The 55034-nt window shown below is 67.8% G+C and carries 54 protein-coding genes (2 of these 54 only partly in view); 15 read left to right on the forward strand and 39 right to left on the reverse strand.

All coding sequences use genetic code 11. The features are described from left to right. On the forward strand, positions 1–692 hold the 3' portion of the coding sequence (locus tag ACQGNW_RS04385; protein WP_426661894.1) for an AI-2E family transporter. It extends 466 nt beyond the left edge of the window; 692 of the gene's 1158 nt are visible here — the last part of the coding sequence; its start codon lies off the left edge, out of view; its stop codon occupies positions 690–692. Positions 693–719: 27 nt separating this feature from the next. Here the strand turns inward: ACQGNW_RS04385 and ACQGNW_RS04390 are convergent, their stop codons facing one another. The 15 genes from ACQGNW_RS04390 to ACQGNW_RS04460 all read right to left on the reverse strand — a co-directional run bounded on the left by ACQGNW_RS04390 (position 720) and on the right by ACQGNW_RS04460 (position 13429). After that, on the reverse strand, positions 720–1409 hold the full coding sequence (locus ACQGNW_RS04390; protein WP_426661895.1) for an aquaporin: 690 nt from the start codon (positions 1407–1409) through the stop codon (positions 720–722). Then, entirely contained in the window at positions 1409–1792 is a 384-nt protein-coding gene (locus ACQGNW_RS04395; protein ID WP_426661896.1) for an arsenate reductase ArsC, read from the reverse strand. Before ACQGNW_RS04395 ends, ACQGNW_RS04390 begins: the two co-directional genes overlap by 1 nt. A gap of 61 nt (positions 1793–1853) precedes the next feature. Next, positions 1854–2342, reverse strand: a complete 489-nt coding sequence (locus tag ACQGNW_RS04400; RefSeq protein WP_426661897.1) for an ArsI/CadI family heavy metal resistance metalloenzyme — start codon at positions 2340–2342, stop codon at positions 1854–1856. Continuing rightward, complete coding sequence (locus tag ACQGNW_RS04405; RefSeq protein ID WP_426661898.1) at positions 2339–2680, reverse strand: ArsR/SmtB family transcription factor; 342 nt, start codon at positions 2678–2680, stop codon at positions 2339–2341. Before ACQGNW_RS04405 ends, ACQGNW_RS04400 begins: the two co-directional genes overlap by 4 nt. 88 nt (positions 2681–2768) lie before the next feature. Then, positions 2769–3677 carry a TolB-like translocation protein gene (locus ACQGNW_RS04410; RefSeq protein ID WP_426661899.1) on the reverse strand — a complete coding sequence of 303 codons (909 nt, stop codon included), beginning with the start codon at positions 3675–3677 and terminating at the stop codon, positions 2769–2771. Then, positions 3674–4456, reverse strand: coding sequence for a hypothetical protein (locus ACQGNW_RS04415; RefSeq protein WP_426661900.1), 783 nt, complete (start codon positions 4454–4456; stop codon positions 3674–3676). The genes ACQGNW_RS04410 and ACQGNW_RS04415 overlap by 4 nt, the downstream gene beginning before the upstream one ends. 12 nt (positions 4457–4468) lie before the next feature. Continuing rightward, positions 4469–5446, reverse strand: a complete 978-nt coding sequence (locus ACQGNW_RS04420) for a TolB-like translocation protein (protein ID WP_426661901.1) — start codon at positions 5444–5446, stop codon at positions 4469–4471. A gap of 37 nt (positions 5447–5483) precedes the next feature. Next, positions 5484–6443 carry a TolB family protein gene (locus ACQGNW_RS04425; protein WP_426661902.1) on the reverse strand — a complete coding sequence of 320 codons (960 nt, stop codon included), beginning with the start codon at positions 6441–6443 and terminating at the stop codon, positions 5484–5486. A gap of 720 nt (positions 6444–7163) precedes the next feature. Next, positions 7164–7838 carry an FRG domain-containing protein gene (locus ACQGNW_RS04430; RefSeq protein WP_426661903.1) on the reverse strand — a complete coding sequence of 225 codons (675 nt, stop codon included), beginning with the start codon at positions 7836–7838 and terminating at the stop codon, positions 7164–7166. A gap of 413 nt (positions 7839–8251) precedes the next feature. After that, positions 8252–8857 (reverse strand): hypothetical protein, encoded by a 606-nt coding sequence (locus ACQGNW_RS04435; protein WP_426661904.1) that lies wholly within the window; start codon positions 8855–8857, stop codon positions 8252–8254. Positions 8858–9014: 157 nt separating this feature from the next. Beyond that, a complete protein-coding gene (locus ACQGNW_RS04440; protein ID WP_426661905.1) occupies positions 9015–9761 on the reverse strand; it encodes a LytR/AlgR family response regulator transcription factor in 747 nt (248 codons plus the stop codon). Next, positions 9758–10846, reverse strand: a complete 1089-nt coding sequence (locus ACQGNW_RS04445) for a sensor histidine kinase (protein ID WP_426661906.1) — start codon at positions 10844–10846, stop codon at positions 9758–9760. Before ACQGNW_RS04445 ends, ACQGNW_RS04440 begins: the two co-directional genes overlap by 4 nt. A gap of 92 nt (positions 10847–10938) precedes the next feature. Further along, positions 10939–11511 (reverse strand): hypothetical protein, encoded by a 573-nt coding sequence (locus tag ACQGNW_RS04450; protein WP_426661907.1) that lies wholly within the window; start codon positions 11509–11511, stop codon positions 10939–10941. A 42-nt stretch (positions 11512–11553) separates the two neighbouring features. Further along, positions 11554–12447 carry a TolB family protein gene (locus tag ACQGNW_RS04455; RefSeq protein WP_426661908.1) on the reverse strand — a complete coding sequence of 298 codons (894 nt, stop codon included), beginning with the start codon at positions 12445–12447 and terminating at the stop codon, positions 11554–11556. 40 nt (positions 12448–12487) lie between these two features. Continuing rightward, the gene (locus ACQGNW_RS04460) at positions 12488–13429 is read right to left on the reverse strand and encodes a TolB-like translocation protein (RefSeq protein WP_426661909.1); all 942 of its coding nucleotides are present in this window, start codon (positions 13427–13429) and stop codon (positions 12488–12490) included. A gap of 281 nt (positions 13430–13710) precedes the next feature. On the opposite strand from ACQGNW_RS04460, the gene ACQGNW_RS04465 reads away from it, so the two are divergent. Beyond that, positions 13711–14220: a nuclear transport factor 2 family protein gene (locus tag ACQGNW_RS04465; protein WP_426661910.1), complete on the forward strand. Its 510-nt coding sequence runs from the start codon at positions 13711–13713 to the stop codon at positions 14218–14220. A gap of 4 nt (positions 14221–14224) precedes the next feature. Here the strand turns inward: ACQGNW_RS04465 and ACQGNW_RS04470 are convergent, their stop codons facing one another. The 5 genes from ACQGNW_RS04470 to ACQGNW_RS04490 all read right to left on the reverse strand — a co-directional run bounded on the left by ACQGNW_RS04470 (position 14225) and on the right by ACQGNW_RS04490 (position 22106). After that, positions 14225–15259, reverse strand: coding sequence for an NADP-dependent oxidoreductase (locus ACQGNW_RS04470; RefSeq protein WP_426661911.1), 1035 nt, complete (start codon positions 15257–15259; stop codon positions 14225–14227). 35 nt (positions 15260–15294) lie between these two features. Continuing rightward, the gene (locus ACQGNW_RS04475) at positions 15295–16032 is read right to left on the reverse strand and encodes an SDR family NAD(P)-dependent oxidoreductase (RefSeq protein WP_426661912.1); all 738 of its coding nucleotides are present in this window, start codon (positions 16030–16032) and stop codon (positions 15295–15297) included. Then, the gene (locus tag ACQGNW_RS04480) at positions 16029–17480 is read right to left on the reverse strand and encodes an efflux transporter outer membrane subunit (protein ID WP_426661913.1); all 1452 of its coding nucleotides are present in this window, start codon (positions 17478–17480) and stop codon (positions 16029–16031) included. The genes ACQGNW_RS04475 and ACQGNW_RS04480 overlap by 4 nt, the downstream gene beginning before the upstream one ends. 1 nt (position 17481) lies before the next feature. Beyond that, positions 17482–20667, reverse strand: a complete 3186-nt coding sequence (locus ACQGNW_RS04485) for an efflux RND transporter permease subunit (protein ID WP_426661914.1) — start codon at positions 20665–20667, stop codon at positions 17482–17484. Positions 20668–20864: 197 nt separating this feature from the next. After that, positions 20865–22106: an efflux RND transporter periplasmic adaptor subunit gene (locus tag ACQGNW_RS04490; protein ID WP_426661915.1), complete on the reverse strand. Its 1242-nt coding sequence runs from the start codon at positions 22104–22106 to the stop codon at positions 20865–20867. A 145-nt stretch (positions 22107–22251) separates the two neighbouring features. Between ACQGNW_RS04490 and ACQGNW_RS04495 the strand changes: the two genes are divergently transcribed. Then, positions 22252–23244, forward strand: coding sequence for a LysR family transcriptional regulator (locus ACQGNW_RS04495; protein ID WP_426661916.1), 993 nt, complete (start codon positions 22252–22254; stop codon positions 23242–23244). Here the strand turns inward: ACQGNW_RS04495 and ACQGNW_RS04500 are convergent. Next, entirely contained in the window at positions 23193–23984 is a 792-nt protein-coding gene (locus ACQGNW_RS04500) for an undecaprenyl-diphosphate phosphatase (protein WP_426661917.1), read from the reverse strand. The genes ACQGNW_RS04495 and ACQGNW_RS04500 overlap by 52 nt on opposite strands. A 300-nt stretch (positions 23985–24284) precedes the next feature. Here ACQGNW_RS04500 and glnA point away from each other — a divergent pair, with 300 nt between their 5' ends. The 3 genes from glnA to ntrC all read left to right on the forward strand — a co-directional run bounded on the left by glnA (position 24285) and on the right by ntrC (position 28199). Next, entirely contained in the window at positions 24285–25694 is a 1410-nt protein-coding gene (gene glnA, locus ACQGNW_RS04505) for a type I glutamate--ammonia ligase (protein WP_426661918.1), read from the forward strand. A 122-nt stretch (positions 25695–25816) separates the two neighbouring features. Continuing rightward, on the forward strand, positions 25817–26827 hold the full coding sequence (locus ACQGNW_RS04510; RefSeq protein WP_426661919.1) for a two-component system sensor histidine kinase NtrB: 1011 nt from the start codon (positions 25817–25819) through the stop codon (positions 26825–26827). Beyond that, positions 26820–28199, forward strand: a complete 1380-nt coding sequence (ntrC, locus tag ACQGNW_RS04515; protein ID WP_426661920.1) for a nitrogen regulation protein NR(I) — start codon at positions 26820–26822, stop codon at positions 28197–28199. The genes ACQGNW_RS04510 and ntrC overlap by 8 nt, the downstream gene beginning before the upstream one ends. Positions 28200–28399: 200 nt before the next feature. On the opposite strand, the gene ACQGNW_RS04520 is transcribed toward ntrC, so the two are convergent. From ACQGNW_RS04520 to ACQGNW_RS04535, 4 genes are all read right to left on the reverse strand, one after another. Next, on the reverse strand, positions 28400–28732 hold the full coding sequence (locus ACQGNW_RS04520; protein ID WP_426661921.1) for a tetratricopeptide repeat protein: 333 nt from the start codon (positions 28730–28732) through the stop codon (positions 28400–28402). After that, positions 28729–30456: an ArnT family glycosyltransferase gene (locus ACQGNW_RS04525; RefSeq protein ID WP_426661922.1), complete on the reverse strand. Its 1728-nt coding sequence runs from the start codon at positions 30454–30456 to the stop codon at positions 28729–28731. Before ACQGNW_RS04525 ends, ACQGNW_RS04520 begins: the two co-directional genes overlap by 4 nt. A gap of 67 nt (positions 30457–30523) precedes the next feature. Then, positions 30524–31561: a CDP-glycerol glycerophosphotransferase family protein gene (locus tag ACQGNW_RS04530; RefSeq protein ID WP_426661923.1), complete on the reverse strand. Its 1038-nt coding sequence runs from the start codon at positions 31559–31561 to the stop codon at positions 30524–30526. Positions 31562–31676: 115 nt separating this feature from the next. Continuing rightward, positions 31677–32492, reverse strand: a complete 816-nt coding sequence (locus tag ACQGNW_RS04535; RefSeq protein WP_426661924.1) for a glycosyltransferase family 2 protein — start codon at positions 32490–32492, stop codon at positions 31677–31679. Positions 32493–32726: 234 nt separating this feature from the next. On the opposite strand from ACQGNW_RS04535, the gene ACQGNW_RS04540 reads away from it, so the two are divergent. The 4 genes from ACQGNW_RS04540 to ACQGNW_RS04555 are packed head-to-tail and all read left to right on the forward strand — an operon-like array spanning position 32727 to position 36733. Further along, entirely contained in the window at positions 32727–33998 is a 1272-nt protein-coding gene (locus ACQGNW_RS04540) for an O-antigen ligase family protein (protein ID WP_426661925.1), read from the forward strand. A gap of 27 nt (positions 33999–34025) precedes the next feature. Next, positions 34026–34964 carry a UDP-glucuronic acid decarboxylase family protein gene (locus ACQGNW_RS04545; RefSeq protein ID WP_426661926.1) on the forward strand — a complete coding sequence of 313 codons (939 nt, stop codon included), beginning with the start codon at positions 34026–34028 and terminating at the stop codon, positions 34962–34964. Between the two features lies 1 nt (position 34965). After that, a complete protein-coding gene (locus tag ACQGNW_RS04550; RefSeq protein WP_426661927.1) occupies positions 34966–35880 on the forward strand; it encodes a glycosyltransferase family 2 protein in 915 nt (304 codons plus the stop codon). A gap of 7 nt (positions 35881–35887) precedes the next feature. Then, positions 35888–36733 (forward strand): glycosyltransferase family 2 protein, encoded by an 846-nt coding sequence (locus tag ACQGNW_RS04555; protein ID WP_426661928.1) that lies wholly within the window; start codon positions 35888–35890, stop codon positions 36731–36733. Here the strand turns inward: ACQGNW_RS04555 and ACQGNW_RS04560 are convergent, their stop codons facing one another. Together ACQGNW_RS04560 and ACQGNW_RS04565 are read right to left on the reverse strand one after the other, a co-directional pair. After that, on the reverse strand, positions 36734–37699 hold the full coding sequence (locus ACQGNW_RS04560) for a glycosyltransferase (RefSeq protein WP_426661929.1): 966 nt from the start codon (positions 37697–37699) through the stop codon (positions 36734–36736). Continuing rightward, complete coding sequence (locus tag ACQGNW_RS04565; RefSeq protein ID WP_426661930.1) at positions 37696–39456, reverse strand: ArnT family glycosyltransferase; 1761 nt, start codon at positions 39454–39456, stop codon at positions 37696–37698. The genes ACQGNW_RS04560 and ACQGNW_RS04565 overlap by 4 nt, the downstream gene beginning before the upstream one ends. A gap of 282 nt (positions 39457–39738) precedes the next feature. Here ACQGNW_RS04565 and ACQGNW_RS04570 point away from each other — a divergent pair, with 282 nt between their 5' ends. The 5 genes from ACQGNW_RS04570 (at position 39739) to ACQGNW_RS04590 (ending at position 42873) form a co-directional block, all read left to right on the forward strand. After that, complete coding sequence (locus tag ACQGNW_RS04570; RefSeq protein WP_426661931.1) at positions 39739–40644, forward strand: site-specific integrase; 906 nt, start codon at positions 39739–39741, stop codon at positions 40642–40644. A 320-nt stretch (positions 40645–40964) separates the two neighbouring features. Continuing rightward, complete coding sequence (locus tag ACQGNW_RS04575) at positions 40965–41195, forward strand: hypothetical protein (RefSeq protein WP_426661932.1); 231 nt, start codon at positions 40965–40967, stop codon at positions 41193–41195. A gap of 91 nt (positions 41196–41286) precedes the next feature. After that, the gene (locus ACQGNW_RS04580) at positions 41287–41886 is read left to right on the forward strand and encodes a hypothetical protein (RefSeq protein ID WP_426661933.1); all 600 of its coding nucleotides are present in this window, start codon (positions 41287–41289) and stop codon (positions 41884–41886) included. A gap of 101 nt (positions 41887–41987) precedes the next feature. Further along, positions 41988–42557 carry a DUF4386 domain-containing protein gene (locus tag ACQGNW_RS04585; protein ID WP_426661934.1) on the forward strand — a complete coding sequence of 190 codons (570 nt, stop codon included), beginning with the start codon at positions 41988–41990 and terminating at the stop codon, positions 42555–42557. A 64-nt stretch (positions 42558–42621) separates the two neighbouring features. Next, on the forward strand, positions 42622–42873 hold the full coding sequence (locus tag ACQGNW_RS04590; RefSeq protein WP_426661935.1) for a hypothetical protein: 252 nt from the start codon (positions 42622–42624) through the stop codon (positions 42871–42873). Between the two features lie 741 nt (positions 42874–43614). On the opposite strand, the gene ACQGNW_RS04595 is transcribed toward ACQGNW_RS04590, so the two are convergent. From ACQGNW_RS04595 to mobF, 12 genes are all read right to left on the reverse strand, one after another. Then, a complete protein-coding gene (locus ACQGNW_RS04595; protein WP_426661936.1) occupies positions 43615–45294 on the reverse strand; it encodes a hypothetical protein in 1680 nt (559 codons plus the stop codon). Between the two features lie 15 nt (positions 45295–45309). Continuing rightward, positions 45310–45783 carry a hypothetical protein gene (locus tag ACQGNW_RS04600; protein WP_426661937.1) on the reverse strand — a complete coding sequence of 158 codons (474 nt, stop codon included), beginning with the start codon at positions 45781–45783 and terminating at the stop codon, positions 45310–45312. After that, positions 45780–46289 carry an outer membrane lipoprotein gene (locus ACQGNW_RS04605; RefSeq protein ID WP_426661938.1) on the reverse strand — a complete coding sequence of 170 codons (510 nt, stop codon included), beginning with the start codon at positions 46287–46289 and terminating at the stop codon, positions 45780–45782. The genes ACQGNW_RS04600 and ACQGNW_RS04605 overlap by 4 nt, the downstream gene beginning before the upstream one ends. A gap of 71 nt (positions 46290–46360) precedes the next feature. Then, positions 46361–46684, reverse strand: a complete 324-nt coding sequence (locus ACQGNW_RS04610) for a hypothetical protein (RefSeq protein ID WP_426661939.1) — start codon at positions 46682–46684, stop codon at positions 46361–46363. Positions 46685–46772: 88 nt separating this feature from the next. Next, positions 46773–47216 carry a hypothetical protein gene (locus ACQGNW_RS04615; protein WP_426661940.1) on the reverse strand — a complete coding sequence of 148 codons (444 nt, stop codon included), beginning with the start codon at positions 47214–47216 and terminating at the stop codon, positions 46773–46775. A gap of 270 nt (positions 47217–47486) precedes the next feature. Beyond that, positions 47487–47903, reverse strand: coding sequence for a hypothetical protein (locus tag ACQGNW_RS04620; RefSeq protein WP_426661941.1), 417 nt, complete (start codon positions 47901–47903; stop codon positions 47487–47489). A gap of 67 nt (positions 47904–47970) precedes the next feature. Beyond that, positions 47971–48153, reverse strand: a complete 183-nt coding sequence (locus ACQGNW_RS04625; protein ID WP_426661942.1) for a hypothetical protein — start codon at positions 48151–48153, stop codon at positions 47971–47973. A gap of 10 nt (positions 48154–48163) precedes the next feature. Continuing rightward, positions 48164–48745 carry a hypothetical protein gene (locus ACQGNW_RS04630; RefSeq protein ID WP_426661943.1) on the reverse strand — a complete coding sequence of 194 codons (582 nt, stop codon included), beginning with the start codon at positions 48743–48745 and terminating at the stop codon, positions 48164–48166. Between the two features lie 45 nt (positions 48746–48790). After that, entirely contained in the window at positions 48791–50626 is a 1836-nt protein-coding gene (locus ACQGNW_RS04635; protein WP_426661944.1) for a type IV secretion system DNA-binding domain-containing protein, read from the reverse strand. A gap of 5 nt (positions 50627–50631) precedes the next feature. Continuing rightward, entirely contained in the window at positions 50632–51990 is a 1359-nt protein-coding gene (locus ACQGNW_RS04640; protein WP_426661945.1) for an AAA family ATPase, read from the reverse strand. Beyond that, complete coding sequence (locus ACQGNW_RS04645; RefSeq protein WP_426661946.1) at positions 51987–52874, reverse strand: hypothetical protein; 888 nt, start codon at positions 52872–52874, stop codon at positions 51987–51989. Before ACQGNW_RS04645 ends, ACQGNW_RS04640 begins: the two co-directional genes overlap by 4 nt. An 81-nt stretch (positions 52875–52955) precedes the next feature. Continuing rightward, positions 52956–55034, reverse strand: the 3' portion of a protein-coding gene (gene mobF, locus ACQGNW_RS04650; RefSeq protein ID WP_426661947.1) for a MobF family relaxase. 942 nt of this gene lie beyond the right edge of the window; 2079 of the gene's 3021 nt are visible here — the last part of the coding sequence; its start codon lies off the right edge, out of view; it ends in the stop codon at positions 52956–52958.

The following is a 55034-nucleotide window of genomic DNA, read 5'->3' on the forward strand; positions in this document are numbered from 1 at the left end:
CGCAGACCCTGGTCACCGGCCATCCGGTGCGCGTGCGGCCGCAGCCGGCCGACGTGGCGGTGACCGCCTGGGACGTGGTGTCCACCGCGCCGAAGGTGCTCGCGGCGATCCTCACCGTGGTGCTGCTGGTGTTCTTCTTCCTGGTCTACGGCGACCTGCTGCTGCGCCGGCTGGTGGAGATCGCGCCCGGCTTCAGCTACAAGCGGCAGGCGGTGTCGGTGGTGCGCGGCATCCAGCAGGAGGTGTCGCGCTACATCCTCACCACGCTGCTGATCAATTTCGCGCTGGGCGCGCTCACCGCCGGTCTGCTGTGGCTGCTGCGCATGCCCGACCCGCTGCTGTGGGGCGCGGTGGCGATGTTCGCGAACTTCATCCCCTACGTGGGCGCCATCGTCACCACCACCGTGCTGCTGCTGGTGGGCCTCGCGCATTTCGACGACCTCGGCCACGGCTTGCTGCCCGCGCTGTGCTTCGCCGGGCTCACCGCGTTCGAGGGCAACGTGGTGACGCCGCTGATCCTGGGCCGGCGCATGCGGCTGTCGCCGATCGCGATCCTGATCTGGCTGCTGGTCTGGGGCTGGCTGTGGGGCATCCCCGGCGCGCTGCTCGCGGTGCCGATGCTGACCAGCGTGAAGCTGATCGCCGAGCAGGTGCGCGGCTGGTCGTGGTTTGCGCACATGGTGCAGCGGTAGCGGATCGCCCGCTCCGCGGGACAAGCGTCAATCGGCGCGAGGCGACCGCTCACCCGCGTCCGCGGCGTGGCCGTCGAGCATGCGCGCCACCAGCAGCGCGGCGGCGGTGCCGGCCAGCTGGGCCAGCACGAAGCCCGGCACGTCGCCGGGCCGGATGCCGGCGAACGAGCGGGTCAGCGCCCGCGCCACGGTCACCGCGGGGTTCGCGAACGACGTGCTCGCGGTGAACCAGTACGCGGCGAAGATGTAGCTGGCGACCAGCGCGGGGACTGCCCCGGGCCGGGCGCGCAGGCCCAGCAGGATCGTGAGCAGCAGGCCGGCGGTGGCCACGCCCTCGCTCAGCCATTGCGCGGCGCCGGTACGCACGTGCGTGCCGGGCTGCAGCAGCGGCTGGCCGAACATGGCATGGGCCAGCAGCACGCCGCCGACCGCGGCAGCGAGTTGCACCGCGATGTAGGCGACGGTCTCCCTCGTGTCCAGTTCGCCGCGCACCCGCATCGCCAGGCTCACCGCGGGGTTGAAATGCGCGCCGGAAACCGGGCCGAGCACGGCGATCAGCACGTACAGGATGGCGGCGGTCGCCGCCGCATTCGCCAGCAGCGCGATGCCGTCGTTGCCGCCGGACATCGCCACGCCCATGATCCCGGAACCCACCACCGTGGCGAGCAGCGCGCCCGTGCCGAGGAACTCGGCGGCCAGTTTTTGCATGAGTGCCATTACAGCTCCGCCAGCAACCGCTGCACGCGCGCGCCGATCTCGTCGCGTACCGCGCGGTAGCCGGCGTCGTCCATGTGCTTCGGGTCGGGCAGGTTCCAGTCCTCGCGCCGTTTCGCCGGCACCCACGGGCAGCGGTCGCCGCAGCCCATGGTGACCACGGCGTCGAAGGTGCCGTCGATGTCGTCGAGCGACTTCGAGGTATGAGTGGCCAGGTCGTAGCCGAGCTCGGCCATGAAGCGCACCGCTTTCGGATTGATCCGGCCGGACGGTGCCGAGCCGGCGCTGAGGGCTTCGACTGCGCCACCGCCGTGGATGCGCGCGAAGGCCTCGGCCATCTGGCTGCGGTTGGCGTTTTCCACACAGACGAACAGCACGCGTTTCATCGGGACAGGCTCAGGGCATCGGGAAGGTGTGGCGGCAGGGCGCAGGATGGCCGCTGGCGGCTCAGCAGCAGCCGGAATCCGGCGCGCAGCAGCGCGCGCCCTTGTCGACCTTCGGCTTCGCCGCGCGCACACCCGGCGTGCAGTTCGCCCCGTCGGTCGCGCAGGCCGTCCCGGCGGCGTGGTAGGTGGTGGCCTCGCCGACGGTGTGGAAGGTTTCCCAGCGTGTGCCCTGCGGGTCCTCGGTCCACAGCTTGTCCGAACGCGCGTAGCAGCAGATGGCGCCGTCCTCCGGCACCACCGTGCCGCCCGCGGCATCCAGGCGCGGGCCGAGCGCGGCGAGCTCGTCCGCGCTGTCGACCTGCAGGCCGAGGTGGTCGACACCCGGCGCGCGGCCGGTGCTGGAGATCGCGAAGTTGACGCGTGGATCTTCCAGCATCCACTTCGCGTAGTCGGGTTTGACCACTCTGGGCGGCGCGGCGAACAGCTGCGTGTAGAAGCGGATGCTGCGGTCGAGGTCGGCGACGTTGAGGTGCACGTGGAATCGGTTCATGGTTTGGCTCCGGATGTGCGCGGCTTGCAGGAGGCGGCCGGGCCGCAATCGGCGGCACCGGCGCAGCAGTTCTCGGTGAGGTAGGCCAGCAGTGCGTTCATCTGCCGGTAGCTGGCGCGGACGCGGATCACCCGCCCCTCGCGCTGGTCCTCGACCAGCCCGGCGGCGCGCAGCACGTTGAGATGTGCGCTCAGCGTCGCGGGCGGCAGGTCGAGGTGTTCGCGCAGCTCGCCGACCGGCAACCCTTCCGGGCCGACCTGCACCAGCCGGCGGAACGCGGCCAGGCGGGAATCGTGGCTGAGCGCGCTCAGCGCGGTGAGTGCCTCGGGCGTCTTCATGATTCCATGATTCCAGAATCATGGAATAAATGCAACGAGCACTCCGGAGCTTCAGGGTGCCCGGTTCGACGGCGGCCGCGCCGCGGCGCTACCGCGAGGCCGCGAGAGTCGCGTGCCGCCGCAGCCAGGGCTGCAGGTCGAGCTTCCAGATGCCGGTCTGCCCGGTGAAGTAGACGTTATGCCTGTCGGGCGCGATGTGCGAGCCCCAGGGCATGTCCTTGTTGACCACCGCGCCGAGGTCGATGGGGTGGCCCCAGTGGTCGCCTTCGCGGAACGCGAGGCACAGGCGACCCAGGCCGCCCTTGGTCTTGCCGTAGTCGAACACGATGAAGGACTGGTCCGGCGCCACCGCGGGGTCGTGGGTGGAGACGGCCGGATCGCCCAGTCCCGCGCGCACCGGCGGCAGGTAATGGCCGTCGCGCAGGGCCGAGCGCCAGGTGTGCATCACCCTCGCCTTGCGGTCGAAGCGGATGAAATACAGCGTGCCGTCGGCGGCGATGCTGGCGAAATCGACGAAGGCGTCGTCGTTGACCACCGCACCCAGCCAGACCGGCTTGCCCCAGCCCTTGCCCGCGCGCTCCACCCGCCAGATGTTCGAGCCCGGCGCGCGGCCGCCGACGAAGTAGTCCTGCGTCAGCGGCTGGCCGCCCGGTGCCGTGGGGCGGTCGGAATCGAACAGCAGGTAGCTGCCGTCGGGCGCGATCACCGGGTCCTGGTCGAACCAGTGCCCGGAGAAGCCCGCAACCTCCGGCTGCGACCAGCGCCCGTCAATCTTGTGCGACACCATGATGGTCTTGCGCTGGCCCGCGCTGCGGTCGAAGAACACCGTGTTGCCGTCGGGCGTGAAGGCCAGCGTGTCGTCGCTGTCGGGGTGGATGATGCCGCCCAGGGTGACCGGCTGCGGCGTGGCGGGCGGCGCGTCGGCGGCGCGCACTCCGGCGACGGCAAGCAGCAGGCCGGCGGCGAGCAGGCCACGGGCCAGGGTCGTGTGCGTCATCGTGCGTCCTCCACCGGCATCGCGTTGAGCAGGATGTACTGGCGTTCGGCGGCATCGACGCGGCCGAGCTGCGGGGAAACCAACGTCAGCGTCCGCGTGCTGACCAGCTCGTCGCTGAGCACGATGCCGTCGCGGAACGTGGTGTAGCCCTGCCAGTGCGTGCGGCCCGGTTGCCGCGTCATCTCATACGGGTGGCCGGCGCGGGTCAGCGTGACCTGCGGCTTCTCGTCGAGCCAGGCGCCCTCGCCGTTGCCTTCGCGTTCCAGCGTCACGGTGTGGCTGGCCGGGTCCAGCGCCACCACGGTCACCGTCTGTCGTCCGGCGGGGCCGAGTTCCCACGGTGCCGCGATCTCCACCGTCCAGTGCTGGCCGGGTTTCAGCGTGGCCGGCGGGGTACCCCACAGCCGCGGGTTGTAGGCCAGCCCGCTGGCGTCGGTGTTGGGCGCGCACTTGCCGTCGTAGCAGTTGCTGGCGCCGCCGTCGGGCAGGGCCACCGCGCCGCTGCCGGCAGGCCGGCCGTCGTAGCGGTAGTCGATGCGCAGGCGCACTGGCGCGGATGCCGCATCGACCACCCGATAGGTGGCGGTGCCGCTGATCCGGCGCACCGCTTCGTCAAAGCCCGGAGCCTGGACGTCGATCGTGCGCGAGAACACGTTGCCGAAGCTCGCGCCGGCACGAAAGGCCGGCGTCAGCGCGGGTGCCGTGGCAGGCGCCGCGGCGGCGGCGACAGGCAGCGAAAGCGCGGCCAGCAGGACGCAGGGCAAACGGATGGAGATCATGCAGCCTCCGGGTCAGGGTTCGATGCCGTGTGCGCGCAGCACGTCGGCAATGTCGAAGCGCCACAGGTTGCGCGAGCCGTTCAACGGCTGCTGCAGGCGCTGCTGCAGAGTGGCGGCGGTGTCGCGCGGCTTGGGGAAGGCCACCTCGTCGCGGCGGTTGCTGGAAACGAACAGCTCGCCGAAGTGCGGCCCCAGCGAGGGCGCGTTCTCCAGCGCCGTGCTGTTGACCTCGCCCGGCAGGTGCAGCGGCTTGCTCCAGCGGCCGTCCGGCTGGCGGAACGCGATGTAGAGATCGGCGCTGCCCAGCGAGTCGCCTTCGTTGCCGGCGTAGACCAGGAAGCGCTGCTGCGGGTCGATCGCCGGGTCCATGCGGTTGCGCGCGACGTCGCCGAGCTCCACGCGCTGGGGTGCCGCGTAGCCCTGCGTGGTGCGGCGCGCCACGTAGATCTGGTAAGCGGCGCCCGAATCCGGCCGGTGCGCGGAGAAGTAGATGTCGCCGTTGGCCGCCACCGACGGGTTGTAGATCATCGCGCCGTCGTTGAGCGCAGCGTCCACGTGCACCGGCGCGCCCCAGCGGCCGTCGGTCTGGCGCTCCACGTACCAGAGGTTGGTGCCGGCGAAGCGGTGGCCGTGCATTTCCGCCGTCAGCGGCGCGCTACCCGCCCGCAGCGGGCGGTTGGAGACGAAATACAGCCGCCGCCCGTCCGGCGACAGCGTGGGTTCGGAGTCGTGCCACTGGCCGGAGAACGCGGCCACCTGCGGCGCGCCCCAGCGCCCGCCCTCGCGATGCGCGACCAGGATGGTGTCGTCGCGCTCGGCGAAGTCCGAGCGCATGAAGTACAGCGTGTTGCCGTCCGGCGTCAGCGCGACCGAGGTTTCCTGCAGGCCGGTGGAGATCGTGCCGGAGCCGAGCAGTTCGCCGCGCGTCTGCGCGTGGGCGGCGAACGCGGCGACGAGGCAGGCGGCGAGGACGAAGTAGCGTGGGGACATGCTTGCTCCTGAGGGAGCCGCGAAGGCCGCGGCGAAATCAGCCGGCGTGATGCGCCGCCAGCCAGGGCGCCAGCGACAGGCGCCAGATGTGGTTGTTGCCGTTGTCCCAGGCCCGCATGCGTGCCAGGTCGGCCTGCGCCTGCGCGGGCGAGCGCGGGTAGTGCACCGGCAACGTGGCGTTGCTGGTGAAGTACAGCGTGCGTCCGTCGGGCCCGAGGTGTGAACCCCATGGCTGGTAACGGTCCACCGCGGCGCCGAGATCCACCGGCGCACCCCAGCCGTCGCCATCGCGGAAGGCGATGTAGAGATGCTGGGGCTGGTCCTTGCCGGCGTAGTCGGCGTCGAACACCAGGAAGGAGCCGTCCGGCGCGATCGCGGGGTCCTGCTCCTCCGCCGCCGGATCGCCCAGCGCGAGCCGCTGCGGCGGCTGGTAGCGGCCGTCGCGCCAGGCGCTGCGGTAGAGGTGGAAGCGATGCGCAGGTTCGTCCCGCCGCTGGTAGTACAGGTCGCCGTTCGCGGCCACGCTGGGGGCATAGATGGACGGGGCGTCGTTCACCACATCGGGCAGCCGCACCGGCGTGCCCCAGCCGTTGCCGCGGCGATCGACCCGCCACAGGTGGCCGCCATGCACCGGTGCGCCGCCGGGCGTGTCGGGGCGGTTCGAGGTGAACACCAGGTAGGAACCGTCGGGCGCCATCGCCGGATCGTGATCCAGCCACCGCCCGGAGAACGGCGCGATGCGCGGCGCTGACCAGCCCTTGCCCACGCGGTGCGCTTCCATGATGAAGCCGCTCGCGCCCGCCTGCTGATCGAAGTACACGGTGGCGCCGTCGGGCGCGAAGGTGAGGCAGTCCACGCCGGCGGGACCGGACAGCGCGCCGGGCGCGAAGATCTCCGGCTGTGCGGAAGCCGCCTCGGCGGCGCGCAGGCCGACGGCGGCGAACGCGCCGATCAGGGCGAGCGCAGCGGTCAGCAGCGCAAGCGGGCGATGAGGCATGCGGATTCCTCGGCAGGATGACGATGCCGTGGAATCTGCGCCGTGGCGCCGTCGCGCCGCTGCGGTTCTGTGATGAGCGGGGGCGGCTCGTGACCAGCGGTCGTCAGGGCGTGATGATCGGTTCGTCTTCGCGGGTGATCGGGCGCTTGAGGCGTTACGCGTTGCCAGCAACGCCCAGTAGGAGCGCACCCTGTGCGCGATGCTTGTTCCGCTGTTCGGCGTGCGAAGTGCAAGAGCTTTCGTCTGCCTGCGGCAGCCGAGTTACTTATCTCTTGTGTGGCCAAGAGATAAGTAACCAACAGAGAAGGCCACCCCGCTTGGCGCTTGCCGCCCGTCCGTGGGCGGCAAGTCCGTGAGCCGGGGTCGGGCTTTTCGACAGCACATCCGTGTACTGTCGAAAAGGAACCGACATCCTGTCGGTTCCCGCTGCGCGGCCTGTCGACCCCGCCTCACCGCCGCACAGGGGCCCCGGGTAGAGCAGCGGGCCATCCTGACCCGCACTCGGTGCGCAACCGCTGCGCGGTTGCGAAAAGTGGTGACCCTTTCGCGAAGTGGGTGCGCTAGATGCGATGAATGTCTTCTATCGGCCAGGAGCGGACGGTCGACGCCGAAGTTAGGCATCGGAGTTGTCATTCATTATCTTACCTGACGCTTGAGTTCAGCCGCCGGCAGACCGGGTGAAGGAGTGACTGTCTGCCGAAGAAAATTATTGACAACTAACTAGCCATACTTTGTCCAGTATTCTTTGCTTTCTATAGACCAATTGGTGAATTCCGCCAACCCATCTAGATCAGGAAACAAAGACAGTGCATTGACGCCGTAAAAAGAGAGTTCGGCTTTGAGACGAGCCCTCGCGGAGCTAGGGATAGTTATGATTTTCATCTCCGATATTGCTGACGACTTGGGCGTAAGTGGCCGCTCGGGGTTTGGATGAATTGAAAAAACACCACCCTGTCGCGTAATTCGCGGGACAACACGCTGCGGAAGATGAATCGCAACGTCTTTGAACTCAAACGGTTTCGCCTTTTCGGGCACGACTTTATGCTTGAATTTCACCGCTGTGATACTTGCATCTCGCTCTGCATTGTCGCGGACAGCAAAGAATGCGGCATACAGTGGGTTCATGCTCCAATCTAGAAGGCGAGTAGCTAGCCCGTGATGTTGCGCGATAGCTAGCCACTCCCAATCTGAGGCTGGCACACGGCTCACAAATTCAATTGCCTGCCTTTTCCAAGCTTCAAACACCAATGCGTCATCAACCTCAGAGTATTGCGGGCGTCCAGCCTTGGGTAGCAGGGGCCACTGCGCATCACTCTGCCCACGGAAGAGCCAGCGCTTGTCGCCACGAAATGGAACAAGTAGCGCGTGTAACTCTTCGAAGCTCGATGCTTGCACAAGGATTTCCCCGTAGTGACTAAGTAACAAATATGCGGAGCCATAGGTCCGGTTATACGCATACGATCGGACCAAGAGATTCTGACACCATCCAACGAGGCGTTACCCTTCGTCTCCTTCGCCGGACTCGGCAGAGGCTTCGTCGGGAGAGGCGTATCCGATCATTCTGTCACGGATGAAACGATTGACCACAGATTCAGGTACTAGCCTGTGCCTTTCGGTCACAGCCGGGTCGGAAGCGTGCCCACAGCGATCGGCTTTATCTCGCTCGCACTTAGCGCATACGTCTTCTTCATGGTGTTGGCCCGGCTGGATAAACGACGCTTGGTATGCGCGAACTTGACCCTTCGGAGCCCCCTCTCCCCGTCTCGGGCGGGGTTGCTAGGCTGGCTACTGCCAGGGATAGTCACCCCTTAGCAACCCTCGGGGCGGAGGTGTTCAGGCCTTAGGTCGATCAGGTGGCCATGCGCATCCAGGCAATAAGAAGCCTGTTTCCAATAAGGATGCATGACAGTGGGAGCAGGCCTTACCACGTGCCATCCCGTTTCTTGAATGTAAGCCAAAGCAACGACCAACAGTCCCGCTAATGCGCTGAGGAGATTCCGAACTGTTGCCTTCGCATAATAATCGTATCGCTGATGCTTAACTAAAGTATGATCGTCCCACCACGCTGGCTGCTTTTTTTCCGTCCAGCTCGCAAAAGGGGAGAGTCGCAACTGGAATCTAGGGATTGGTACGATCGCCTCTTTTATTATGGGATATCTATCTTCCAACGCGGCGCGGCAGTCTCCAATGTTAAGATTTTTCCTTTCCTTCGCAACATGAGGCGCCGCCAGCGTCTTCAACAACACGTCAACTTCGGAACATGTCGCAAGAAATATTCGCGTAGTTTCAATTGAAAAAACGTCCATATTTCTCTCTGAGAATTCAATATTTCGTGATAGCCGAATGATGTCCTCTTCAAGGGAAAGGAAATACATCCAGTGCCGGTCATTCTCCACCACTTTTAATGTAGTCACCGCCATCCTCCGTCTCTCGGCTCATCCGTTGTATGTCCGCTTCGGGTCGCAAGCGGCCATTCCCCGCTTTCGGAAATCCGATGATATGTACCAGCGTATCTGATCACCGCCGCTCGCCTGGCTGATACCTCCGCGCCGGCGGATCGGTGCCTGGACGTCAGGGCAACCCAAGCACGAGGCGCGCCCCGGCCCGGAACCGCCGGCTCAAATCCAGCCGGGTGCCGTCGCGCAGCACGATCTCGGCGTTGCCGTTGAACAGCGGGTGCACTTCGCGGATGCGGTCCACGTTGACGATCACGCCGCGGTGGATGCGCAGGAAGCGGGCGGGGTCGAGCGTGGCGAGCAGGTGGCTCAGGGTTTCGCGGTGCAGGTAGCGGCTGCCGTCGGCGTGGATCTGCACGTAGTTGCCATCGGCGCGGATCCAGTCGATGGCGTCGACCGCGACCACGCGGATGTGCTCGCCCACGCGCACGCTGATGCGCTGCAGGTGGGTGTTGGCATGCGCCGAGGTCGCCGCGGGCGACTGCAGGCCGTGCCAGTGCCGGCGCACGCGCTCCAGCGCCTGGTCGAAGCGGGCCTGGTCGATCGGCTTCAGCACGTAGTCCAGCGCGCCGGCGTCGAAGGCGCGCAGCGCGTGCTGGCCGTAGGCGGTGGTGAACACCACCATCGGCAGCGCCTGCGGCTTGAGCTGGTGCAGCAGCTTGAAGCCGTCCATGCCGGGCATGCGGATGTCGAGGAACAGCAGCTCCGGCGCCAGCGCCTGGATCGCCTGCTGCGCCTCGGCGGCGTTGCCGCATTCGCCGACGATCTCCACGTCGGCATGCGCGGCCAGCGCCTGGCGCAGTGCGAGGCGCGCCAGCACCTCGTCGTCCACCAGCAGGGCGCGGATGGGCGCGGTGTTCATGTGGCCAGCTCGCGGAACGGCAGGCGCAGTTCCACCCGCGTGCCACCGCCGTCGCGGGGTAGCAGTTCCATGCGTGCGTCGGCGCCGAACAGCATCGCCAGCCGGGCGCGGGTGTTGGTGAGGCCGATGCCTTCGCTGGCGCCGTCGGGCGGCAGGCCGAGGCCGTCGTCGTCCACGCGCAGCACCAGCTCGTCGCCGTCGCGGTGGCCGGCCACCCGCAGGTGGCCGGGCTCGGCCTTGGCCAGCAGGCCGTGGCGCAGCGCGTTCTCCACCAGCGGCTGCAGGATCAGGTTGGGTACCGCGGCGCGCAGCGTGTCCTCGGCCACGTCCAGCCGCGTGCCGAGCCGGTCCTGGAAGCGCACCTGCTGGATGTCGAGGTAGCAGCGCAGGAATTCCAGCTCGCGCGCCAGCGGCACCTGCGGCGCGTGGCGTTCCTCCAGCGTGAGGCGCAGGAAGTCGCTGAGGCGGGCGATCATCAGCCGCGCCTGCAGCGGATCGGCCAGCGCCAGCGCGGAGATCGCGTTGAGCGTGTTGAACAGGAAGTGCGGCTGCAGCTGCATGCGCAACGCCTGCAGCTGCGCCTGCGCCAGCTGCGACTCCAGCAGGGCGCTGCGCAGCTGTTCATCGCGCAGGCGGCGGCGCGACTCCAGTCCGCGCAGCGCCGCCAGCACGATCCAGTAGGTGAGCACCGCCAGGTGGTAGCTGTAGGCGAACTCCATGCGCAGGTACTGGCCCAGCGTGTGCACCGGCATGCGGCCGGGGCCGGACAGGAACCAGAACAGCACCAGGTGGCCGAGCATCTGCGCCAGCCCCACTGCCAGCGAGGCCGGTACGTGCACGGCGCAGAAGCGCCGCCAGCCGCGCCCCGCGGTCTGCCGCCCCAGCCAGCCCAGCAGCGGCACCAGCGCCATCCACAGCCAGAAGTTGCCGAGGTTCCAGGACAGGTTGCGCAGCCAGTTCGGCGGATCGCCCTCGCTGATCGAGGACAGCCCGCCGCTGAGCGCGTACGACAGCGCCAGCAGCGTCCAGAAGCCGAAGATCAGTCCCCAGGTTTTCAGTCGCTGCGTTGCGCTGCGGTCAGGCACGGGATCCTCGCTGGCGTACCACCCGATGGCGGACCAGTGTGCGCGGCGGCGGCGGCGCGCGAAAGTGCCTGAAGGCATTGCCGGCGCCTGGCCTAGGAGCGCGGGATCCGCGTGTCGCGCGTGCAGGACTGCTCGTCGCCCAGCTGCCATGCGCCGCTGCGGTTCCGGTAGGTGTAGGTGACGCGGTAGGCATCGTCGCCGTGGCGCCGGAACACGAAGCGGTCGAGGCAGCCGCCGGTCGCGGTGTTCTCCAGCGCCAGCGTGTCGCCCACCCAGCCGGGCGAGGCATAGCGCCGGTCGCCGCCGAAGTTGTCGAACACCGTCACGCGGAAATGCTTCGCGGCCTTGTCGTAGCCCCACCACGCGTCCGCGAGGTAGCGGTTCGGCGGATCGTCCGTGTGCCGCATGTGCAGCCATTGCCCCCCGAGTTCGATGGCGAACGTTTCGCGGGAAGCGATCGGCTTGCCGTTCGCGAACCGGCCCGCGCAGCGCCAGTGCCCGACGAACCAGGCCAGCGGTGCGAGTCCGTCCGCGACCTTGGCCTGCGTGACGCCGACCTGTGCCGACGCGGTCGTGGCGAGCAGCGCCAGGCCGGTGGCCATGAGCGGTGCGGCGACCACGCGGAAGAGGGGCGGTCTGCGGCGCGCGCAACGCAGTCGGTGCATGGGGTTCTCGTGGGAGGTGCGGGGGAAGGACGGCGGTGCTTGTCAGCGCGTGGCCGCTGCATGGCGCGCCAGCCAGGACGCCAGCGACACGCGGTGGATGCGGTGGTCGGGTGCGCTGTAGTACAGCGTGGCGTGGTCCGGGCCCAGGCGCGCCTCGTCGCCAGCGACACCGAGGTCGGTCGGCGCGCTCCAGCCGCCCGGCGTGGCGAAGGCGATGAACAGGTCGCCGCCGTTCGACGGCGCCGGCGGCCGGTCGGAGCTGAAGACGAGGAACGACTGGTCCGGCGCCACCGCCGGGTCGTAGTCCGAGCGGTCCCCGCCCGCGCCGAGCGCCAGCGGCTGCGCTGGCTGGCAGGTGGCCTGCTTGCAACGGCTGCGGTAGAGCCGGAACGCGCCGTTGCCGCGGTTCACCCGCACGAAGAAGAGGCTGCCGTCCTTGCCCACCGCGGGCGAGAAGGTGGAGTGGCTGGCGTTCACGCGGTCGGACAGGCGCACCGGCGTGCCCCAGCCGTCGCCGTGGCGGTCCACCCGCCACAGGTTGCCGCCGCGGCCCGGTTGCGGCTTGCCGCCCCAGTCGCCGTCCAATGCCTTGCCTTCGCCGTTCGCCGGGCGGTTGGAAACGAACACCAGGTAGCTGCCGTCCGGCGCCATCGCCGGCTCGAAATCCATCCAGCGGTCGGAGAACGGCGCGCGCACCGGCGCCGACCAGGTGCTGCCCTGGCGATGCGCCACGTACAGCCGACGTGCCGTGCCGACGCCGCGGGTGAACACCACGGTGTCGCCATCCGGCGCGAAGGCGGGCGAGGCGTCGTGCGCCTCCGTCCAGGGGCCCGCGGCGGGAGACGTCACGGCATCCGCCGCCGCCCGCGCCGGCGACGCGGAGACGGCGATGCCCAGGGCCACGGCGAGGGTCGGAACCAGGTGTCGGCAATGCATGAACAGCTCCTCGTGCAGGGAAGGAAGGGTGGCCGGGACCTCAGCGACTGCGCCCGCCGTGCGCGTCCAGCCACGGCGCCAGCGACACCTGCCAGATGTGGTCGTGGCCGTTGTTCCACGCCGCCTTCGCTTGCGCGCCAACGGCGCGGCGGTCGCTGTAGAAGTACAGCGTGCGGCGGTCGGGGCCGAGCTGGGCGCCCATGCTTTCCGTGCCGCGGTTGACGGTGTCGCCGAGATCCTGCGGCGCGCTCCAGCCGTCCGGGGTGCGGAACGCGATGGCGAGGCGATAGGGTTGCTGCGCAGCGTGCTTGATGCTGACCACGATGAACGAGCCGTCGGGTGCGATGGCGGGATCGCGGATCATGGCGTCCGCATCGCCCAGCGCGACCGCGCGGGGTGTTTCGTATTGGCCGTTGCGATACGCGGAGCGCAGCAGCGTGAAATCGCCATGCGGCCCGGCGCAACCGATGAAGTAGAGGCTGCCGTCGGCGGCGATGCTCGGCGCGCCGATCAGGGAACAGCGGTTGACGACAGCGGGCAGGCGTACCGGTGTGCTCCAGTGGTCGCCCTGCCGGTCCACCCGCCACAGGTTCATGCCGTGTCCGGGATAGCGCTTGCCGGCGTGCACCGCGTCGAGCGGCGGGCCGCCCGGCGTGGCCGGGCGGTTGGACGCGAACAGCAGGAACGAACCGTCCGGCGCCATCGCGGGGTCGAGGTCGCGCCAACGGCCGGAGAACGGTGCCGGCGCCGGCGTCGACCAGCGACCGTTGCGGCGATGCGATGCCATCAGCGTCGAACCGTCGCCGGTGCCGCGCATGAAATAGACCGTGGCGCCGTCCGGCGTGAATGCGGCCGCGCCGTCGTCGGCGCCGGTGGGGATCGCGTCCGGCGCGAAGATCGCGGGCGCGTCCGGCGCATGACCGGCCATGGCCGCAGCGGATGCAAGACTCATCCAGGCCGCGAAGGCTGTCGACAGGCGCATCGTCATCACTCCTCTCCGGTGGTGCGCCCGCGCGTGGACGCACCTCCCGGGGCAAACTGGCGCAGGCGTCGACGACTGTCGCGCGAGGCGTGACGGCCGGAGTGCTCGCCGTGACCAGCGGCAGGCGCAGGCGGATGGGTGGTTGCCGCCCCGCCGCCGGTGCGCCCGCGGCGACCGTTCGTCACCACCACGCCATCGCTCACCCCGGAGCCGAGGCGTGCGGCGCATGCGTCGTGCAGGCTGTTCCTGCGGCACTGTCGCCGCATCAACGGGACGACACCATGCCTTACCCCACTTGCCATCGTGCCCTTGCGCGCCTTGCGTGCGCGGGCTTGTCGCTGGGCGTCGCCGGGATCGGCGCGCAGGCCGTGGCCGCGCCACGGGACAGCACGGTCGCCGCGGACGAAACCGCGCACACCGCCGCCGCGGTGAAGGCGGTGGACCAGCACTGGCTGGAAGCCGAGGAGGGCGGCGATGCCGCCTGGCTGGACGGCATGCTGTTGCCGGGCTACCGCTCGGTGAACGTGGCCGGCACGTTCGCCACCAAGGCCGCGATCGTGGCGCATGCCGCGAAGAACGGCGGCTCGGACGAGATGAAGCGCAAGGTGGCCGCGTGGCAGCAGGCGCACCCGGTGGACCAGCAGGTGACGATCCAGGGCGACACCGCGATCCTCAGCTTCGTGAGCAGCGCGCCCGCGACGAAGGGCAAGCTGTATTCCTCGGACGTGTTCGTCTACGTGGGCGGCCGCTGGCGTGCGCTGTACTCGGCGCACACCGGACTCGACAAGTAGCGATTCAGCCTCCGGCCACGCGTACCACCAGCTTGCCCGCGTTGCGTCCTTCGAGCAGACCGATGAAGGCCTCGGGCGCGCGTTCCAGGCCGTCGACCACGTCCTCGCGCGCCTTCACCTGGCCGCTGGCGAGCCATTCGCCCATCTCGTGACGGAACTCGGCGTAGCGCGCAGCGTAGTGGTCGAGGATCACGAAGCCCTGCATGCGGATGCGCCGCTGCAGCACGGTGGAGAGCAGCTCGGGGCGGTGGTCGCGGCCGGTGGCCGGCGCGTCGTCGTTGTAGTGCGCGATCACGCCGCACACCGGTACGCGGGCGTGGTCGTTGAGCAGGGGCAGCACGGCATCCAGCACCACGCCACCCACGCTTTCGAAATACACATCGATGCCGCGCGGGCAGGCGGCGGCGAGGCGTGCGGCCAGTTGCGGCGCGTGGCGGTCGAGGCAGGCGTCGTAGCCGAGTTGCTCCACCGCGAGGCGGCACTTGTCCGCGCCGCCGGCGATGCCGACCACGCGCGCGCCTTTCAGCTTGGCGAGCTGGCCCACCACGGCACCCACCGCGCCGGTGGCGGCGCCCACCACCACGGTTTCGCCTGCTTGCGGCTGGCCGATGTCGAGCAGGCCGACATACGCGGTGAACGCGGTCATGCCCAGTGCGCTCAAGGCCAGCGAAGGCTGCGCCATGTCGCCCAGCGGGCTGAGGTCGCTGCCGTCGGACAGCGCGTAGTCCTGCCAGCCCGCGTTGCCCAGCACCAGTTCGTCCACGCGGAAATCCGGATGACGCGAAGTCAGCACGCGGCTCACCGTGCCGCCCACCATCGGCGCGCCCACGGCCACCGCGGGCGCGTAGCGCGCGCCTTCGGCGTTCATCAGGTTGCGCATGTAGGGATCGAGCGAGAGATACAACGTGCGCAGCAGCACCTGGCCTTCACCCGGCTCGGGCAAGGGTGCTTCGTCGAGGCGGAAGTCCTGCAGGCTCGGCAGGCCGTGCGGGCGGCTGGCGAGCAGCACGCGGCGATTGATGCGGTCGGTTTGCGGCATGGGATCGGTTTCTCCACCGAGGATGATGGCGCGCCTCACCACGCGATGCGCTGGCCGTCGCGCAGCAGTGCGCCGTTGACGCCAGGCTCGGGCTGGCAGGCGGCGGCGACCACGCTGGCGGCGCCGCGTTCCACCGGGCCGCCGCCGGGGCCGCCGAGACCGGTGGCGAGCCAGCCGGGGCATACCGCGTTGACCAGGATGCCGCTGCCGGCGAGTTCCGCGGCGAGCGCGCGGGTGTAGGCGTTGAGCGCGGCCTTGGAGACGCGGTAGGCGGGGTAGCCGACCGCGTCGGGCGCGGCGACGCCGGCACAGCCGCTGGTGACGTTGACGATGCGGCCGTAACGGTGCCGGCGCATCAGCGGCAGCAGCGCGCTGCTCAGTTGCCAGGCGCCGAGCAGGTTGGTCTCCAGCGCGGCGCGCACGTCGGCGGGTGCCGCGCTTTCGGCACGCGCGCCGCTGTCGGCGTGGCCGCCGGCGTTGTTCACCAGCACGTCGAGGCGGCCGTGTTCGCGCTCGATCCAGGCGGCAAGCTCGGCGATCTGCCGCGCGTCGGTGACGTCGAGCGGCACGGCGGTGACGTCGCCGTCGATCTGCTTCGCGGCCTGCCGTCCCTTGGCGAGGTCGCGCGCGCCCAGCAGCACGCTGTAGCCGCGTGCGGCGAGCTGGCGCGCCACCTCGAAGCCCAGCCCGCGGTTGGCGCCGCTGACCAGGGCCACGCGATGCAGCGGCACCGCCGCCGCATCCGCGGCCGCCCGCCTGCGCGACGCGCTCATGGCACGTCGGCCACCGCGGTGGCGACCGGCGCGCAGCGCGCGTCGTCGCCGCAGGCCTGCCAGCCGCCGCCCAGCGCCTTGTACAGCGCCACCGCACGGGTGTCGATGGCGGCCTGCGCCTGCGCCAGCGCGTCGTCCGCGGCGAGCTGCACGCGCTGTGCGTCGAGCAGCTCGAGGTAGCCGGTGGCGCCCTGTTCGTAGCGCACCTTGGCCAGTTCGGCGGCGCGGCGGCTCTGCTGCGATTGCGCGAGCAGCTTCTCGACACGTGCATGCTGCAGGTTGTAGCCCACCACGGCGTTGTCCACGTCCTCCACGGCTTCCAGCACGGTGCGCTGGTAGTTGGCCTGAGCGGCATCGGCACGCGCTTCCGCGGCGTGCAGTTCGCTGCGCACGCGCTGCACGTTGAGACCGTTCCAGCTGATGCTCGGCGCGATCGACCAGGCGCGGGTGGACGGACTGCCGAAGTCGTTGCTGCGTCCGGCGAGGAAGCCGAGGAAGCCGCCCAGCGAGAAGTGCGGGAAGAAGTCCGCCTTGGCCACGCCGATGCGCGCATTGGCGGCGGCGTATTCGCGTTCGGCGATGCGCACGTCGGGGCGGCGCGCCAGCACGTCGCCGGCGGCGCCGATCGGCAGCACGGCGTCGATCGGCTTGAACGTCCCCGGCGAGACGTCGACGTCCAGCGCGCCGGGCTGCTCGCCCAGCAGCACCGCGAGGCGGTAGGCGTCGGCGTGCGCCTGCATGTCGAGCAGGGGCAGCTGCGCCTCCACCGCGCTGAGCTGGGCCTCGGCGCTGGCCACGTCCTGGTCGGACGCCGTGCCCACCTCGGCGCGGGCGCGGATCAGCTTCAGCGTGTCCTGCTGGTTGGCGATGTCGCGCCTGGCGATGTCCTGCCGCTGCTGCACGCCACGCAGGTCAAAGTAGTTGCGCGCCACCTCGGCGAACAGGCTCACCTGCGCGTCGTGCAGGGCGGCCTCGCTGGCGCCGAGGTCGGCGCGCGCGGCCTCCACCGAACGGCGCACGCCGCCGAACACGTCGATCTCCCAGCTGGCGTCGAAGCCTGCCTGGTAGGCAGTCACCGTGCTGCGCCGGGTGCTGACGCCGGGCGTCTGCTCGCGGCTGCGGCTGTACGAGGCGACGGTCTGCACGTCGGGCAGGTACTGCGACTTCGCGCCGCCGAGCAGGGCACGCGATTCGGCGAGGCGCGCCACCGCGATGCGCAGGTCGAGGTTGTTCGCCGCCGCGCGCTGGATCAACGCGTCCAGGGTGGGATCGCCGAACTGCTTCCACCACCGGGCCTGGAACTGCGCGGCGCTTTCGCGCGCCGCGTCCAGGCCCTGCAGCTGTGGCGCCGGTGTGGCGGGCTTGCGGTAGTCCGGCCCCACGCTGACGCAGCCGGCCAGCACGAGTGCAGCGAACAGTGCGGTATTACTACGGAACAGGTGCTTCATCTCAATGGCCCTCCAGCGCCGGCCGTGCGTCCGCCTGCGCGTGCTTGCGCGCTTCGCGGCGCTCCACCAGGGCGCGGATCACGACGTAGAACAGCGGGGTGTAGAGCAGGCCGAACAGGGTCACGCCGAGCATGCCGGAGAACACCGCCACGCCCATCGCGTGACGCATCTCGGCGCCCGCGCCGTGCGAGGTGACCAGCGGCACCACGCCCATGATGAAGGCGATCGAGGTCATCAGGATCGGACGCAACCGCAGTCGTGCCGCCTCCAGCACCGCCTCGTGGCGGCTCATGCCTTCGAGCTGGCGTTCGCGGGCGAACTCCACGATCAGGATCGCGTTCTTGCAGGCCAGGCCCACCAGCACGATCAGTCCGATCTGGGTGAAGATGTTGTTGTCGCCGCCACTCAGCCACACGCCGGCGATCGCGGACAGCAGCACCATCGGCACGATCAGGATCACCGCCAGCGGCAGCGACCAGCTCTCGTACAGCGAGGACAGCACCAGGAACACCAGCAGCACGCACAGCGGGAACACCAGCACCGCGGTGTTGCCGGCGAGGATCTGCTGGTAGGTGAGGTCGGTCCACTCGAAGCTCATGCCGTTCGGCAGCACCTGGCGCGCCAGCTTCTCGATCTCCGTCTGTGCCTGGCCCGAGCTGTAGCCCGGCGCCGGGCCGCCGTTGATCTCGGCGGTGGGGTAGCCGTTGTAGTGCATCACGCGGTCCGGGCCGGCGCCGTGCCGCACGGTGACGAAGGAGCCCAGCGGCACCATCTCGCCCTTGGCATTGCGCGTCTTCAGCTGGCTGATGTCCTCGAGGTCGCTGCGGAACTGCGGCTCGGCGGACAGGTTCACCTGGTAGGTGCGGCCGAAGCGGTTGAAGTCGTTGACGTAGAGCGAGCCGAGGTAGGCCTGCATGGTCTGGTAGACGTCGCCCAGGTTCACGCCCTCGGCCTTCGCCTTGGCCCGGTCCACGTTCACCTCCACCTGGGGCACGTTCACCTGGAAGCTGGAGAACAGCCCGGCCAGCATGGGGTCCTTGCGGCCCGCCGCGATCAGGTTCTGCGTCTGCTTGTACAGCTCGTCGAAGCCGACCTGGCCGCGGTCCTCCACCTGCAGGCGGAAGCCGCCGATCGTGCCCAGGCCCATCACCGGCGGCGGCGGGAACACCGCGATGTAGGCGTCCTGGATCGCGGCGAACTTCGCGTTCAGCGCGCCGGCGATCGCGCCAGCGGAGAGGTCCGCGCTGCGGCGTTCGTCGAACGGCTTCAGCGTGACGAACACGATGCCGGCGTTGCTGGAGTTGGTGAAGCCGTTCACCGACAGGCCGGGGAAGGCCACCGCGCTCTGCACGCCCGGCTGCTTCAGCGCGATTGCGCTCATCCGCTTGATCACGTCCTCGGTGCGGTCCAGCGAGGCGGCGTCGGGCAGCTGCGCGAACGACACCAGGTACTGCTTGTCCTGGGTGGGCACGAAGCCGGTGGGTACGTGCCAGAAGCCGAACGCGGCGAGCGCGATCAGCCCGGCGTACAGCACCAGCGCGGCCGCGCCCTTGCCCTGCATGCGGCGGGTGCCTGCCACGTAGCGTTCGGCGCCGCGCTGGAACAGCCGGTTGAACGGACGGAACAGCCAGCCGAACAGGCGGTCGATGGCACGGGTGAGGCGGTCCTTCGGCGCGCCGTGCGGCAGCAGCAGGATCGCCGCCAGCGCCGGGCTGAGGGTCAGCGAGTTGAACGCCGAGATCACCGTGGAAATCGCGATGGTCAGCGCGAACTGGCGGTAGAACTCGCCGGTGAGGCCGCTGATGAAGGCGGTGGGGATGAACACCGCGCACAGCACCAGCGCGGTCGCCACGATCGGCCCGGTGACCTCGTGCATCGCCTTGCGCGTCGCCTCCTTGGGCGACTGCCCCAGCTCGATGTGGCGCTCCACGTTCTCGACCACCACGATCGCGTCGTCCACCACGATGCCGATGGCCAACACCATGCCGAACAGGCTCAGTGCGTTGAGCGAGAAGCCCACCAGGTACATCACCGCGAAGGTGCCGATCAGCGACACCGGCACCGCGATCAGCGGGATGACGGACGCGCGCCAGGTCTGCAGGAACAGGATCACCACCAGCACCACCAGCAGGATCGCCTCCAGCAGGGTGTGCGCCACCGCCTCGATCGAGCCGCGCACGAACACGGTGGGGTCGTAGACGATGTGGTAGTCGATGCCCTGCGGGAACTCCTTCTTCAGCCGCGCCATGGTGGCGCGCACCTCGTCGGAGATCTGGATCGCGTTGGAGCCGGGCCGGGCGAAGATCGGGATCGCCACCGCCGGCTGGTTGTCCAGCAGGCTGCGCAGCGCGTACTGGTTCGAGCCCAGCTCCACCCGCGCCACGTCGCCCAGGTGCACGGTGGCGCCGTCGGCGTCGGTGCGCAGCACGATGTTGCGGAAATCATCCACCGTGCTGAGCCGGCCCTGCGTGTTGATGTTGAGCTGGAAGTCGGCGTTGCCACGTACCGGCGGCGCGTTCAGTGCGCCGGCCGCCACCTGCACGTTCTGCTCGCGGATCGCGTTCGCCACATCGCCGGTGGTAAGGCCGCGCTGGGCCAGCTTGTCCGGGTTCAGCCACACGCGCATGGAGTATTCGCCGGCGCCGAAGATCTGCACGTCGCCCACGCCGTTCAGGCGACCCAGCACGTCCTTGACGTGCAGCCGCGCGAAGTTCGACAGGTACAGCATGTCGTAGCGTTTGTCGGGCGAGGTGAGGTGTACCACCATGGTGAGGTCGGGCGAGCTCTTCTGCGTGGTGACGCCGAGCCGCTGCACTTCCTCGGGCAGGCGCGGCAGCGCCTGCGCCACGCGGTTCTGCACTTCCACCTGGGCGTCGTTGAGGTTGGTGCCCAGCGCGAAGGTCACGGTGAGCGTCATCACGCCGTCGCTGGTGGCCTGCGAGGAGGTGTAGAGCATGCCCTCCACGCCGTTGATCTGCGTTTCCAGCGGCGTGGCGACGGTCTCGGCGATCACCTTGGGGTTGGCGCCGGGGTAGTTGGCGCGCACCACCACGGTGGGCGGCACCACTTCGGGGTATTCGCTGATCGGCAGCTGGAACACCGCGATGGAGCCGGTGATCACGAACAGCAGCGACAGCACGGCGGCCATGATCGGCCGGTCGACGAAAAACTGGGCAATGTTTTTCATGGTTTGTCTCGATGACTCCAGGGTGCCGACCCCCTCTCCCCTCCGGGGAGAGGGCTGGGGTGAGGGGTCGGGGCTTGCCTATGCGCTCGGGCTTCGGCAATGCGCTTTTCGGGTGTCGATAGGTAGGGAGAGCTTTCGCAAGATCGGCCCCTCACCTCGGTCCTCTCCCCGAGGGGAGAGGAAGAGAAGCGACCGGCTCAGCCTTGCGGTTCGCGCCTGGGCGCCGTGGCCATCGCGGTGCGCGAATCGCCGTGGCCGTCTGCCTGCACCACTGCCTTGTCGCGGGCGTCGAGGCGGTAGTCCATCGCCACCTGCTGCGGGTTCACCTCGGCGCCGGGGCGCACGCGCTGCAGGCCGTTCACCACCACCACGTCGCCGGGTGCGAGGCCGCTGTCGACCACGCGCAGGCCGTGGTAGAGCGCGCCGGTGGTGACCTTGCGGTACTGCACCTTGTGCTGGGCGTCCACCACGTAGACGAACTGGTTGCCGAGGTCGGTGCCCACGGCGCGGTCGTCGATCAGCAGGCGCGGCTGCGGCTGGCCGCTCTGCAGGCGGATGCGCGCGTACAGGCCGGGGGTGAACAGGCTGTCCTTGTTGTCGAATACCGCGCGCAGCCGCATCGTGCCGGAGTCGGTGTGCAACTGGTTGTCGACGAAGTCGATGCGGCCCGTATGCGGGTAGCCGCTCTCGTCGGCCAGCTCCATCGAAGCCTCGATGTGCGGGCTGCCGCCATCCCTCGTCGCCTTGGCGCGCAGGTGGTCAAGCTTCAGCCAGGTGTGCTCGTCCACGTCGAAGTACACGTAGACCGGGTTCACCGAGACCACGCTGGTCAGCACGTCGGCGCTGGTGACCAGGTTGCCGGGGGTGATGTGCACGTTGCTGACGCGCCCATCGATCGGCGCGCGCACCTCGGTGAAGCCGAGGTTGAGCTTCGCGGTGGCCAGCGCGGCGTCGGCCGCGGCGAGCGCCGCACGCGCGCTCTGCGCGGCGGTGTCGAGGCGGTCGGCCTCCTCCTGCGCGATCGCGTGCTGCTCGAGCAGGCGCCGGCCGCGCTGGGCATTGGCCTGCGCCAGGCCCAGTTCGGCCTGTGCCTGGCTGCGGTTGGCGGCCAGCCGGTCCACCTCGGCCTGGAACGGGCGCGGGTCGATGCGGAACAGCACGTCGCCCTTGTGCACCAGCGCGCCCTCCTTGAACGACACCGACTCCACGTAGCCGCCCACGCGCGGACGCACCTGCACGCTGTCCACCGCCTGCACGCGGCCGGTGAAATCGGCGCTGCTGCTCACTGGACGAAGCAGTGCGGGGGCCACGGTCACTTCCGGCAGGGCGCCGCCGGCGCCGGCGGCCTGGGCGTGGCTGCCGCCATGCTCGCCCAGCAGGGCCCAGCTGCCGGCAACCGCCACCACGACGAGGCCGGCCAGGATCAGTTTCTTCTTCATCTTCGCGCTCCCTGGGATGAGATCGTGCGGCAATGCAGCACGATTGGGGGAGGCGAATAATAGGTATACCGACGGGTACAGAAAAACCCCAATTTGTGAACTCCACTAGTGACGGTCAGTCACGAATGGCGGCACAATGACAGGTATGGAAGATTTCTCGGCAATAACGAGCTTCGTCCGCGTGGTCGAGGCCCGCAGTTTCGCCGCCGCCGCCGTGCAGCTGGGCATGACGCCGTCCGGGGTGAGCCGCGCGGTGTCGCGGTTGGAAGAGCAGATCGGCGTGCGCCTGCTGTTCCGCAGCACGCGGGCGCTGCGACTCACCGACGACGGCGAGTCGTTCTACCAGCGCTGCAAGGCGATCCTGGCCGACCTGGGCGAGGCGGTGGAGGCGTTGAATTACGCGCGCACCAAGCCCAGCGGCAAGCTGCGCGTGGCGGTCAACGTGTCGGTGGGCCGTGCGGCCCTGATTCCCAACCTGGCCGACTTCGAGGCCCGTTACCCCGACATCCGGCTGGAGCTGTCGATGAGCGACCGCAACATCGGCCTGATCGAGGAGGGCATCGATTGCGCGATCCGCATGGGCGAGCTGGAGGATTCCAACCTGATCGCGCGCAAGCTGGGCTACTTCAGCAACGTGCTGTGCGCCGCGCCGGCCTACCTGGAACGCCACGGCACGCCGGCCACCATCGAGGATCTCAAGCGCCACCGTTGCATCAATTACGTCTATCCCACCAGCGGCCGCGCTTACCAGTGGCAGTTCGACACGCCGGACGGCCGCATCGCCCTGGACGTGGACGCGCACCTCCTGATCAATGACGGCGAATCAGTGATCCAGGCAGCGATGGCGGGGCTGGGCATCATCCAGATCCCGCACTGGCTGGCTGCCAGTGCGATCGGTTACGGCAAGCTCAAGGTGATCATGGAGGACACCATCTCCACCGGTTCGCCGGTGTGGCTGGTCTATCCGCAGAAGAAGCACCTCTCCGCGCGCGTGCAGGCCTTCCTGGAATGGGTGCACGAACTGTTCGAGCGCAGCAACCTGCCGGCCTGCCGGATGCTGACATGCGCAAGGCCGCCCGACGGCACTCAGGCGCCCGGCAACAGCAGCAGCAAGGCCACGCCCAGCGCGATGCGGTAGACCGCGAAGACGGTATAGCGGTGCGTGCGGATGTAGCCGAGCAGCCACTTCACCGCGATGAAGGCGACGATCAACGAGACTACGAAGCCGACGATCAGCGCGCTCCAGTCCTCGTGCGCGGCGCCGCCGTCCTTCCATACCCTCAGCAGCTCGTAGCCGGTGGCCGCGTACATGGTGGGGATACCCACCAGGAACGCGAACTCCGTGGCCGCCGCGCGGTTGCTGGTACCGAACAGCATCGCGGCGAAGATCGTCGCGCCGGAACGCGAGGTGCCGGGGAACACGCCCGCCACCATCTGTGCGATGCCCACCAGGATCGCCACCAGCCACGTCACCTCGGTGCGGTCCGCCTGCTTCGCCGCCAGCGCCTCTGCGCCGATCATCCAGAAGCCGCAGATCACCAGCGCCCAGGCGACCGGCGTCACCGTCTCGGGCAGCTTGAAGCCGAAGTGCGTGACGACCAGGCCCAGCGCGCAGGTGATCAGGAAGGCCGCCGTCAGCTTGAACAGGTAGTCGCGCGTGGCCGGTTCGCGCCACTGTGTCAGCAGCTCCCAGATGCGCTTCCAGTACACCAGGGTGATTGCCAGGATCGCGCCGGCCTGGATGCCCACGTTGAACAGGTCCGAGCGCGCGCCCAGCCAGTGCTCGGCGATCAGCAGGTGGCCGGTGGAGGAAATCGGCAGGAACTCGGTGATGCCCTCGATAATGCCAAGCAAGATGACGTTGATGAGATCGGTCACGGGTGCACTCGTCGGTATGGGGCGAGCGCCACCATAGCGACCGCGCAGCGGTACAGCTTACGCATTCCGGATGGCGATTCGAAGGCGATTCCTTTGCTCAAGGACAAAAGGATTGTCGTGTCCCGCATTGGTGCAACAAAGGGAATGAATGCACCAATTTGGCGCGTATCATGTGGTGAACAAGGTGCGCCGGCTTGCCAAGCCCATGAATTCACGCGGAATGCACGGCTTGGCATCGACCTTGCTCAGTCCAGCGCATCCTTTCCATCCGTTCCCGCCCACGCTCGCCGAGGTTCCGCCATGACCGCCCAGAAAGTGCTCGACCTGATCGTTGAACACGAGGTCGAGTTCGTCGACTTCCGCTTTGCCGACATGCTCGGCAAGCACCACCACGTCACCTTCCCGGCGCACGCCATCGACGAGTCGACCTTCGAGGACGGCAAGATGTTCGACGGCTCCTCGATCACCGGCTGGAAGGGCATCAACGAGTCGGACATGATCCTGATGCCCGATCCCGACACTGCCTACCTCGACCCGTTCAGCCAGCACACCCAGCTGGTGCTGCATTGCGACGTGCTGGAACCCAGCACCCTGCAGGCCTACGGTCGCGATCCGCGTTCGATCGCCAAGCGCGGCGAGGCCTACCTGAAGTCCACCGGCATCGCCGATTCCGCCTTCTTCGGGCCGGAGCCGGAGTTCTTCATCTTCGACTCGATCCGCTGGCAGAACGACATGGGCCGCGTGTTCTACGAGATCGAGTCGAACGAGGCAGCGTGGAGCTCGCGCTTCAAGTACGAGGACGGCAACATGGGTCACCGTCCGGGCGTGAAGGGCGGCTACTTCCCGGTCAGCCCGGTCGACTCGCTGGGCGACCTGCGCGCCGACATGTGCAAGGTGCTGGAGTCGCTGGGCCAGAAGGTCGAGGTGCACCACCACGAGGTGGCCAACGCCGGCCAGTGCGAGATCGGCGTGAAGTTCAACACGCTGGTGAAGAAGGCCGACGAACTGCTGACGATGAAGTACGTCATCAAGAACGTGGCCCACCAGAACGGCAAGACCGTCACCTTCATGCCCAAGCCCATCGTGGGCGACAACGGCTCGGGCATGCACGTGCACCAGTCGCTGTCGAAGAACGGCGAGAACCTGTTTGCCGGCGACCTGTACGGCGGCCTCAGCCAGACCGCGCTGTGGTACATCGGCGGTATCTTCAAGCACGCCAAGGCGATCAACGCGTTCGCCAATTCCACCACCAACAGCTACAAGCGCCTGGTGCCGGGCTTCGAGGCGCCGGTGATGCTGGCCTACTCGGCGCGCAACCGCTCGGCGAGCTGCCGCATCCCGTACGTGGCCAGCCCGAAGGGCCGCCGCATCGAGGTGCGCTTCCCCGACCCGATGAACTCCGGCTACCTGGTGTTCACCGCGCTGATGATGGCGGGCCTCGACGGCATCCTGAACAAGATCGACCCGGGCGCCCCGGCCGACAAGGATCTCTACGACCTGCCGCCGGAAGAGGAGAAGAACATCCCGCAGGTGTGTTCCAGCCTCGACCAGGCGCTGGAAGCGCTGGACAAGGACCGCGACTTCCTCAAGGCCGGCGGCGTGTTCACCGACGACTTCATCGACGCCTACATCGGCGTGAAGATGCAGGAGGTCACCCGTTACCGCGCCAGCACGCACCCGCTGGAATTCCAGATGTACTACGCGCTGTAAGCGGGCTTCCGGTCATGGACCGCGTGGCAAGGGGGAGGGCGCGGCCTTCCCCCTTGTCGTTTGGGCGATCGGCAGGCGAAGGGCGTGTTGCACCACGATGGGGCAACCACCATGATGGTGCAATGAACGGGCAGCCGTGGCAGGCATGGGCGGAGCAGCTGGCGACCGGGGTGGCCCTGGTCGATGCGGACCTGCGCGTGCGCTGGCTCAACCCCGCACTGGCCGAGCTGCTGGGCAGCGGCACGCGCAGCACGGTGGGCCAGCCGCTGGCACTGTGGTTGCCCGCGCCGGAGGATCTGGCGCAAGCACGCCGCGCGCTGGACGAGGCGCGTTTCGTGCAGCTCCGGGAGGCCGTGCTGTCCGCCTTCGACGAACGCACGCTCGAGGTCGACCTCGGCATGCAGCCAGATGGCGAGGGCGGCCTGCTGCTGGAAGTGCATGCGCTGGCTGCGCGGTCGCAGGCGGCTTCGCCGCTGTCGGCCACGCTGCGCGGTTTCGCGCATGAGGTGAAGAATCCGCTGGCCGGCCTGCGCGGCGCGGCGCAACTGCTGCAGCGCCGCGTCGACGGCACGGAATTGCAGGCGCTGGCCGGCCTGATCATCGACGAGGCCGACCGCCTCGCCGCACTGGCGAACCGGCTGCTGCACCGCGACCACGCCGCGCAGCCGGGCGCGGTGAACATCCACCAGTTGCTCGATCGCCTGAGCGAGCTGCTGCAGGCCGCGCCTTCGCCGCCGCGCCTGCGCCACGACTACGATCCCAGTCTGCCCGACGTGCGCGGTGACGCGGATCGCCTGCAGCAGGTGCTGCTGAACCTCGCGCGCAACGCGGTCGAGGCCGGCGCCCGCACGCTCACCCTGCGCACGCGCGCCGAGCATGGCGTGCGCGCCGGCGCGCGCATGCTGCGTAGCGCGCTGCGCGTCGACGTGATCGACGACGGCCCGGGCGTGCCCGCGGAACTGCACGACACGCTGTTCGAGCCGCTGGTGTCCGGCCGCGCCGACGGCACCGGCCTGGGCCTGGCGTTGTCGCGCGAGATCGCCCACGAGCACGGCGGCGAACTGCGCTGCAGCGGTCGTGCGGGCGAGACGGTGTTTTCCCTGTACCTGCCGCTGGAGCGCGGGCATGAATGAGGAGATCTGGATCGTCGACGACGACCGCGGCGTGCGCTTCGTGCTGGCCGCGGCGCTGCGCGATGCCGGCCTCGCCGTGCGCGAGTTCGACGCCGCCGGCGCGGTGCGCGAGGCGCTGCGCACGCGGCGCCCCGCGCTGCTGCTCACCGATGTGCGGATGCCGGGCACCAGCGGGCTGCAGCTGCTGGAGGAACTGCAGCGGCAGGGCATCGGACCGGTGATCGTGATGAGCGCGTTCACCGACGTGGCCACCACCGCGGCGGCCTACCGCGCGGGCGCGGCGGACTATCTCGCCAAGCCGTTCGACCTCGACCAGGCCGTGGCCACGGTGCGCCGCGTGCTCGCCGACGGCGTTCCGGCCGAGGCGGCGGCCGCGCCCCTGCCGGCGCCCGCGCACGCGCTGCTGGGCGAAAGCGCGGCCATGCGCGAGGTGTTCCGCCTGATCGGTCGCGTGGCGGCCAGCGATCTCAACGTGCTGGTCACCGGCGAAACCGGCACCGGCAAGGAACTGGTGGCGCGCGCGCTGCACGAGGAAAGCGCCAGGCGCGACCAGCCCTTCGTGGCGCTCAACACCGCGGCGATTCCCTCCGAGCTCCTGGAAAGCGAACTGTTCGGCCACGAGGCCGGCGCCTTCACCGGCGCGCAGCGGCGCGTGGCCGGCCGCTTTGAGCAGGCTGAGGGTGGCACGCTGTTCCTCGACGAGATCGGCGACATGCCGCTGGCGCTGCAGACGCGCCTGCTGCGCGTGCTGGCCGGCGGCGAGTTCTACCGCGTGGGCGGGCGCGAGCTGATCCGCTGCAACGTGCGCGTCGTCGCCGCCACCCACCAGGACCTCGACGCGCGCGTGGCCGCCGGCCAGTTCCGCGCCGACCTCAAGCACCGCCTCGACGTGGTGCGTATCGGGCTGCCGGCGCTGCGCGAGCGCCGCGCCGACATCCCGCTGCTGGCGCAGCATTTCCTCGCCGCCGCCGCGCAGGAGCTGAAGCTGCCGCCCAAGCGCTTCGCCAAGGCCGCGCTGAAGGCGCTGGCGCAGCGCGATTTTCCCGGCAACGTGCGCGAGCTGGAAAACCTCTGCCGCCGCCTCGCGGTAATCGCGCCTGGTGCGGAGATCCTGCCCACCGACCTCGGCGCGCAGTCGCCGGCAAGCGGCAGCGGCGACTGGACCGAAGCCCTGCGCACCTGGGCCGCGCAGGCGCTGGCCGATGGCGAGGCGGACATCCACGCGCGGGCGCGCGAGGCGCTGGATCGCGTGCTGCTGGAGGCGGCGCTGGCCGCGCGCGGGGGGCATCGCCAGCACGCGGCCGCCGCGCTCGGGGTGGGGCGCAACACGTTGACGCGGAAACTGGGGGCGTCGCGGACGCGGAAGCGCTGAGCGCCGTTTCCGCGGGGCTGGTACAGGCGCGAGTCCGCTGCCGGAGACCAAGCGGTCTCATTCACCGGCCGGTGGCCGAGCCACGTCCCCTTCTGCCTGTCCCGCGCCTGCAGGAGTGGCGCCCTGGCTTCGGTTCGTCTCGGGCGCGCGCCGGGAACGCGTTGCTTTGTCCGGCCCCGCCACACGCCGTCGCGCGGGGATCAGCCGCGGTCTGTGCGCTCCAGCCGCCGCAGGAACACCGTCATCTCCTTCTCCGCCTGCTTGTCGCCGCGCTCCAGTGCCACGGCGATGCCCTGCCGCCAGGCTTCGGCGGCGCCCGCGCGGTCGTCCGCGGCAAGGCAGGCCTTGCCCAGCAGTTTCCAGGCTGCCGAGTAGCGTGGGTCGAAGCGCAGCGCGTGGCGCAGTTCGTCGGCGGCCGCCGCGGCATCGCCCGCATCCAGCAGTGCATTGCCCAGCGCATAGCGCAGCAGGGCGCCGTCGCGCGGACCGCCGCACTGGCTGCGCAGGCTGGCGATCAGCGTGTCCTTGCTCACCGCTGCGGGCGCGCGCGCGCGCCGTCGGCGGTGTAGACCTGCGGCGGCTGGACCGGCTCGGGCGGCGTGGTGCCGCTGCGCAGGTCGGCAATCGTGGCCGCAGGCCAGACCACCAGCCACGTCGAGCGGAACGGCTGTACCAGCAGTGCGTAGCGCAAGGCCTGCGGATCGACCTTCGAGGGATGTTCCACCACCAGGCCGTCGGGATGCGCCGTGGCGAACGCGGCCAGCTGCGCGTCGCTGCGCAGCTCCGCGATCGGGCGGAGCAACCGCCCCTGGAAATGGAACTGGCCTTCGTAGTTGCCCAGGTAGCCGACCTCGTGGCCGGCCTGTTGTGCCGCGCCCAGCAGCAGCGAAGTCGGGCGCAGGTCGTAGTGCGGCCACAGGGTGAGGGTGAACAGGGCGTTGAGCGCCAGCGTGGCGACCAGTCCCGCCACCGCCAGCCGGCGCAGCTCGCCGCGCCCGCGCAGCAGCAGCAGCAGGCCCAGGAGCAGGAACACCACGGCGAAGTAGCGGCTGTACGGCGCGCAGGCGTCGGGCCATTCGCCGTGCAGGTGGTTGCCGGCCACCAGGTTGGGCAGCACGAACAGCAGCGTGGCGAAGGCGAGGCTGCCCACGCCCAGCGGCCAGGTGCCCAGCCAGGCGGTGCCGGCGAGTTTCGGCCGGCGTTCGCGCAGCGTGGCAATCGCCGCGCACAGCAGCAGCATCGTGCCGGCGAGTTCCGGCAGCAGGTAGTAGAGCTGCTTGCCGCGGACGAGCGAGAACACGAGGAAGGTCGGCACCACCCAGGTGAGCGCGAAGCGCAGGCCAGGCTCCAGCGGCCTGCGCAGCGCGGCCAGGGCCACCCAGGCGCGCGGCCAGCCGATGAACGGGAACAGCAGCGCCGGCAGCATCAGCACGTACCACAGCACCGGGCGGGCGTGGCTCTGCAGCGGTTCGGCGGTCTGCACGCCGTGGATCACGCGCGCCGCGGTCTGGCTGAAGAACAGGCGATGCATGTACGCCTCGCCGCCCGCGAAGCCCGCTGGCAGCGCCCAGGCCAGCAGCATCGCCAGGCCCAGCAGCACGGCCAGCGCGCCGCGGCCGTACCAGCGCGCGCGATGACCGCGCGCGAAGTCACTCCACAGCGGGCCGAGCAACCAGGGGAACGCCACGTGCAGCAGCATCACCGGTCCCTTGGTGAGCAGGCCGAAGCCGATGCACAGGCCGAACCCCCACCAGCGCGGCTCGTCGCGGCGCGAGGTGGGCGCCAGGCACAGCAGCGCGCCCAGCGCCCACGCCGCCAGCAGCACGTCGTACATGATCTGCAGGCCGAACAGGAACGCGTAGGACAGCGCCAGCAGGGTCCACGGCGCGGCCTTGGCCATCCACGGGCGGGCGGGGAACAGGCGCCGCGCCAGCATCGAGACCAGCACCAGTTCGACACCGCCGAAGCCCACCTCAAGCACGCGCGGCCACACGTCGCTGACGCCGAACACGAACCAGCCGGCATGGATCAGCCAGAACAGCAGCGGCGCCTTTTCGCTGTAGGGCTCGCCGTTGATGTGGGGCACCAGCCAGTGGTGCTGGTTCCACATCTCCCATGCCACCGCCAGCGTGCGCGTGGAGTACAGCGGCATCGGGCCGTGCGCGAAGATCGCCAGCAGCGCCGCCGCCGCCCACAGCGGCAGCCAGGGCCAGAGCGAGCGCAGGTGTTCGGAGCGACTGTAGGAGTTCAGGGTCACGGGAAGGCTCGACGCGGGTGGCGCGGGGATTCTAGCCGCTGCCGGCGTCGCGGACCCGCATGCGCGCTCAGCGGGGCCAGCGCGCGGGCCCCCAGTAGCCGATGCGGCGGCGGATCTTCAGCTTGCGCCACAGGTTCCACGGCTTGGCGCGGCGGTTCCTGCCGCCGCGGGCGACGAAGGTGTCGATGGCGTCCAGCACCCGTTCGCTGGAGCGGCCGTCGCGGTAGGGGTGGATGGCGTCGGCGTACGCGCGGATGGCCTGCATCAGCTCGGGCGGGCGGCTCAGCGCGCGTTCGATCGCCGGCTCGAAATCCTTGGCGTCGTGGATGTCGATCAGCTGCGGGCCGGGGCGGCGGTTGTCGAAGGTCACCACCGGCTTGCCGGTGAGCAGGAACTCGTTGAGCGCGGAGCTGGTGTCCGAGCACATCATGTCCACCTGGCCGAACAGCTCCAGGATGTTGTCGTTCTCGGCGAACGTGAGGTGCTCGTTCTGCAGCGCCTTGAACTTCGCCACCGTCTCCGGGTTCATCTTCGGGTGGAAGCTGACGATCCAGCGCCAGCGGCCGTCGCGCGACAGACGCTTCACTTCCTCGTACAGCTTTTCTGCCGCGCTCCACGAGGGCGAGAAGGTGGAGTGGTAGAGGATCACCGGCGGCGTGCGCACCGGTGGGATGGCGCCGCCCAGCTCGCGCATGAACGGGTCGATCTTCGGGAAGCCCGTCTCGATCACGCTGAAGTGGCCGAGCTGGTCGGCCAGCGCCTGGAACTGCGCGGTGTCGCGCGGGCCGGTGGTGCAGTACAGGTCGAAGAAGCCGCGCACGTAGATGTGCCGCGGCTTGCCCGCGTCGAAGCCGTGGAAGGTTTCCACCTTCACGCCGGGAAAGAAGTGCGGCACCGCGTTGGACGAGGTGATCACCGCCAGCGGCTTCCACGTGCGCACTTCGGCCACCGAGAGCAGGCGCTCGTCGGCGTGCAGGTCCTCGGCGCCCGGGCCGTCGAAGAACCACGCCGCCTCGTCGCCGCGCGCGCGGATCGCCGCCTGGATCGGCCGCAGGATGGCCAGCGCGTAGCGCTCGGAACCGTAGAGGAGGTAGTGCTTGGGCATGGGGGGTGTTCGAGGAGAGAAGGGCCTAGCTTACTTTTCCCCCTCCCCCCTTTGGGGAGAGGAAGCAAACGTGCCATGCGGATTCGCCAGCCTGAGCTTGGTGGTCACGTACAGGTCAACGCTCGATGTGGTGCTTGTTCAAAGCGTCGGCCGCCTCCGCGACCGACGCGGGGTTGTTCACCATCTCGTAGTAGCGCATGCGCTTGTACAGCGCGTAGCTGGCTGCGGTCTGGGCGATCAGGAAGCCGCGCCAGCCGTCGAGGCAGGCCAGCCGGAACACGTAGTCCTTGAGGAAGGCCAGCAGGTACACGAACGGCGCCTGCCACATCCGCTCGGGCTTGCCCTTGTCCAGCCAGTCGCGGCACTTCAGTTCCGAGTAGCGCAGCACCTTGAGCTGCTTGTGCACCAGCGTGGGGTTGTTGGCGTGCTCGAACGGCGCCCTGAACACCGGCGCGCGGCCGTCCAGGCGCAGCGACTCGTGCACGCGCGCGTCGGTCCAGCGCCCGCGGCCGCGGTGGTAGATGCGCGCCAGCTTCTCGCCCACGCTGGGCCGGTACCAGTGCAGCGGCCGGCCCATGTAGATGGTGCGCCGGCGCAGGACGGCGCCCGCCGCGGCGCTGGCCATCAGCGCGGGCAATTCGCGTTCCAGCTCGGCGGCGAGTTCCGGCGACAGCCATTCGTCGGCGTCCAGCACCAGGATCCAGTCGTGGCTGCACTGCGTGGTGGCGAAGTTGCGCTGCGGACCAAAGCCCAGCCAGTCCTGCCGCACCACGCGCGCGCCGTGCGCCTGCGCCACCCCCACGGTGTCGTCGTCGCTGCCGGAATCCACCACCAGCTTCTCCGCCGCGAACGGCACGCTGTCCAGGCAGCGCGCGATCGTCGCGGCCTCGTTGCGGGCGATGACGGCGAGGGTGAGGGGCAGGGTGGGCATGGCGGCATTCTAGCGGCCCGCCCGCCTTTCCCTCGACGTGACGCGGCGCCCTGACGTTCCGTCACGTCAACGCCTGCCCGGTGGGCTGCGTTTCAGGTGGTCGCGGGCATGATGGCGCTGTCATCACGCCGCGACGCGCATTTGCCCCGGATTGACCCCGCCGGACGCGGCATGTGGTTATGCTGCGCGTTTGGCAAGGGAATGCGGTGGCGATTGGCCACATCCGAAGGCTCCATGGGTCACGAGAAACACAACATTCCATTGATGCAGGGCGCGTCGACCGTGTCCCGGCCGGTCGCCGGGATGGATGCGGATGCCGAGCCGCCGTTCATTCGCCGTCGTGCGTTCTGGCAGGCCGTGCTGGGCATCGGCCTGGTGTGGATGATGCTCGGCCTGGTCGCCATGCCGTCGGGCGTGTCGTTCAATCCGGGCAGGCTGTACCAGGGCAGCCTGATCGCGCTGTTGTACCTGCCGGCCTGGTGCCTTGCGCTTACCCGGCGGGCCGGAACCTGGAAGGAGCTGCTGCCGTTGCCGGCGTTCAGGATCTTCCTGCTGCTGCTCGGCTGGGCTGCGCTGTCCCTGCTGTGGGCGCAAGCGCGGCATCTCGGTGACGAGTTCGGCCGCCTGTTGAGCGTGCTGGCCTTCGTGCTGGCCTGGCCGGTCTGGCTGGGCGACGACGAACGGCGCGGCCATCGCCTGCTGCTGCTGGCCGGCCTGGGCATCGCCCTGTTCGCCGGCTTCTACTGCGTGCACTACCTGCGGCAGCCGCCGGCGGGGGGACGCATCGCGGGCGAAGGCGTGATCGCGACCGCGAATTACGCCGCGGCGGTGATGGGCGCGGCCTGCCTCTGGCTGGTGCTGCTGCCGGTAGCTGGCCACGGCGGCCGGGCGTGGCGCTGCCTGGCGTTGTTCGTGCTGCTGACCTTCATCGCACTGACCGGCTCGCGCAGCGTATGGCTGGCGCTGGCCCTGTGCGCGGTGGCGGCGCCGTTGTGGTGTGACGGCCGCGCCGCCCGCTGGCTGGCCGGCGTGGCGCTGGCCGCGATGCTGGCCTGCAGCATCTGGCCGCTGCAGGCACTGCTGGAACGTGGCGCGTCACTGCGGCCGCAACTGTTCGTGCAGTCCCTGCACCTGATCGCGCAGCATCCGTGGCTGGGCCTGGGCCAGAACGCGCCGTTCAAGCTGACCGTGGCCGGGGCGGATTACACGCACAGCCACAACGTGCTGACCCAGACCCTGATCGAGCTGGGCGTGCCCGGTCTGCTGCTGCTGCTCGCGCTGTGGCTGACGACGGCGTGGCTGGGCTGGCGACATCGCCAGTCGCCGACGGGACGCCTGGTGCTGGCGTTGTGGCTGTACGCCAGCGTGGTGTTGCAGTTCGACATGCCGCAGCTGCTGGACAGCCCGCGTCCCGGCTGGCTGCTGGTGTGGCTGCCGCTGGCGCTGGCGCTGTGGCTGGAAGTCGACGCGCGCCGCCGTGCGGCGGGCGCGGCTCGCTTACACTAGCCGCCTCGCGTTGCGGAACGACGACTGATGCGCAAGGTACTGGTGACCGGCGGCGCCGGCTTCCTCGGCTCGCACCTGTGCGACCGCCTGCTGGCCGACGGCCACGACGTGCTGTGCGTGGACAACTTCTTCACCGGCAGCAAGCGCAACGTGGCGCATCTGCTGGACCACCCGTACTTCGAGCTGATGCGCCACGACGTCACCTTCCCGCTGTACGTGGAGGTGGAGCGCATCTTCAACCTGGCCTGCCCGGCCTCGCCGGTGCACTACCAGCACGACCCGGTGCAGACCACCAAGACCTCGGTGCACGGCGCGATCAACATGCTGGGCCTGGCCAAGCGCGTGAAGGCGCGCATCCTGCAGGCCTCCACCAGCGAGGTGTACGGCGACCCCGAGGTGCACCCGCAGCGCGAGGAGTACTGGGGCCGGGTCAACCCGATCGGCTTCCGCTCCTGCTACGACGAGGGCAAGCGCTGCGCCGAGACGCTGTTCTTCGACTACCACCGCCAGCACGACCTGGACATCAAGGTGGTGCGCATCTTCAACACCTACGGCCCGCGCATGCATCCGAACGACGGCCGCGTGGTGAGCAACTTCATCGTGCAGGCGCTGAAGGGCGAGGACATCACCATCTACGGCGACGGCAGCCAGACGCGCAGCTTCTGCTACGTCGACGACCTGATCGAGGCCTTCGTGCGCATGATGGAATCGCCGCACGGCTTCACCGGCCCGGTGAACATCGGCAACCCTGGCGAGTTCACCATGCTGGCGCTGGCGGAGAAGGTGCTGGCGCTGGCGGGCGGCAAGTCGAAGCTGGTGTTCCGCCCGCTGCCTGCCGACGACCCGCGCCAGCGCCAGCCCGACATCGCGCTGGCACAGGCGCAGCTCGGCTGGCAGCCGAAGGTGGCGCTGGAGGACGGCCTGAAGGAAACCATCGCCTACTTCCGCCGGCTGCTGGAGGCCTGAGGTGGACGCCGCGCCCGCGTTCTCGGTCGTCGTCACCAACTACAACTACCGCGACTTCGTGGCCGAGGCGGTGGACGGCGCGCTGGCGCAGGGCCACGCGCCGCTGGAAGTGATCGTGGTGGACGACGGTTCCACCGACGGTTCGCCCGACTACCTGCGCGAACGCTATGGCCACGACGCACGGGTGAAGCTGCTCTGCGGCGAGAACGGCGGCCAGCTCGCCGCGTTCCAGCGCGGCCTCGCCGCCGCCCGCGGCGAGGTGGTGTGTTTCCTCGACGCCGACGACCGCTGGGGGCCGGACTACCTGCGCCAGCTTGCCGAGGTGTTCGCCGCGCGCAGGGACGTCGACTTCGTGTTCTCTGACGTGCGCCTGGTCGGCAACGAGTCGGGCACGCTGGGCTACGCGAAGGAAGCGATGGACCTCGGCTGCACCGTGCTCGGTACCTGGGTATACGCGCGCTGGTACGGCGCGCCCACCTCGGCGCTGGCGCTGCGCCGCGGGCTGGCTGCACGCGTGCTGGACCTGCCGTCGGAGTTCGCCACGAACTGGCGCATCAGCGCCGACAACTGCCTGGTGTTCGGCGCCAGCATCCTCGGCGCACGCAAGTACTACCTGCCCACCGGCAACGTGGACTACCGCATCCACGGCCGCAACGGCTGGTGGCACGAGCAGGCGCGCATGCGCGAGTTCGCGCCACAGTTTCGCTCGCGCTGCCTGATCAACTTCTACGCGCAGCGCATGCACCTCGATGCGCATGCGCTCGACCTGGCGCGCGCCGAATTCAAGACCCGCGAGCGCCCCGACTGGGCCGAGGCGCGCCGCTACGCCGGCATCGCGCTGCGCGGGCCCTCGCCGTGGTGGAAACGCATCGAGCGCGCGTTGTCCATCCTCCGCCGCGGCCTGCGCGGAAGCTGAGCCCGCCATGCAGGTCAGCGTCGTCGTGCTCACCTACAACTGGCCGGAGGCGCTCGGGCGCGTGCTGGCCAGCCTCGCCGCGCAGACACGCCTGCCCGACGAAGTGATCGTGGCCGACGACGGTTCGGGCGCGGAGACGCGCGAACTCGTCGAACGCATGGCGCGCGACTTCCCGGTGCCGCTGCGCCACGTGTGGCAGGAGGACCGCGGCTTCCGTGCCGCGCGCGCGCGCAACCGCGGCATCGCCGCCAGCCGCGGCGACTACGTGATCCTGCTCGACGGCGACATGCTGCTGCATCCGCGGTTCGTGGCCGATCACCTGATGCTCGCCGAGCGCGGTTTCTTCCTGCAGGGCGGACGCATCAAGGCCACGCGCGAGGAGACGGCCCGCCTGCTGGCGGGCGCGCGGCCGGTGTTCGCGCCGTGGGCGCGCGCGGACTTCCACGAATTCGACGGCACCAGGCGCCTGTACGCGTTCCGCCAGCCGCGGCTGGCGCGCTGGAAGTCCCGTTCGAAGCACGGTGGCCGGGTGATGAGCTGCAACATGAGCTTCTGGCGCGACGACCTGCTGCGCGTGAACGGCTTCGACGAGCGCATGGAAGGCTACGGCGCGGAGGATCGCGAACTGGTGGCGCGACTGGAGAACGCCGGCCTGCGCCGCCGCGCGCTCAAGTGGGCCGCGCTGGCGGTGCACCTGTGGCACGACTCGCGCGCCCAGCCCGACGTGGACGACCTCAGCCTGCCGAACAACCGCCTGTTCCACGCCACCCGCACCGAAGGCATCGTGCGCTGCGGGCGCGGCATCGACGGCCACCTCGCCGAATTCGCGGAGCCCGGGCGTTCGGACGACTAGCTAGACAGCGTCGAGTGCAGCACGCAGGCGGGCGGGAAACGCGGCGCGCTCGGCCTCGTACCAGGCGCGGGCGGCTCCACCCAGCATGCCGGCTTCGTCTTCGGGCATCGCCACGCAGCGTTCGATCGCGCGCGCCATGTCCTCGGCGCGGAAGCCGTACAGCGTGGCCAGGTCCTGCGTGCCGGTGGCCTGCGCCGGCACCGGCACGCCGCGTTCGGCGGTCACCAGCTCGTTCATCGGCTCGGCGTCCAGTGTCACCACCACGGCGCCGCAGCTCATCGCCTCGACCAGGTAGTGACCGTAGCCTTCCGTCTGCGAGGGGCACAGGTGGAAGCGGTGCTCGTTCTGCAGGCGGCGGTAGGCATCGTCGTCGAGGTGCTCGCGGATCAGCCGCACGTTGGCCGGCAGTGGGTCCAGCGCCACCCGCTTGCGTCGCCATGCCACGGTGAGCATGGGCCATTCCGGATGCGCGGCCCACAGCTGCAGCAGTGCCGCCGTGCCCTTGTTGTTGCTGCGGCCGGGGCCGTGGAAGAACGCGTGCCGGCGCGGCACCGCAGGATCGAGACGGTCCGGGCTGGTGAAGCCGATGTGGCGCACGGGCTTGCCCAGCGCCTCGAACAGTCGCCCGGCATGGCGGGTCTTGGTCCACACCGTGTCGATGCGATCCAGCGCCGCATGATCCTGTGCGCGGAAGTACTCGGGGTTGGGCACCAGCACGTTGTGACGCGCGGCACGGGCGAATTCGGGACGCACCCGTTCCAGCATCAGGTTGATGTCGAATGCGGGTTGGCTCCAGGCCAGCCGCAGGCGTGTCAGCCATTCGGCAAAGCGGCCGCGATGCGGCAGCCCGGTTACCCGCACCGATGCGCCAGCCTCGTTCAGGGCAGCGGCGAGCAGGACCATGTCGCGGCTCAGACCCGCGCTGTTGTCGCGTGCCAGCAGCTGGATGCGCGGTGCCGTCGTCACCGCCCCGCGTCCGGGTCGCCGTCCGGCAATTCATCCACCTTGGCACCGGGCAGGCAGCCCGGCACCACCGCGCCGGCCTTGAACATCCACCAGTCGCGCTGGTTGGCGTGGCCGAGGTAGATCGCGTTGGCGCGGTCCACGCAGTCGTCCATCGCCGGCTGCTGCACGAACAGCCAGCGCGTGGCCGGCGCCTCGGCCTGCCACTGCACCGCGCGGGCGAACTGCAGGTGGTAGGGCTGCTTGAAGCCGAAGTCGACGGCGGGGCGATCGAGCATCAGCAGGTTCTGCTCGGTCCACGCCACCAGGCCGAGCTGGTCGCCCGGGGCGAGATGGCCGCGCACCTCGGCCATCAGGGCGGAGGCGGAGCTGGAGGGATTGAGCAGAGGCACTGCCCAGCAGCCCCACGCCAGCCACAGCGCGGCCATGCCACCGCACACCGCCCACACCGCGCGCCGCACGCGCAGCGCGGCGACCAGGGCCAGCTGCGCCGTACCCAGCACCACGCACATCCACCACAGCGCGGCACCGCCATCGGCGAGGTCGTGCTTGGCGGCAAACTGCGCCACCTTGGGTGCATGCGACAGCAGTGCGTAGCCGCCCAGCGCCAGCATCGCTCCGCCCAGCACGGCGATGAACGCGAGACCCGCCACGCGCAGCCAGCGTTTCGGCAGCAGTTCCTCCGCGAACGGCGCGCAGGCCAGCGCCAGCATCGGCAGCGCCGGCAGGATGTACACGTCGCGCTTGCCCGGCGACGCGCTGAAGAACAGCAGCACCAGCACCACCCAGCCCAGCAGCAGCAGCACGCGCGCATCGCGCTGCTTCAGCGCCTGCCGCCAGCGCGGCAGGCAGCCGGGGTAGAGCAGCGACAGCGGCAGCCAGCTGAACAGCAGTATCGGGATGTAGTACCACCACGCGTGGATGTGGTGCCAGGCGTCGGCGTAGCGCTTCGCGGTCTGCTTGAACAGGATGTCGTGGACGTAGGCCGCATAGGCGGGATCGCCGGCGCGCGCATGCGCGGCGAGCAGCATCGGCACCAGCCACAGCGCGATCGCCGCCAGCGCCGCCGCCAGCCCCAGCCACCAGCGCCACCAGGCGCCGCGGCCCGGACGCACCACGCCGTCCCAGCCGCGCCACGCGGCCCAGGCGTAGGGAAGCAGCATCAGCAGCGCCAGAAAACCCACGCCCTTGGTGATCACGCCCAGCCCCGCGCAGAAGCAGCCCAGCCAGTACAGCGGCCAGTGCGTGGTAGCCGCGCCGCCGGCATCGGGCGGGGCGAGCAGGTGCCGCAGCAGGCCCCAGTTCGCCGCGGTGATGAAGAACATCACCAGCGGGTCGATCTGCGCGCGCTGGCTCTGATAGACGAACTGGAACGCCAGCAGCAGGCCGCCCGCGGCGTACAGGCCGGTGCGCCGGTTCCACAGCCGCCGGCCGAGGTCGTAGACCAGCAGCAGCGTGCCCAGCCCCGCCAGCAGCGATGGCAGCATGAACGCCAGCCGCCACCAGCGCACCAGCTCGAAGCTGGCGGCCTCCATCCACATCAGCATCGGCGGCTTGTCCGCGTACAGTTCGCTGCCGCGGTGCGGGAACAGCCAGTCGCCGCTCTCCACCATCTGCTTCGCCACCAGCGTGAAGCGCGGCTCGTCGGAGGGCCATGGGTCGCGCAGGCCGATGCCCGCGCCGAGGATCACCAGCGCGATCAGCAGCAGCAGCCAGAAACGGCGGCGTTCCTGCGGCGTGGCTTGGGAGACAGCGGACATGGGAAGTTTCCTGCGCAGCGCGATGCGAGCGGATCAGCGCTTTTCGAGCACCGCATAGTACAGGCAAAAAGTCATGGCCTTAGAGGCCTTGCGGCACAAGGGCTCCCGCGAGACTAAGAGGCGGCGGGGACATCACGGTGCCAATTTCCGTTTCTGCGCAAGGCCTCCGCATATCACTGCGGGCGACTTGCCCGCTCTACGCAGGAAAGGTCGATGGCATCCTTCACACAGCGCAAGTCGGGTAGGTGGCAAGTCAGGGTGAGGCGAGCCGATGGGCCGCCAATGTCACGCACATTCGCGAGCAAGCAGGACGCGGTGCGTTGGGCGCGCAAAAAGGAAAGCGAGATCGAACGCGGCGTCTGGAGGGACTCATCTGAAGCGGAGCGCACCACGATGGCGCAATGCATTGATCGCTACATACGGGAGTGTCTTCCGCGCCTGTCGGATCCCGAGAACGAACGCTGGCACGTCAACGTGATCCGTCGTGAGCCACTGGCAAAGCTAGCCATGGCCCGAGTGCGTGGAGCGGACGTGGCGATGGTGCGGGATGCGTGGTTGAAGGTGGGGCTCGCTCCAGCAACCGTGGTGCGGCGCCTGATGGTCATCTCGCGCGTTTTCAACGTTGCCCGTACCGACTGGGGAATGGAATCGCTCGCAAACCCAATCAAGGCTGTCACGCTGCCGCGTGTCGACAATGCCCGCGAGCGCCGCGTGAGCGATGATGAGATTGCTGCAATCTGCTCAACCACCCGCTCGCGCGAGCTAGGGGTCTTTGTCCGGCTAGCCGTCGAAACGGCGATGCGACGGGGTGAGCTGGTGGATTTGCGCTGGAAGCATGTCGACCTAGACAAGCAAACGGCGCATCTGCCGAAGACAAAGAACGGCTTTCCGCGCACGGTGCCGTTGTCTTCACGCGCGGTGGACACGCTGCGTACCTTGCCGCGTCGGATAGATGGCCGAGTGTTCGGTCTGCACCGGGGAAGCGTGTCGGAAGCCTTTCAGCGCGCCGCACGTCGTGCCGGCCTTGAAAATCTACGCTTCCACGACTTGCGCCACGAAGCGACGTCACGCCTCGCGGATCGACTGCAGGCACACGAACTGGCTAAGGTAACTGGCCACCGCGATATGCGCATGGTGCTGCGCTACTACCATCCACGTGCAGAAGACTTAGCGAAAAAGCTGGGTTGATCGCGCGCGCGGTCGTATTGCCTGCGAACTGACCATGCGTTGTCGATATAGTTGAAGAAGGCTCGCACAGAACTTGACCGGCATCGCCAACGAGTTGACCAGCGGCTGAGGGGGCGGCCGGGCGTAACCGACCGGCAGCAACCGGCCCAAAGCCGCCGGTCCAAGGCCGCGCCTCTCTGTCCGGTTTTGCGTGCGGTTGTTAGCCGGACGTGGCAGAGCTAAGCTTCAGCAACAACAATGAGTTGCGCAGGGATCTCGTTGCGCCGCCGGGGATGTATAACCGGACAAGCGCGTCCGTATATTCATTAGTTAGGCCTCTGATGAACATCCCACTGGAAGTCACTGGATCGATCGCCAACAGCGACAAGCCTTCGCATAAAGTCAAGGTTTCCAGCGACTCCGCCAACACCGGTAGCTTCCTAATCTACGAATGGTGGGACGGCTCAGATGGCCCAAACGGTAACTTCGCTTTCGACGACTGGGTGCCAAATGAAGCTGCGCTTCAAAGCTACTTCCAAGAGGCAGGCTGGCGAGTACTCTGGCCAGCCTAACACCTCATCCAAGCGGACGCGCGTACCGCGCGCCGCTTGACTCCAGCGTTATGCGCCACGGCGTGCGAGCTGATTGCAAGAGGAGGGTCAAATGCCTGACGAACGTGGGAGTTTGAGGATCATCGGGGAGCGCGGCGGCACCATTAGCGAGATCACGGAATTCCTTTCAGATCTCGAGAAAGCATATGTCGCTATATATACGTTCGATCAAAGTTGGCTGCCCAAGCGCTTATCGCGTCTGCTCCCTCCTGAGATTTGGATAGAGCTGGGTTATCCGCTCTGGGCGACAAGCGACGCAAGACAAGCACCTATGCCCGCCGACGCTGTACCTCCCTACGCGAGGCTTGTCCTCGAACACGTCCGCATCGAGTCTCCTGGCTTCTGGGAGGTTGTCGCTTCATTCAATCCGCTCCAGCAAATTCGGGAGTACCTCAATGACCGGCATCGGCGCAGACAGGACCGCGAATTTCGTGAAGCTGCGGAAAGAGAGCGATTGATGCTTGAGAATGAACTAATCCGAAAACAAATCGCCGAAAAAGACAACGCCATTCTACGAGACCGGATCGCGGTCCTGCGGGATCTCGGCTATAGCGACAAGGAGATCGATCGGCTCATTTGGTCTTCAATTGGTGGTCCGATGGCTCGCCTTGGGCGGCATCAAGACACAGGCCTTATCGGGGGCGCAGAGTGATCTCGAGGGAGTCGCATAACAAATCAAAGCGGACGCGCGTACCGCGCGCCGCTTAACTCAAGCGTTAGCGCTCAAGTCTGGATGCTTCTAGGGAGAGAAAGATGAAGGACGGTACCTCGAGTGAATCACGACGCCTGAAGGCGAGGGTTGCGGGCATCTTTTATGCAGTCACCATCATGACAGGGGCCTATGGCCTCTTTGCTGGCCATTCAAATCCTTGGGGCCACCTCGCGAACCTCGTGGCCGGCGCTGCCTACCTTGCGGTAACCGCTCTTCTGTACGACCTGCTCAGGCCCATCAACAATAGCCTTTCACTACTTGCAGCGTTCTTCAGCGTCGTGGGCGTTGCAAGTGGAGATGACGGCTTCTTTTTCTTTGGGTTCTACTGCCTCTTGGTTGGGTTCCTCATTTATCGGTCGTCTTTTTTTCCGCGAATCATTGGCGCGCTTATGGCCGTCGCCGGTCTAGCGCTGCTAACCAACGCCACAACATCGTTGGTGTCTCCCGAGCTAGCCAATTCGCTATCTCGCATCACTACCGCATTCGATGGCCTCGGTGAAATTTCGCTGACGCTTTGGCTTCTGGTCTTCGGGGTAAATGTCTCACGTTGGCAGGAGCACACCAACGCATCGAGCGCACCGCAAACGTTGCCGTACAACGCAGCGCGCTAACAGGTCGTTCAAGGCGGACGGCTACGCCGCCGCTTAACTCCAGCGTTGGCACAAGGAGGTTGATATGCGCTTCTTCGTTTCTATGGGGCGGGCACTCGTAGGTGCTTTAGTTGCCGTACTTTTGGCCATGCTCCTCTCACATGTGCTTGGTGTTAGCTTTCAACCATGGGTTTCTATTTGCCTCGCAGTTGGTTGTGCTCTGGGTATCGGTCTCAAAACCCAATGGCAGCTATCTCGTGGTGGTGGCGCCGCGCTGGTTGGCGTGCTTGCAGGGGTGGGCATTGTTGTTGGCATGTTGCTGTCGGCGCATGCCTAACTCGTTCAAGGCGGACGCAGTACCGACGCCGCTTAACTCGTTGACCGACCACTCTTGGCCGCAGGCAGCCCTTGCGCCCATGGCCGCGACCGAGGATGCTCCGAAGGGCCGAGTCCGACCCAATGCCGCCGTTCCAACGTGTGGCTTCTCGCTCGGCTTTGCGTTCGGTTGTTAGCCGGACGTGGCAGAGATAAGCTTCGGCAAGAACAATGATTTGTGCAGGGATCTCGTTGCGCCACCCGGGATGTATAACCGAACGAGCGCATCCGTATATTCAATAGTTAGGCCTATGAATTGGAAGGAAGCAACCGACCAAGAACTTGTTCGCTATTTTGAGGGCGAGAACGTCTGGACTAAGGAATGGTGCCGAGTTGAAGGCCCAGACGCCCGGCTTACAGATGCGCATCACGGCATTGAGCTACAGCTACCTATATATGAGGCAACGTTCGGCGGCGAGCTCAAGTGTTTCGCTGCAGGAGAAGCAAGTAATGGTATTCACGTGTTCGCGCTCCCGTCGCCCTAACATCCCGCTCGAGGCGGACGGCTACGCCGCCGATCAACTCCAGCGTTGACTGTCCGCTTTTGGCCGCAGGCAGCCTTTACAGTCCCGGCCGTGACCGAGGGTGTTCCGAATGGCCGAGTCCGACCCATAGCAATGAGATGGGCTCCTCCCCGTCGATAGCGAACACAGAAACGGCACCAAATCGATGCCGTTTCGAGTTTGTAGCACATACCACCAGGTCACCAAGATGCGCCGACGCCCGCTCCGAGCTGGTGCTCTTCGCCGGCGATGGCACCATGTACCGAGAACGAAACGCCGCCTGCGGTGACGTGGCGGTAGCCCACAGCCAGCGCGTTGTGGCCTCCTTGGAAACCGACGCCAGCGGCGACCGAGTTGTCGCCGACGAAATTGGACGCCATCGACGTGGATGCTGCCTGCGTGGCCCCCAGACGATCCAGCCGATTATTGATCTGGGCGAAACGCATGTCGGTGTAGTTCTTGGCCGTCTGTAAAGCCTCGCCTACAGCCTGGTCGACGTAACCGCGCGTCCAATCCTCTGCCTGCGTAAGCGTGCGGACGTCGCCTTGGCCGGCGTAGGCGTTGGCCTGTGCGAGGGTTGAAGCGTCACCGGCAGCGGCGTTGGCATCTGCTTTTGCAAGCGTTGTCGCATCGCCTTGGTCGGCATAGGCCTTGGCCTTCGCGAGGGTGTCGGCATCGTCGCCTGTGCCCGCCGGGCCGGCTGGGCCTTGTGCGCCAGTGTCACCCTTTTCCCCTTGCGGGCCTTGCGGCCCGGCTACGCCCTGCGGCCCCTGTGGGCCGGCGGCCCCGCTGCCGCTGGACGATGCCAGCGTGGTCAGGGAGTTATCGACGGCCGCGAACGCCGAGCCGATGTCGTGGTAGGACGCGCCCTGGATCGTGTACGTAGGAGAAACCAGGTTGCCACTGGCGTCGATGCCGGCACCAATCAAGTTCATGGCGCTGGCGAACTGGGTGATGTTCACCGCATCCGTGCCGGTGATGCCGGGCGCAATGTTGATGAGTCGGCGGGTGAGTGTCGCGCTGCCGAAGGAAACCACGTTCGACACGCCGCTGGTCACCGTCGAACTTGCGCCGATAGCAACGGATGACGCCGTGCCACTGGCCACGCTCGCACCTTCGCCGATGGCGACGCCGTAATCGGCAGCAGATGCCAGATAGCCCAGCGCCGTGCCGTACTGGCCTGTCACCGCGCTGGCACCGATGGCGATGCCGCCGGTGTTGCCGCCGGCGACGGTAGCTTGATAGCCCATCGCCAAGCTGTATTGCGCACTGGCCTTTGCGCCGTAACCAAACGCGCCGCTCTCGTCGCCGGAGGTCGAGAAGCCGCCAAGTGACGTGCTGAACAACGTGGCTGTCGTGCCGTTGCCGATGGCAACGCTGGAATCTCCCGTGACCGTATTCGCGCCCAGCGCAACACCACCCGTCGTGGCATTCGCGCCGTGGCCGATGGCGATGGCGTTACCGTTCGCGGTTTGCGCGCCGTAGCCGAGCGAGACGCTGTAGGTGCTCGAAAGCGTACCTTCGCCCAGCGACACGCTGCCCGTGTTCGCGCCGGAGCCGTTGCCGATGGCAATAGCGCTATCGTTCTGCGCGTTCGCGGTCGGGCCGATGGCAATGGCACCATCCGCGTAGCCCACCGCGCCTGGGCCGATGGCCAGCGCGTTACCGCTCATGGAGTCGGCACCGGCACCGATGGCGATGCCGCCGTTACCTGCGGCCTGTGTCGATCCGGTGTTCGTGCAGGTGTTCGGGGTAATGGTGTTCTGGCAAATGGCGATGAGGCCGCCGGCGTCGGTTTGGGCGGCGGTCTGCGCTTGTGCGCCGGTGGAGAGGATGAGTGCGGCTGCGAGAGCCACGGCGAAGAAGCTGCGTGCGTACATGGTGGATTCCTTGGTTCAGAGAGGGAGCGAAAGCTGCGCGGCAACGAAACCGCTGCGGCGGCCGGGCGCATTGGGGACGACGGAGAGGTCGAGCGACCAGCCACGCGGTGCGACCACGCGCACCAGGCCGGCGCCCATGAGCGGTCGCGAAGTGACCTCGCTACGGCGATAGCCGGTAACGAGGCCTGCCTCGCCGCCAGCGTCGAGGTGCCATGCGCCCAACGGGGTGTGCAGTGGTGTCCACGCGGCCAGCGCGTAAGCGCTAGTGCGGCGGTAGCTGTTGCGATACCAGCCGGTGGACAACGACCACGACGAGCTGAGCCGGGCGGTCACGCCAAGCCCTTCATTGCGTTGGTTGAGCGAGTCGCGCGCCCAGCGCTCGGTGTGAACGCTGGCGAGGTTGAGGTCGAGCGTGAATGCGGTTGCGTGCGCCGATGGCGCCGCGATGGCGGTGGCGAGGCATGCCGCAAGCATCAGCGACCGGCTCACGGCGTAGATCCCAGCGGGATCACGCGAGACGACTCGCCGTAATAGGCGCCGCTGATAAGTTGCACGCGTTCGCCGACAGTGAGCGCGACGTCGGCGGCTTGCGTGAGGCTCACCACATGGCCGTCGTCGAGCTTGACGCTGATTTCAAGGCCGGGCTGCTGGTAGGCGTGTTGCCCAACGAGGTTGCCAGCTACGGCGCCGCCAAGGGCACCGGCTACCGTGGCGATGGTGCGGCCGTCGCCGTCGCCTACCTGATGACCAAGTAGCCCCCCGAGCGCGGCGCCGATGACGGAACCGCCAGCCGTCTGCGTCGGCGTGGCCGCGATGCTCACATGGCGCACGGACAACACCACGCCAAGCCGCACGTTTTGTACCTGCTGCGCCTGCGTGGGCGTGTAGACGTCCGCGCTGTTGTGGTACTGGCCTGAGAGGCCGGGGGGAAGGTTTGCGCATCCGGCCAGGAGCGCACCGGCGATCAGGCCGAAAAGGAGGGAGGTGCTACGCATGGAACTGCTCCGTCAGAAGCGGGCACGTTGCCCGCACATGGATGCAGTTGGCTTGCGCAGTTTTTGACGATTTAGACAGTCGTAGCCAGCCCCGCCGGCGAAGCGTGTCGCAGCATTTCGGTTGTTGAGCAGACGACGGCCTTGATGCCGTCTTCTAGTTTGCTGAGGGCGATGAAGACGCGGATTGATGCTGGTACGCCGGAGAGCGTAACCAGGGCAGTACCGTTGCCTTCGGCGTCGCGGGCTTCGATGGCGCCGAACACGGCACGCAAGGTGCATTTCCAGTGGTGCGTTTCGTCGCCATCGGCCATGAGGTAGTCAAGCACAGCCGAGCTGACGATTAGATTGACGTTGAGGCCGTCCCGGCGCGCGAGGGAAGTGAGGTCGTAAGTCATTGCAGGGGTTTCCTTTCGAGTAGATTTTTCGGCTTTCGCCCTTCGCGCCGCCCGCATCGCGGGCGGCGCGCGTTCTGTTCTGGTCGCCTCAATCAGGCAAAGGAGTTGCTGCAGCACGGGCTTGTAAAATCCGAGTGCGCCGCTCGGCCATTGCTTGCAGCACCTGCGCGCGGGTGTGGGTGCGTTGCGCGGCGCGGGCCTGTCCGTTGAAGCCGACAAACATGACGGTCGTCTTCCCGACGGCCAATCCGATTTCCGCGGGGCCGGTGAACCGGCCGATGTTGCTGATGGGGCGGGCGGCAACCCGGCCGCCCGCGACGTGGGTCACCTGGTAAGAGCACTCGCCACCACCGACAAAGGCCAAAACATCAAGCACGGCGAGCGCAGGCGTCCCGTCCTCTTTCGCCCGCGCGGCAGCTTCGTGAGCCGCACGGGCGGCGGCGCGCTCGTCGGGGACTTCTGCCTGCGAACGGGCACACTGGTGGTGGTGGGCGATTTCTAGCGCAAGAGCTTCGCGGATGCTTGTGGTCATGTTGGCAACCTCACTGGCGGGGATAAGGGCAGCGGCACAGCCGTGTACCTTTTTCTTCCGGCCAACGAAGGGAGGAGCCTGTTGCAAGTGGTACGTGGAATAAATGGGGGATCCGCCCGCGTAGCGGGTGGGGGAACCGTTTATGCCGCGAAAGCCGCTTGCAACGGGCGCCTCCCTTGTTAGGGGTTGCTCTGGCTTGTGGTCTGACAGAAAAACGCCGGCGAGCGAGGCTGGCCGGCGTTGGTGGTAAAGCTTGGCGTGAGTCTCTGGCTAGCTGTTGCCTACTGCCTCGTAGCCGTCAAAAAAGACGTCAGTTACTTCCAGCTCGCGCCACCGTGCGATGGTGTCCTCCATCGGAGGCATCATCGATGCGAAGGTGGCATCAGCCGCTAGCGCCGCGAACTCGTCAAGCTCCATCCACGACGTGAGAAGTCGCTCGCCCTTGTCGGTTTCACATAGGCACTGTAGGTCACGCTCTACTTTGGATGCCCAGCCCGTTTCGACAAGCCAATCCAAAAAGTGGCATTGCCCATCGTGTGGCGGTGAAATTTCGAGAACTTCACCGGCCACCGCTTGAGTTAATTGAGAGGGCAGCCAACTGGGCATGCCATCGGGGGGCTTGTCTGTAGTGGTGTGGGGAGTGAAGGTAACCGCTCGTGTGCGGTCGATGTTAGTCAGGGTCGCCATAGTCAGTTCTCGGTTGGGGCGGGCTCATGCTCGCCTTCGTATGCGGTAATCTTGCGCAGATTCGGCGTTACCAACGGCGCCGGCTGCGCCAGCCGAACAGGCGGCGGGTGATGACGTGGGCGACGGCCATGCCGAGAATGCCCACGACGACGAAGGCGAGGACGCCATGTAGGCCCAAGCCGAGCATGCACGCCGACAGCGCGCGATAAATGAGGCCGTGGATCAGCGAGGATTCGATCAAATGCCACATGGCTGCACCCTCACAGGATCACCAGCGCGCCGACGAATACGCCGGCAAGCGTGACCGCACCAGCAGCGAACGCAAGCACGCGTTCGTGCTCCAAGGGCCAGACGATGGCCTGCCGCGTGACCAGCAGTGCGATGGCGACCGCACCGCAGGCACACGCCACCGCCAGTGGATCGACTGGCGCGCAGACCAACGCCTGCATCAATGCGTACACCGGCACCGCGGCGGCGGCTACGACGGCCCACAAGCGTGCCGTGTCCTTGCCGCTACCGTGGCCGGCGGCCATGACACCGCCGGCACTGGCGATGGCCGCCGCGATGGCGATGCGGGCTGGGCGATCCGTGAGGCCGGCAACGCCGAGCGCCCACGCAGCAATGGGCCACGTGATGAGCGTGGCGCCGAGTCGCACAAACAGGCGCAAGCCGCCACCAACGTTGCCAGCGCCGCTGCGCGCGATAGCCGGTGCGGCCAGTTCGGCGAGTGCGAGGACGATAGCGACCACGCAGGCCGCCGGCACCGGTAACACTTCGCGGAACAACGCCCAGCCGAAAGCAAAAATCAGCGAAGCAAGAAACAGGCGGAGTAGGAAGCGCATGGGTAACTCCTGGTGTTTGGACGGGAGAAGGGAGGCGGATCAGGCTCAATCCCACTCGAAGGGTTCGTCGGCGTCGTCGCTGGCATCGCTGCCGCTCGTTTCATCGGCCGTGGTGGACGTGAGTTGCAGCAGTTCGTCGATGAGCGGGTCGTTGTCGTAGGGAGCGGCTGTTGTGTCCGGCGTGCTTGGCTCTGGCGTGAGCTGCGCCGGCGGTAGCCCGGCGCGCCACGCCTCGCAAGGCACGAATGCCTCTGCGCGCTTCGGTGCGCGTGCGCCGCTATTGGCGAGCAGCTTGCCGATGGTGCCCTCGATGGCGACCACGACCTCAATGTCTGCCGTGCCGTCGTTACGGCGAATCAGGCGCAGCCCGGTGAGGTCGGAAGTGGTAAGCACCGGCACGCGCTCGTAATTCATCTGCTTACCCTGCACCGCGCCACCGGTCGCGGTGTTCGTGATCCGCTTGATTTCGCGATCGCCGACGGTCTTGACGACCTGCTCGGCCGCGGTCGGTGCGGAACGAAGGTAAAACCGTGTGGCTTGCATGGACAGCATGGGGCCGGCCTTCTCCCGGCCAACAGCCGCCTCAAGCTGCTGCGCGTCTTGTAAGCCCAACACTACGCGTACACCACGCGAGCGCCCGACTTCTTCGATGGTCTGGACGCGCTCCAGCGCGCCGCCGCCCAACTGCCGTGCCTCGTCGAGAATCATCCAGAGGCCCGCCTCATCGGCGGAACGCTCGGGCAGGGTCGCCACGATGGTCGCGCTGGCGGTGGCCAGCATGCTCCCCCAAATAGCCTCGCAGGCCTGCGCATACAGGGCGCTGGAATTGAGTATCACCAAGCGAATGTCGGTGTGAGCGGTGCCTGTGAGCCACCCACGCATCGAGAAGCGTTGGGCATCCGGGCGCGCGGCATCCACCGTGCCCAGTTGCAGAAGCATGCGGCAGCGGTTAGCAAGCGTACTGAGCACATTCCGTTCGGTAGGGATAAGTTCGCCTTTACCCGGCGTGAAAAGGCTCGCCATAGCCTTTTTGACATTCGCATCGCCTTCGGCGGCGCGTAGGATCATTGGCACGGGGTCACCAAGCAACGCGTCGGCGAGATGTGCCCAAGTCCAGCGCTTGCCTTCGCGCAGTGCTGACTTGATGAGTCCGCCAAGAATCCAGGCGGCACCCTCGTAGAAGTAGCTGTTCGGGCCAGTATTCGCCGCCACACCACAGACGGCCGCCGCGAACTCGTCCACGAGCGCCGGTGAATCCATGTCGCCTGCACCGTCCCAGATATGCGACCGCTCATCCCACGGGCCAAGCAGCACAGTGTTAGCCGGATCGAAGTGCGTTGTAGCGAAGTCGCCCTTGGGGTCGTGCAGCAGCACGCGGTCGCCACGAGCGAGTACCTGGTCGAGCAGCGGGCGCAGTACCCCCGCGGTTTTGCCGCCACCCGGCAAGCCCAGCACCAGCGCGTGTTCGGTTTCGCGGCTGCGCGAAAACTCCACGCCACCGATGGTCACGCCGCGGACGGTGTGTGCACGTTGCTGCTCTGACATGCGTGGGGACTCGATGGCCCGTAGCGCCCTCACCGCCTGGCTGGGATCAGAGACGTACCGAGTACCGCGCAGGTGCTGCTCTTCCTCCTGCTCGGCAGCAAACCAGCCGCCAACTACGACGCCGCTGAGGCCGCCCAGACTGACCAGTGCGAGAGGTAGACGTGCCCAGCGGTCGGGGGCTTCGGCCAGCAAAGCGACCGGCCAAACAAAGTCGAGCAGCGAAGGCATGGGGATATGGGTGAGCAGGATCAGTGGCGACGACACGGCCAAGGCCGTCCCCAGACCGAGCAGCGCGCCGATGATGACTTCTTCGTATTGCAGCTTGAGATGGCGCATGACGATCACTCCACGCCCGTGACGACGACACGCTCGCCATCCACGGCAACGGCCGCGGAGTGGTAGCCGCGGTCGCGCACATCGAGCAGGCCATCGACGACGGCACCCTCGACGAGGCGGACGACTTCGCGTACGCCGTAACCAGCCACCTGCTCGCGCCGCTGCACGAGGTCGATCAGCAGAGCCGCATCGACGCACTGCAATTCGATCCCTACGTCGGCAGCAAAGGTGAGCAGGTAGAGGCCAACGATTTCGGCGACGGCACTGCGAGGCAGGTCACCGAACGGCAGCACGGCATCCACACGCGCTAGGATTTCCGGCCGGAATCCGGCCGCCTTGAGTTCGTCCTTCACGCGGCCGATGCGCTCCGCCCCGTCCTCCGTGGCGGCAACGACCTGGGCAATGCTGCTGCATGCGGCGTTGCTGGTCATCACGATGACAAAGCCGGTCGCGCTGTAAGTCGTTCCGGTGGCTTGCTCGGTGAGGCGCGCTTCGTCGAGCAAAGCCATCAGGGTCGTGAGCACGTCCGGGTGCGCCTTCTCGATCTCATCCAGAAGGATCACTCCCGTGCGACAGCGGCCAATCTCACGACACAGCCAGCCGCCGGCATCGCTGCCGATGTACCCCGGCGGTGCACCGATGAGGCGCTGTGTGCTTTGTGGCTGCGACAGCTCGGCACAATCGACGCGAATCAGGTTCCGCCGGAACATCACATCGGCGATGGCCTTGGACAATTCGGTCTTGCCGGCGCCCGTGGCGCCGACGAAAAGCAGCGTGGCAACGGGCTTGTTCGGGCGGCGAAGCCGCGCACGACGGAAGATCAGCGATATGGCCGTGTCGACGGCCGCATCCTGTCCGACGACGCGATGACGGATCGCTTCGGTGACCTGAGCGGGGTCGAGACCCGACAGGTCGGCGACTGCGCCACCAGCGGCAGCAGTAGGGTCGCTCCCGGAAAGAAAGGAATCCAGCTGGTCGCGCTGGCCAGCCGGGACAAGTTCAAGGATGGAACGCATGATGTGGCCCTCGATGGTGAGGTAAGCAAGGGAGGCGGCGGTGATCGCGGCGGTGCCCAGCGCGAGCGCGGTGCCGGCTTCGCCGGCACGTGCGTCGGCGAGTGCCCACCAGCCTGCGGAGCCGGTGACGGCGAGCAGCACTGCCAGCCATGCACCACGTGAGCGCAGGAAGTGATGCAGCGGCAATCCGTGCTTGTGCATCGCCCATGCGATGCCCGCGGCGGCGACCGGCAACGCCGGGAGCAGCGCGGGCAACATGGAGAGCAACGCGAGCAAGAGCAGCAGGCCCAAGCCCAGCGCGTAGACTGGGCTGGCCGCATTGGCTCGCTGGAAGAGCTGGGCGATCATGGCGACACCTGCGACGCCATTGACTTGGCCGCCGGTGCGAACGGAACGACAGCGATAGGCATTGAGTCGCTGGGGCCGCGTACGTAGAGGTCGGCGGCAGTAGCTGCATCGGTCGCCTTCTGGATGACCTGCACGGTGACTTGGTGCCACCCCGCTGCCAGCGTGGCCGTGGCCATCGTCGTGGTAGCTTGGCCGCAATCGCCCGAGCAACCGTTGCGCGTTGCGGTGATGGCGGGCGATGCGCCCGAGTCGATGGTTACCGTGGTGCTACGTGTCGGCCCCTGGTTCAGTCGCAGCACAAGGGTGTGTGCGCCGGCATTTGCCACCCGAATCCACGCCGTCCATGTATTGCTCACGAAGCCGTTGCTCGGATCGAGTGCCTGCAGGGCTTTGCCGGGTGCGGTTGACCAACTGGCCGTCGGTGTTTGCTCGGTCACCGTCGCCACGGATGTCCAATCCGTAGGCAAAGCCTCCGTGAAGTTCGCACTCGCTGGGGCAGCCGACAGCATGCGCGTGCTGGTACCACGCACCAGGTTGGCAGGCTCGGCCTGGGCGGGAAGCATCAGGGATGCCGGCGTGACCGTCGTCATGGCGGCGGCAGGGCTGGACGCGGAAGCGGCCGTTGGTGTCGGTGCCGCCATGGCCGGTGCGACCGGCGCCTTGATCGGGGCGATGGGGTGAGCCACCGCCGGGGCGATCACCGGCGCGGGTTGCACAGCCACGCGCGGGGACGGTGCCGGATGTGACAACTTCGTGCCGGCGGGGCCGCTGCCGGGGGCGAACAGCAACAACACGAGCAGCAGCACGATGAAGCCGCCGGCGCCGAAGCGCAGCGGCAGCGGGATAGCGCGCAGGTGGGTTTTGATCTGGTCGATGGTAAACATGGGTAGTCCTCGATGGAATGAGTTCGGGTGGCGCGCTGCTATGCGGCGGCCTTGCGCAGCTTTTTCAGCACGCGGGGGAGATCAGCCCCACGCGGGGCCGTCATCGTGCGAGGGTTCATGTCCCGGCTCGGGAGCGGGCGCCGGCGAGTCGGTGACTTCCGGTTGTGGTTCGGGCGTCGCCGGCACGGGCTCTGGCGTGGGTGTTGGGGAGCCAGCGATTTCCGGCAGGGGTTCCGGCGCCACCGACACCGACTCTGGTGTTGGCGCGGTCGAAGGTTCCGGCGGGGTTGGCGCGGGCCCCTGCGGCTCGCGGTATTCGGCGAGCTTGCCCAGTTCGTACGGTGCGGTGACGGTTTGCTCGTTCGGCCGTACCAGCGCAGTGGCCTTCTGGCCGGTGTTGCGCTCCAGCGTGGCGGCCAGCGCGTCGCGGTTGTCGGTCACGACCGTGAATTTTTCGCGGGCGCGACTTAGCGCGACGTACATCGATTTCAGAGAGGAAAGATTTTCGCGGCGGCTTTCGAGGTGCCCGATGGCCTTTGCGTAATCTTGCCCCTGGGCCTGGTGAACGGTCTGGGCGTAGCCGTAGTCGAGCTGTTGCGGGGTGTTCCGGGCGATGGCCATTTCGACGCCGCCGGCATCGCGCACGATGATTTCGCGGTCTTTAACCGCAACGACATCGAGGGGTGTTCCGGTTTTGATTACAGCGTCACCGCCGCCGTGGATCTTTTCTGCGTCGAGCGATGCTTTGGCAACCAGTTTGTCACCTTCGGCGACAGCCAGTTCGCGTTTGCCCGAGTAGACCTGAAAGCTCGATGTCTTGCGCGGGTCAAACTTCCACTCATACTCGCCGCGGCCGCGCTGCAGCTTCACCACCACCATGCCATTTTCGATGCGCGCGACCTCGCCGCGTTCTCCACGCATCGGCCCGAACTCGTATCTGCGGTCGGCTTCGAGAATCCATCCCGGCTGGTACCGCGCGGCTTGTCTGAGCGCAGCGGGGGTGAGTTCGGATTTTTCCAGCACCGTGATGGTGACTTCCTCGCGGCCCAGCTCGCCGCGTTCGCGGCGTGCGGCGCGGATCGCGTCGTTGATCTGTTCGCGGTCGTCCTTGCCGGGCGCGATGACAAGCGTTTCTTCCCGCTCCTTCGAGGACTGGCTCATGTATTGCCGCGTGATTTCTGCAACCCGCTCAACCCGGGTTTTTGCCTCAATCACTGGGACTTTCGACAGCGCCGCCTGCACCTCGCCGCGAAGCGAGTCATAAACCGCTTCGCGGAGCTGTGGGTCTTGCTGACGCTTGATGTCGGTGAGGTCAGCACTTCCGAGCTTCGAGCGCAACTGCTCGAAGGCCTCGCCGGCCTCTACAGAGCCGAGCTGTTTAGTGTCGCCGACGAGAACGACGCTGGCGTGCTCGCGCTCAGCTTTGGACAGCAGGCGCTGCATGTCGCGTGCGGACACCATGCCAGCTTCGTCGACGATCCAAAGCTCACGCTTGCTGCCGGAGGTGGGCGGGGCGCGGTCAGAATCGAATGGTGAGCGCAGCGCGTCCCTGTGCAGGTGGCTGGCAACCGTGGAATGCCCGGTGGCTTGGATGGAGTCACCAAGTTTTTGGGCCGCAGCATTTGTTGGCGCCATGGCTCGGACGGAGTAGCCCTCACGCTCGGCCGCGTCCCGCACGCACGCGAGCACGGAGGACGTTTTCGCCGTCCCGGCATGGCCGTGGAGTACGTGGATGCTTTTCGCTTCGGTCAGGATGGACGTTGTGGCGGTGCGCTGTTCGTCGCCGAACTCCCGGCCATTGGTGATTTCAGTCCGCCGGATCGCCTCAGCCGCAGCGCGATGGAGTTGGCCAGCCGTCGCGGTTTCCGGCCCGCCGATGGTTGCCGCGCGGCTTCGTAGCACTTCGGCCGAGCGAAGCATCTTCGTCTCGGTTTCGATGCCGGCGCGCGTGGTGAAGCCAGCAGTTAGCGTGCGACGGCCGCCGGTCGCGCGTTCCTGCACGTCGCGGTGCTGCAACTCGCCTTTCTTGGCGAGGTCGCCGATGGCCTCCCGGATCTGCTCACTATTCGCACGGCCCTCTGCGAAAAGCCGGGCCGCGTGTTCCAGTGCGCGCACAGAAAAGCGGGCATCGCGCTCGCCCAGATGCTCGGCAGCCTGCCG

The organism is Rhodanobacter aciditrophus, from assembly GCF_050026795.1.
Taxonomy (GTDB): domain Bacteria; phylum Pseudomonadota; class Gammaproteobacteria; order Xanthomonadales; family Rhodanobacteraceae; genus Rhodanobacter_A.

Excerpts from the sequence above, each read along its gene's own strand:
- ACQGNW_RS04390 (WP_426661895.1), bottom strand. The coding sequence starts at position 1,409 with ATGGCACTCATGCAAAAACTGGCCGCCGAGTTCCTCGGCACGGGCGCG.
- ACQGNW_RS04395 (WP_426661896.1), bottom strand. The coding sequence starts at position 1,792 with ATGAAACGCGTGCTGTTCGTCTGTGTGGAAAACGCCAACCGCAGCCAG.
- ACQGNW_RS04400 (WP_426661897.1), bottom strand. The coding sequence starts at position 2,342 with ATGAACCGATTCCACGTGCACCTCAACGTCGCCGACCTCGACCGCAGC.
- ACQGNW_RS04405 (WP_426661898.1), bottom strand. The coding sequence starts at position 2,680 with ATGAAGACGCCCGAGGCACTCACCGCGCTGAGCGCGCTCAGCCACGAT.
- ACQGNW_RS04410 (WP_426661899.1), bottom strand. The coding sequence starts at position 3,677 with ATGACGCACACGACCCTGGCCCGTGGCCTGCTCGCCGCCGGCCTGCTG.
- ACQGNW_RS04415 (WP_426661900.1), bottom strand. The coding sequence starts at position 4,456 with ATGATCTCCATCCGTTTGCCCTGCGTCCTGCTGGCCGCGCTTTCGCTG.
- ACQGNW_RS04420 (WP_426661901.1), bottom strand. The coding sequence starts at position 5,446 with ATGTCCCCACGCTACTTCGTCCTCGCCGCCTGCCTCGTCGCCGCGTTC.
- ACQGNW_RS04425 (WP_426661902.1), bottom strand. The coding sequence starts at position 6,443 with ATGCCTCATCGCCCGCTTGCGCTGCTGACCGCTGCGCTCGCCCTGATC.
- ACQGNW_RS04440 (WP_426661905.1), bottom strand. The coding sequence starts at position 9,761 with ATGAACACCGCGCCCATCCGCGCCCTGCTGGTGGACGACGAGGTGCTG.
- ACQGNW_RS04450 (WP_426661907.1), bottom strand. The coding sequence starts at position 11,511 with ATGCACCGACTGCGTTGCGCGCGCCGCAGACCGCCCCTCTTCCGCGTG.
- ACQGNW_RS04455 (WP_426661908.1), bottom strand. The coding sequence starts at position 12,447 with ATGCATTGCCGACACCTGGTTCCGACCCTCGCCGTGGCCCTGGGCATC.
- ACQGNW_RS04460 (WP_426661909.1), bottom strand. The coding sequence starts at position 13,429 with ATGCGCCTGTCGACAGCCTTCGCGGCCTGGATGAGTCTTGCATCCGCT.
- ACQGNW_RS04465 (WP_426661910.1), top strand. The coding sequence starts at position 13,711 with ATGCCTTACCCCACTTGCCATCGTGCCCTTGCGCGCCTTGCGTGCGCG.
- ACQGNW_RS04470 (WP_426661911.1), bottom strand. The coding sequence starts at position 15,259 with ATGCCGCAAACCGACCGCATCAATCGCCGCGTGCTGCTCGCCAGCCGC.
- ACQGNW_RS04475 (WP_426661912.1), bottom strand. The coding sequence starts at position 16,032 with ATGAGCGCGTCGCGCAGGCGGGCGGCCGCGGATGCGGCGGCGGTGCCG.
- ACQGNW_RS04480 (WP_426661913.1), bottom strand. The coding sequence starts at position 17,480 with ATGAAGCACCTGTTCCGTAGTAATACCGCACTGTTCGCTGCACTCGTG.
- ACQGNW_RS04485 (WP_426661914.1), bottom strand. The coding sequence starts at position 20,667 with ATGAAAAACATTGCCCAGTTTTTCGTCGACCGGCCGATCATGGCCGCC.
- ACQGNW_RS04490 (WP_426661915.1), bottom strand. The coding sequence starts at position 22,106 with ATGAAGAAGAAACTGATCCTGGCCGGCCTCGTCGTGGTGGCGGTTGCC.
- ACQGNW_RS04495 (WP_426661916.1), top strand. The coding sequence starts at position 22,252 with ATGGAAGATTTCTCGGCAATAACGAGCTTCGTCCGCGTGGTCGAGGCC.
- glnA (WP_426661918.1), top strand. The coding sequence starts at position 24,285 with ATGACCGCCCAGAAAGTGCTCGACCTGATCGTTGAACACGAGGTCGAG.
- ACQGNW_RS04510 (WP_426661919.1), top strand. The coding sequence starts at position 25,817 with ATGAACGGGCAGCCGTGGCAGGCATGGGCGGAGCAGCTGGCGACCGGG.
- ntrC (WP_426661920.1), top strand. The coding sequence starts at position 26,820 with ATGAATGAGGAGATCTGGATCGTCGACGACGACCGCGGCGTGCGCTTC.
- ACQGNW_RS04530 (WP_426661923.1), bottom strand. The coding sequence starts at position 31,561 with ATGCCCAAGCACTACCTCCTCTACGGTTCCGAGCGCTACGCGCTGGCC.
- ACQGNW_RS04535 (WP_426661924.1), bottom strand. The coding sequence starts at position 32,492 with ATGCCCACCCTGCCCCTCACCCTCGCCGTCATCGCCCGCAACGAGGCC.
- ACQGNW_RS04540 (WP_426661925.1), top strand. The coding sequence starts at position 32,727 with ATGGGTCACGAGAAACACAACATTCCATTGATGCAGGGCGCGTCGACC.
- ACQGNW_RS04545 (WP_426661926.1), top strand. The coding sequence starts at position 34,026 with ATGCGCAAGGTACTGGTGACCGGCGGCGCCGGCTTCCTCGGCTCGCAC.
- ACQGNW_RS04555 (WP_426661928.1), top strand. The coding sequence starts at position 35,888 with ATGCAGGTCAGCGTCGTCGTGCTCACCTACAACTGGCCGGAGGCGCTC.
- ACQGNW_RS04565 (WP_426661930.1), bottom strand. The coding sequence starts at position 39,456 with ATGTCCGCTGTCTCCCAAGCCACGCCGCAGGAACGCCGCCGTTTCTGG.
- ACQGNW_RS04570 (WP_426661931.1), top strand. The coding sequence starts at position 39,739 with ATGTCACGCACATTCGCGAGCAAGCAGGACGCGGTGCGTTGGGCGCGC.
- ACQGNW_RS04575 (WP_426661932.1), top strand. The coding sequence starts at position 40,965 with ATGAACATCCCACTGGAAGTCACTGGATCGATCGCCAACAGCGACAAG.
- ACQGNW_RS04580 (WP_426661933.1), top strand. The coding sequence starts at position 41,287 with ATGCCTGACGAACGTGGGAGTTTGAGGATCATCGGGGAGCGCGGCGGC.
- ACQGNW_RS04585 (WP_426661934.1), top strand. The coding sequence starts at position 41,988 with ATGAAGGACGGTACCTCGAGTGAATCACGACGCCTGAAGGCGAGGGTT.
- ACQGNW_RS04590 (WP_426661935.1), top strand. The coding sequence starts at position 42,622 with ATGCGCTTCTTCGTTTCTATGGGGCGGGCACTCGTAGGTGCTTTAGTT.
- ACQGNW_RS04595 (WP_426661936.1), bottom strand. The coding sequence starts at position 45,294 with ATGTACGCACGCAGCTTCTTCGCCGTGGCTCTCGCAGCCGCACTCATC.
- ACQGNW_RS04605 (WP_426661938.1), bottom strand. The coding sequence starts at position 46,289 with ATGCGTAGCACCTCCCTCCTTTTCGGCCTGATCGCCGGTGCGCTCCTG.
- ACQGNW_RS04610 (WP_426661939.1), bottom strand. The coding sequence starts at position 46,684 with ATGACTTACGACCTCACTTCCCTCGCGCGCCGGGACGGCCTCAACGTC.
- ACQGNW_RS04615 (WP_426661940.1), bottom strand. The coding sequence starts at position 47,216 with ATGACCACAAGCATCCGCGAAGCTCTTGCGCTAGAAATCGCCCACCAC.
- ACQGNW_RS04620 (WP_426661941.1), bottom strand. The coding sequence starts at position 47,903 with ATGGCGACCCTGACTAACATCGACCGCACACGAGCGGTTACCTTCACT.
- ACQGNW_RS04625 (WP_426661942.1), bottom strand. The coding sequence starts at position 48,153 with ATGTGGCATTTGATCGAATCCTCGCTGATCCACGGCCTCATTTATCGC.
- ACQGNW_RS04630 (WP_426661943.1), bottom strand. The coding sequence starts at position 48,745 with ATGCGCTTCCTACTCCGCCTGTTTCTTGCTTCGCTGATTTTTGCTTTC.
- ACQGNW_RS04635 (WP_426661944.1), bottom strand. The coding sequence starts at position 50,626 with ATGCGCCATCTCAAGCTGCAATACGAAGAAGTCATCATCGGCGCGCTG.
- ACQGNW_RS04640 (WP_426661945.1), bottom strand. The coding sequence starts at position 51,990 with ATGATCGCCCAGCTCTTCCAGCGAGCCAATGCGGCCAGCCCAGTCTAC.
- ACQGNW_RS04645 (WP_426661946.1), bottom strand. The coding sequence starts at position 52,874 with ATGTTTACCATCGACCAGATCAAAACCCACCTGCGCGCTATCCCGCTG.